Source organism: Frankia sp. Cppng1_Ct_nod (assembly GCF_920656135.1).
Taxonomy (GTDB): Bacteria; Actinomycetota; Actinomycetes; order Frankiales; family Frankiaceae; genus Protofrankia; species Protofrankia meridionalis.
The window spans coordinates 16,979-62,489 of record NZ_CAKKTK010000022.1 but is presented as its reverse complement, the minus strand read 5'-3'; the positions used below and the strand labels follow the sequence as shown (position 1 = coordinate 62,489).

Genomic DNA, 45,511 nt, shown 5'->3' with positions numbered 1-45,511 from the left:
CGTGGGCGGCGACTGGTTCGACGTGATCAGACTGTCTGGGACCCGTGTCGGACTGGTGGTCGGCGACGTCGTCGGCCACGGTATTCATGCCGCCGCCGCCATGGGACGGCTGCGTACAGCCGTCCGGACGCTTGCAGATCTTGACCTCGCGCCCGACGAACTGCTCACCAGACTCAACGATGTGGTCACCAGCCTCGTCGCCGATGACAACGTCGCTCCGGGCGGTGACGGCACCAGCGATCTTAGCGCGACCTGCCTGTACGCGGTGTACGACCCGGTCTCCCGGTGCTGCTCGCTTGCCCGGGCGGGCCATCCGTTCCCCGCCGTCGTGACCCCGGACGGCGCGGCCTACTTCCTCGATCTGCCGGCCGGCCTCCCGTTGGGCCTGAGCGGCATCCCCTTCGAGACCGCGGAGCTCGAACTGTCCGAGGGCAGCCTGCTCGTCCTGTACACCGACGGTCTGATCGAATCCCGGGAGCACGACATCGACACCGGGCTGAATGAGGTACGCAGAGCGCTGGCTGAGGTCCGGTGCCGCGCGGATGGTTCGCCGGACACCTCGCTTTCGTTGGAGACCGTCTGCGACGCCGTGCTCAAGACCCTGCTACCGGAACGACCCGTGGACGACGTCGCCCTGCTCGTCGCCCGCACGCACGGACTTGACGAGGACCGGGTCGTTTCCTGGGAGCTGCCCGCCGATCCGGCGGTCGTCGCGGTCGCCCGTGCGCGGGCAACCCGCCAGCTTGCGAAATGGGGGGCCGAGGAGGCCGCCTTCGCGACCGAACTGATCGTCAGTGAGCTTGTCACCAACGCCATCCGTCACGCGCGCACTCCCATCCAGGTCCGGATGATCCTGGATTATGTGCTTATCTGCGAGGTGTCCGACGGCAGCAGCACGGCCCCGCATCTGCGCCGGGCACACAGTTTCGATGAGGGCGGCCGTGGCCTGATGCTGGTCTCCCAGGTCGCCGAACGATGGGGCACCCGCCAGACCCGGACCGGTAAGATCATCTGGACCGAGCGGCCGCTGCCATCCGATGCCCGCACCGGTCCGCAGCCGTGATCCGCGATCCGTAGGCACCCGTCGAAATCATCGGCAGGGACGCCGGAAATCCGCAGAGCCACCACTCTGATGCGTTCAGTTGTCCAGCTAGCGGGCTACACGATCGCTCCGAGCTTCGGCGTCCATCCGGCACGACCAGCCGTCACGATAAATGATCAACGGACGGTCGGTGGGTAGCGCCGTCGGGCCGTGGGGGTCCGGGGGCTCGGCCCCCGGGTGGACATGACGAAGGAGATCACGGCCAAGCGAACTTCACCCGTCTTCGAGTACCCCCCGAGATGGGGACCCCATCGAAGCTTGCCGTCCACAGCCGCCGCCACAGCCACAGCCACGGCGGGGCCCCGGCACGCCGGAGAGCCAGCCGTTCGATCTCAATTTTCTGGTGCGCCGGGGATAGCCTGGGAATCAACTGGTACCGTTTTCCCAATGGAAGTGACCGTTGATTCGGTGGGACGCATCGTCGTCCCCAAGCCGCTACGTGACGCTCTAGGCCTCGAGCCCGGTGCGTCCGTCGATGTCAGCCTCTACGGTGCCGGCCTGCAACTCGTACCCACCGGACGGACGGCGCGGCTCCGGGAGATCAACGGCTCCCTGGTAGCCGATTCGGACACCGTCGTGACCGACGAGACTGTGTTCGCCCTGATCGACGCCGGACGCCGGTGACCGACCTCGCGCTCGACACGAGCGTCGCCGTCGCTTATCTTCTTCGGTCTCACGTCGCCCATCCTGCGGTCCGAGACCACGTCGGCACCCGGGTTCCCACGCTGACCGGCCACTCGTTGGCCGAAACGTATTCGGTGCTCACAAGGCTCCCTGGCGATGCGCGAGTGACCCCCGCCGATGCAGTCACGCTCATCGAAGCCAACTTCGGCAAGCCGGCACTCCTCGATCCAGGTACCGCTGCATCCATCCCCTCCGTCCTCGCTTCGGTCGGCGTCGCGGGCGGCGCCGTATATGACGCTCTTGTCGCTCTCGCCGCCCGCGCCTCCAACCTGCCGCTGGCCACCCGCGACCAGCGAGCAGCGTCGACCTATGCGATCCTCCATGTCCAGATTGAGCTGGTCATCACCTGACCGACAGCGTCGAATTGGACCTTTGATGCCAACGTCAGGGTTCGGTCGAGGCTGCGACTGGTCACGCAGGTTTTCCCATTGACACGAAAAACCGGTAGGAGATCACAGCGGTCGGTAGGCGTCCCGGCGGTGTTCCACGTAGAGGACGATGGCTTCGCGCTTGTCATCGTTGATCCGGTAGAGGACGCGGTAGGTGCCGCGGCGGGCCGACCAGATTTCCTCGAGGTCGAAGCGCAGGGGTTTGCCCACTCTGTGCGGAGCTTCGACCAGAGCGGTGGTGAGGAAATCGACGGCGGCGGTCGCGACGGCTTCGGGTAGCTGGTCGGTGAGTGCGCGTCGGGCGGGTGGAGTGAGGCCAAGCTCGTACGCAAGTCAACCGTAGTTGCAGGGCGCGGCCCCTGCTCTCCAAGGTCATCGGCGCGTGCCAGCATCAGACCACGGTGCAACTCAAGGTGTGTAGCGAACCGAGGCAGCGAATCGGGTAGCAGCGCTGCCGCCGTGTCCTGCGCTTCCACGGCCTTGTGTTCTTCGCCGAGACGTGCGAACAGGAGGCTGGAAAATACGTTCATTCGCCACTCTGGTACGGCGTAGTCGCTCGTCTGTTCGTCCGACCTGGCGGCATCGAACACGCGGCGTCCCTCTTCTAGAAGGTCGAAAGCCCCGGATCTGTCGCCTCGGATAGCTGCCACGTGCGCCATTCCCATTACCGCGTTCAGCCGACCCAGAGATGGCGCATCCGAGATTTTCGTGGCCTGCTTGGCAAGTGTCTCGCCCAGCACTCGACGATAGCAGGCGAGAACACGGCCCTCGTTTCCATCCCCGGCCAGCAAGAGGATACGGTAAGTGCGCCAACAGCCCTGGGGGACATCGTCGCGCACAAAAGCTACGTTCTTCACCGGGCCACGCCAAACCGGACCAACCTTGATTGTATAGCCTTGGTAGTAGTGGTGGGTGCCTCACCTCGCCCGCGCTTCGGGGTCCACTACGCCGCCAGCGCGCGTACTGCGTAGAATTCCAAGGATGCCACCAAGTCCGCGCTTGTCGGGAAGGCGATCCAGCGTGCGACGTGCAGCAGTTCCCAAGATTCCAACTGCACTCGTGACGGCCCTTGATATCGAAGATGAGGGAGTCTACCGAGCTAGCGGTTTCAACGCCGTGGACCTGTCGGATCGTAGGATACGAGCGGTCGAGATCGAATGTAGCCGACTCACGTCCGTCGATCTCAGCGGCGCCCATCTTGCTAGCGCCATGTTCTCAGATGTCACCATCGAGGCCTCCAACCTATCTAATCTGCGAGCTACACGGTCGTCCTTGCTTCGCGTAGAGGTAAGCGCGTGCCGGATGACTGGAGCGGCCTGGAGTCAGGGCCGGCTTCGCGACGCCGTCTTTAGCGATTGCCGGCTAGATATGTCGAACTTCCGTGGCACGAAGATGACCACTACGGTTTTCACGCAGTGCAATCTGAGTAGCGCTGTCTTCCAAGACGCGGACCTTCGTGGCGCAGTATTCGAGGATTGCAATCTAACCGGCGCCCAGCTCTCCCGGGCGAACATGGATGGTACACGGCTGCACGCATGTGAACTTAGCGGCATAAGCGGAATCACGAGCATGAGTGGGGCGCGGGTCATGACGGGAGATTTGATAGGCCTTGCCTACTCCCTCGCCGCGGCCTTGGGAATCCAGGTAGTCGACGACGAAACAGAATCTGACCGGCAATAGCGAGCATGTCAACGGCGTCACTCGACACACGCCCCACGTGGTATAAAGCCATTGTGGAGGCGAATGAGGCAGAGCCGGTGGGGCAAGGAGCATTGTTATAGGGGCGCGACCACGACCATGGGGAGGAATCGGATGCCCGCGACGCCAGCATCCGACAGGGGAAGCGGCGCACCAGGGCCACACCCAATACCAGGAATTTTAGGTTCTGGTCAGGATTGTGACGACGGTGGGTGGCGGTCCCGTGAGGTGCTTGTCGACCGGCTTTTTGGCGGGAATGGGGTGCGTTTGGTGCGGCGGACGACGCGGGGGTTGGAGCGGTGACGTTCCGGCAGGACGTGTTCGGCGATCTCAGCGGTCACCGCTGCGAGGATCCGGGCGGTCCGGCGGAGGGGGGAAAATCGCCCGGCGCACGATCTGGCGCCGGACGATGCTGACGGTGTGGGTGAACGAGAGCCGGTCGGGGTCGACCCCTTCGCGTAGCGCGGTGTCGTGGATGAGTTTCCGTAACGCCCGGTGCAGCAGCAGGATGCCCCAGACCTCTTGTTCGACCCGGTCGGGGCGCGGCGTCGACGGGCAGGCGCCGGTCGGACTTCGCCCGCCACAGCAGGTCCGCGCCGGTCGCGGCCGCCTTCTCGAACAGGTCGAAACCGAGGAAGTTGCGGTCGGCCAGCACCAGCAGGCCCAGACGTAACGCGCCCAGCACGTCGGTGAACAGGGCCTGTTCGCTGGCGGCTTTTCGAACGGCAGCTTCACCGGCTCCACCCCGAGCCGGTCCCGCGCCTTCGTGATCGCGGTGGCCGCCGGGACCTTCACCGGCCCGGCCCGGTCCGAGCGCCAGTCATCGGCGACCTTCACCTGCCGCATCACCTCGTCATAACCATCCGACGGGAACAACGCCAACGCCACCACATACCGGACCGTCAACGCTGCCGGCAGGTCCCGGGTCCGCCGCCCGCGCCGGCCCGTCTCCGCGACGACCTCATCGACCAGCGCGTCCGGGAACTGCGCCGCCAGCACCTCCAACCCGACCCGGTCCACCAACCGGTCACCGCGCTTCTCCTTGACCTGACCCCGTCTCGGCACACCCCGAACCCACACGATCAGAACCTTAAGTTCCTGGTATTGGGTCTACGCCCAGAGGAAGCTGCCGCACTCGCGAAACACAATCTATCTCTACCGGCAAAGGGATGGGGCGAACTGCACCTGGAACGCGCTCGGCCATACGCCGGAAAAGAATGGACCAACACCGGCGAGGCGCGCGACGACAGGCAACTGAAGCAGCGCCCGATGGGCGAGATTCGTACGGTGCCATGTCCACCCGAACTGACGGCTCTTCTCCACGGACATATCGAAAAATTCGGCACGAACCCTGCGGGCCGGCTGTTTTTCAGCGAACGGAACGGCGATCAGATTCCGACTCTGACGATCACGCGGACGTGGGGCCGTGCACGCCTGGCGATCTTCACGGAGGAGGTTGCTGCCGCGCCGCTGGCGAAGACGCCATACGACCTTCGTCACGCCGCCGTGTCAACCTGGCTGAACGCGGGTGTCCCGCCGACGAAGGTCGCGGAGTGGGCCGGGCACTCCGTCGAGGTGCTGCTCACGATCTACGCCAAGTGTCTCGACGGTGAGGGTGCACGGGTGCGGTCACGGGTCGCCGATGCGCCGGGATGGTGCCCGAGCGACGACGCGGGGGAGAGCGGTCGGGAGTAGAGCGGAAACTTCGGCGCCCATTCGGTGTAATCAACCGTCGGGGACCGGTGACGGCTGGTGGGTGAGGCCGTCAGATCGTGGGGGTCCGGGGGCTCGGCCCCCGGGTGGGCATCGAGGCTTGTGGGAAGCTGTGCGGAGCACGGCGAACAGGACGAACCGAGTGCCCCCAACGGGATTCGAACCCGTGCTACCGCCTTGAAAGGGCGATGTCCTAGGCCGCTAGACGATGGGGGCAGCAACGACCGGGTCCAAATCGCAATCTACCCGCAGCGCCTGCTGTCAGAAACACCGCCAGCATAGGGGACGATGGGCTGTCGCGACAAACGGCCGTCGGGTCAACCGTCGCCGAGCGCGGGTAGCGGGTTGGTCCAGCGGTAGCGGGTGCGGAAGAAGGCCCGCACCGGACGTCCGCCGATGGCCAGATTGTGCATGATCGGGACTGGGCCGGTCGGACGTGTCACGTCGAACGACAGCGTTACGTCGTCGGCTCGGTCCAGCGGCGTGTTCGGGTCGTAGACCCGCAGCGTGACCGCGGTTCGTTGCTGTTCGTAGGCGTAGGCCAGCACCTGGTGGTTGTGCCCGAGCTGGAAGGGGTCGTACGAGTGCAGCGTGATGACCCCGAGTGGGGACAGGACGCCGCGGTCGATGTCGAGCCGTATCTGCGGCCACTCGTTCACGATTGTGATCCGTCCGGCGCCGCGCAGCGTCAGCGACGACCAGGCGGCGTCCGCGTCCGGTGTGGCCATGAGCTGGTAGTACCGGGCGACGCCGCGGGGGACGTCGAAACTGTCGAACAGCCGGCGGACGATGTAGCGGTACAGCGGTGAATCCAGCGGCGGTGGCTCCTTCAGCGCAGGCTGGGGCAGCTTCGCCTCGAAAAGATCACGTGTGACATAGATCATTCCGCCGCAGAGTCCGCGGCTGGCGTCCCCGATCGGGACCTGGCCGACACCCGGGATATTGATCTTAATGACCGGCTGCCGGGGGAAGTCGTTGGTGAAGGGGAGGCCCTGGCTGCTCGGCAGGAACCCGTCCACCGCGGCTCGGGCGTCAACCATCAGTAGTCCCCCTTCGACTGGGAATCGTGCCCATACAGGCTCTCACCAGGATGGGTGGGTCGCGCGCGGTCTGCTGGGCGCCGGCCGAACCGGGGTTGCCGTCGGGCGAAGCTACGGTTGGGCCGTACGGTGATGTCCATCTGGTGTGCAAGGAGTGTGTCGCCAAAGTGATTAACCATACGGAAGGTGTGCGAGGGCTACCGGGTCGGGCATGAACAGTCGGACGGGTGGGACGCAGGGCCAGGCAGGCGCTGGTGGCATCAGGCGCTGGTCCGGCAATACGACGGCCCTGCGGGGCGATGGTCAGGGAGGAGTCCGCGATGGCCGCGGTTGTGGGGACCCGCAACGGAGTCAGGACAGGGACGATCCAGGGGGCGGTCGCCTACCGGCATGCGTTGGAGATGTTCAGTGCGCGGGTCCGGTCGGTGGCCCCCGGGCAGTGGAACTCCCCGACGCCATGCCCTGACTGGGACGTTCGTGCCCTGGTCAACCATCTGACGGTCGAGCAACTGTGGGCGGTTCCGCTGCTGCGGGGGGCTACTCCGACCATGATCGGCCGGCGCTTCGACGGCGACCAGCTCGGCGAGGAGCCCGTTGCCGCCTGGAGCCGCGCTGCCGAAGCGGCGCTCACCGCCTGGGATGCCCCGTGTTCGTGGGAGCGGACGGTGAACCTTTCAGCAGGCCCCACATCCTCCGCCGAGTACGGCTTCCAGATGACCGCTGATCTGCTCATCCACGGGTGGGACCTGGCTCGGGCGATAGGCGTGAACCAGCCCTTCGACCCTGATCTGGTTCGGATGGTCCTCGTTCGTCTCGAGCCGGAGGTGGAGCGTTGGCGGCGTATGGGGATCTTCGGGCCTTACTGCCCGGTGGCCGTCAACGCGAGTGACATGACCAGACTGCTGGCACTGACGGGTCGCCGCGCGGACTGGCGTCCGCCGCGCCGATTGACGTCCGCCGGTCGGTGGACGTCAACACAGCCGGTAGGTCGGAAAGCGTGCGGGGTCGGTGGCAGCTCCCGCCAAGCTGTCGGTCCCGGTGGTCGGGCACGGGCTGTCAGCCCGTGAGTCGGCCTTGCGGGTCGCGATGGCGGACGGCGCGAGCAGGATGTTCGCCGAGCCGGCGATCATCAACTGGTCGGTCACGACCGGGAAGGCCTGCGCGTCGATGGTGGTGTCGAGCTGGCTCGCCAGGTTCGGGCCGGCATGGAGACGATCAGGATTCACCCGATATGTTCGGTATTCGGGGATGGGTGACCCGAACCCGGCTGCGCGGCGGATATCGGTGCTGTCCGCAGCGGGCATTGAGCTCAGCATGGGCATGAGGTTCGACGAGGGCATGAGGTTCGACGAGGAGATGATGGACAGTCCGCCGATCACGAAGGCCGCGACCGCAGTGACCGCAGCGACCGCAGTGACCGCGGCGAGTAATGCCACTGAAGATGTCGTGCCGTGTCGCGCTCGAGAGCACGGCGCCATCCGGAACGGTCGACTCACCGGCGGGTCCAGGGTTTGGGACGCAGCCATGACGTGTTCATGTCCTGCGTTATCACAGTGATTTGCCGTACTGGCGGCGTGGCGCGACATCGGTGTAGCACCCCTGAATTGTTGGTCCGTTATTAAAAGCTCGTTGCCGCCGTTGGCGTCTATATGAACATTTTCGTCGATGTGGGCGGATTCGCGGCCGGATCGGGTACTACGAGTAATGCTCACACCACATGTCGGATAAACATGAAGGTTTCGGGTTTTACCCGGGGTAACTTCGAGAGTCCGTAAGGTGAACATCGGGTGATCGACGGTGGCCCTGGGTATTGAAGGGCTATGACACATCGCCCTGACGGGATTCCGCCGGCACAGTTGTCGGACGAGGACCTCGCCCATGAAGTCGAACACCTGCACGAGACCCGGCACGAGACGTTCCTGCATGGCAGTTCCGATGCGTTCGAGACGCACACCGCGCGGATGCTGAGCCTGGAACACGAGTACCTGCGTCGGTTCGCCGGGGCTATCCGCCCGGATCCGCGGCGGACCCGGGCGGGTAGTCGCCGCGCCGCGGCGCAATCAGCTCGGTAGCCCTGTCCGCCGACCCGAAACCGGTCGCCGCGCTCCGGCGGTCGACCGGATCAGCTCGTGATGTCCCGGGTGCCGAAGACGATCCGAGCCAGGACGATCATTGCCGAGCCGTAGCCACCCTCGAGGAGTACGCCGCGTTTCATGTTGGACCAGTTCACCGGCGCACGGAACAGGTCGACGAACGCCATCCAGTAGTGCGTGGGCAGGTAGGGCTGGATGGCTGCGGCGGCTGGGAGCTGGTCGAGTACGCCTGCGGTAACCAGGACGCCGAGTGCGCCGAAGGTCGCGGCAAGCGGCGTCGAGGTGATCACCGACAGGAATAGTCCGACGCCGACGATCCCGAGCATGGACGCGGCCACGAACAGTGCGGACAGTCCGATCCGGACCGCAGCCTGCGGCAGGCTGAGCGGCGGGCCGGTGCCACCCAGGGGCTTCACCGGAGCCAGTCCGAACAACATCCAGCCGACCACGAACGCGGTCACGGTCACCGCGGTTACCGCGATCAGTAGATAGCTGATGATCCCGATCAGCTTCGCGGCGAGCAGTCGACCTCGGCCTACCGGCCGGATCACCAGGTAACGCAGGGTTCCCGCGGTCGCCTCGCCCGCGATCGCCTCGCCGGCCAGCAGCAGTACCGCCACCGGCAGGAACAGCGGGAGGACGAGGGCGAGCGCCGCGATCGGGAACCACGTGCCGTTATGGATCACCTCCGCCAGGAACACCGGACTGGTGGATCCCGACCCGAGTCCGCTGACCTTGAGGAAGATGGCGACGATCACGGGGAGGGTCGCGAGCATCAGCACCGACATCCAGGTCCGCCGCCGCAGCAGCAGCAGGCGCAGCTCAACGCGGATCACAGCTCGTCCGGGACGAATTCCCGGTCGCCGTCCGGGTCGCCGCCGGTCAGTTCGAGGAAGACGTCCTCCAGGGTCCGCCGTTCCACCACCAGTTCGGACACGCGCACACCGGCCGATACCAATGCGGCGTTGAGCGCCATCGGGTTCTTTGTCCGCGCGACCAGGGAGTATCCGTCGCGGCCTTCGAGTACCCGTTCAAGCAGGTGTGCCGCCAGTTCGGTGTCCGGGGTACGCAGCGTGACCCGGCCGGTCGGCCCGCACAGCGCGTCCAGGGAGTCGTGGGCCACCAGACGGCCGTCACAGATGATCGCCGTCTCGGTGCACAGCATCTCGACTTCCGAGAGCAGGTGGGAGGACAGAAAGACGGTTGTCCCCTCGGTGTTCAGCTCGAGGAGCAGATCGCGGATCTCCCGGATGCTCTGCGGGTCCAGGCCGTTCGTCGGCTCGTCCAGGACGAGCAGTCGGGGCCGGCGCAACAGGGCTGCGGCAAGGCCGAGCCGCTGCTTCATCCCGAGCGAGAACCTGCTGATAGGCCGGTCGTCGATGTCGCCGAGTCCGACCCGTTCAAGAGCGTTCTCGATCCGGACACGGCGGGTCCGCCATGAGGCGCCGCGCCCGGCTTCGTCGAGTGCGGCCAGTTCGACCCGGGCAGGCAGGAAAGTATGGAACGCGGGGGCCTCCACCAGCGCACCGATCTTGGGCAGGACCTGCCGTGCGTAGCGTGGCATGCTCCGGCCGAGAAGACGGACGGTGCCGGCGCTCGGGCGGACAAGGCCGAGCAGCATGCGGACGGTCGTGGACTTGCCCGAACCGTTCGGGCCGAGGAACCCGAAGCGGTCACCGGTCGCCACCTGGAGGTCGAGGCAGTCGACCACGGTCCGGCGCCCATAGCGTTTGGTCAGACCGTCCGCATGGACAGCGAACGTCATGCCGGCGCTCCCGTGTTGTCGGGAGTATCGGGCACGCGGCAATCACGCGTCACGACTGCCGGATCAACCAGGCTGACCACCACGGCGGTCAGTGACAGTTCGGACGGCGCATGGAGACAGGACGATCGCGAGGTAGGCACTGTAGGTACTAGTAAAGCGGGGCCGTCGTGGGCTATCGACAGTTGGGGGCAGTTCGGACGTGCCCCAGGTGTCGCACACCCCCGATCATGAGGGGCCGGTTGGTCCGGGCGACCCGTACAGCGGCGGGTCACGGGCCTCGGCCTCGGCATCGGCAGGTCCGCATCCCCCACGGCCGGCCACTGAACTGCGTCCACGGGTGGCAGAAAATCGTGGCGCCCATTGCGGCGCCCATTGCGGCGCCCGAGGACAGGGCATTGGCGCAGGGAGTCGTTGTAGGTCGGACAGCCCTATCCTCGGTCGCCCTATCGGGTCAGGACGAGCCCGGGATGGGCAACGCCAGGTAGGGGAATGCCGAGCCGAACGCAATCGCCGGCCCGTCCACGCCGTCACCGAGCCCGTCCACCGCGGCGGGATGCCCCGGCTGCAGGACACCCTCGGCGGCCTGTAGCTCGATGTCGACCACGTCGTCGGCGAGCCGCCGTCCGTTCGGGAAGCCCGCGGTGTCACCACCGACCACGCCGAGACGGTTCGGCTTGGCCGACGGTGGGATCGACAGGTTCAACCGCAGTTCCTCGGCGGGCTGGATCCGCTTCGGGTCCGCGTCCTGGTTGAGGGAGTGGGCGTTGAGCTTGGACACGCCGGTGAGGAAGACCGACACCAGGTCGTTGCGGGGAGTGGCAGGTGCCGGGATCTTGTAGATGCTCTGGATCACCTTGGGTAGCTCGGGATTGGTCACGTACTGCAGGAACTGCGCGTCCTTGCTGGGCGTGGACGCGTTGAACCTGTCCTTCTGCCCGACCGGGATGACCACCTCGTTGACCAGCGGCTGCCCAAGCCGGCTGACCTGTGACCAGCCACCGGTCTCGGCCGGCCTGCCGGATCCATCGGTCTGTGGCAACACCCGGACGCTGCGCCGTTGGGTGGTGCTCCACACGCCGATGACGGGGTTACGGCTGGCGTCGCCCTTGAGCGCGACCTGGGTGGCGGGCAGCTTGAGGGCGATCGTGTTGACGTCGTATCGGGCGGTGCTGTTACGGCCCACCTCGCCGAAGTTGCCGCCGTAGACCAGGTCGAACACCCGCAGGTCGAGGAAGAACGGTTCGGCGGCCTGACCGGCGAAGGTGGTGATGTTGCCCGGCAGCGACTTCACGGCCTGGCTACGTAGGGAGGCGTAGTTCGGCATGGATGCCACGCCCACGTTGGACGGCGCGACCGGGACGTCGTTCGCCAGGGTGACGGAGCGGCCGTACTGCGGATCGCCGTAAATCGCTTCCAACTTGTAGGTCTGGGTGAAGTTCAGGGTCGGGTCGGTGATCTTGTTGACCACGCCGGTGTTGTAGAGAAACGTGTTCGGGTTCTTGCGGTGGTTGGTGAACGTCCACCGGTAGGTGACGTCCGGCTTGGCGTCGCCGTCGTTGTCAATGTGGACGTCGTACTGGGCGTCCTCGGCAAAGGGATAGAAGTTGGGTCCGCCCGCAGGCTCCTCGAACGGGACCCAGTTGGCGATGAGGGTGACGCTCTTGGCGTCGTCGGGTGACACGAACGCGTAGACGTCGGTGTTGTCAGCCTGCGGGTCGGCCGCGATGAGCGGTGCCTCCCGGTGGCTTGACGCAAGACTCGTGCCCGGCCCGAGCAGCGTTGCCGCGCCGACGGTTGACACCGCGAGCGTGGCGAGGGCAGCCAGTCTTCGCCGCCTCGAGCGGACCCTGGACAGCCTGGTCATGTTTCTCCTTCTGGTGGATGGGGCACGGTCCGGATCTTTCGTTGACCGACCGTGGTGCCTGTGCGACTGACGTTCGGCGCCGGGCCACCGCCGGATTGCTCCGTGACCGGATGGGTTTCGGCGCCCGGGCGACAGGCAGCCGAAGGACGGCAGGCAAGAGATCTCTTCACTCAGGGGCCATCCGCGGGCGGCCCGGCGACGAACCACAGACCGGAAGCCGAACCGAACGGAGGCCGGATGCAGGTTCGTCGGACAGCCGCGGCGCTCGCCGTCACCGTCACCGTGGCCATCGGGCTGGTCGTCGGGGTCGGGGTGCTCGGCGGATCCGGTGGGAGCACCAAGTCCGCCGCCCCCGCCGCGGGCCCGGCGGACAACCAGCCGGCGCGGGACGCGGTGTTCCGCGCGATCGCCCAGACCCAGCAGCACCTGCGGGACACTCCGGGCGACTGGACCGCCTGGGCGCAGCTCGGCGCCGCCTACGTCCAGCAGGCCCGCCTCACCGCGGACCCGACCTACTACCAGAAGGCGGACGGAGCGCTGGCCCGATCGCTGGCGATCCGCCCGGACGGCAACGCCCTGGCGCTCACCGGCCAGGCGGCGCTCGCCGCCGCCCGTCACGACTTCGCCTCGGCGCTACGTCTGGCCGACGACGCCATCGCCCTGGACCCTGACGGTGCCGACGGCTACGGCGTCAGGACCGACGCCCTGGTGGAACTCGGACGTTATGACGAAGCCTGGTCGGCCCTGCAACGGATGGTCGATCTACGGCCGGGCGTGGCCTCGTTCACCCGGGCGTCCTACTCCTGGGAACTGCGTGGGGACACCGACGCGGCCGAGGGCATCCTGCGCCGGGCACTGGCCGACGCGGCCATCCCGGCTGATGCCGCGTACGCCCAGTACTACCTGGGGGAGCTCGCCTGGAACCGCGGTGACGTCGATGCGGCCGCCGCCTGCTACACCGCCGGACTGGTCCAGGACCCCTCCTACCTGCCCCTCCTGGCGGGCCGGGCGAAGGTGGAAGCGGCCCGGGGGCAGGACGGCCAGGCCGTCGCCGACTACCAGAGCGTGGTCACCCAGCTTCCCCAACCGTCGTTCGTCGTCGAGTACGGAGAGTTCCTGGAGGCGATCGGCCGGCCGGCCGAGGCCAAGGCCCAGTTCGACCTCTCCCGTACCGAGGACCAGCTGTTGCGCGCCCAGGGAGTCGATGTCGACCTCGACCTCGCGCTGTACGAGGCCGACCACGAAGACCCGGAGGTGGCGCTGCGGGCGGCGTCCGCGGAGTTCGCGAAGCGGCAGAGCATCTTCGTGGCGGATGCCTACGCCTGGGCCCTGCACGTTGCCGGTCGGGACGCCGAGGCATTGCCGTATGCCCGCTCCGCCCTGCGGCTGGGCACCCGCAATGCCCTGTTGCGTTACCACCTTGGCGTGATCGAGGCCGCGGCCGGCCGGCCGGCTCAGGCGATCGGTGACCTGCGGGCCGCGCTCGCACTCAACCCACACTTCTCCGCCTATCACGTGCCGCGGGCGAAGGCGCTGCTAGCCGATCTGGAGAAGGCCGCGTGATCTCTTCCGTGATCTCTTTCGTGAACTCCACCGTGAACCTCGTCGCGGCCTCCGCCGCGAACCGGGGCCGCCGCGCCGGGCGACGCATCCTGGCCCGGGTGGCCGCGGTGACCGTGGTGGCCGGAGTCGTCCTTCTCCCAGCCACCGCCGCAAACGCCCACCCGCTCGGCAACCTCAGCGTCAACACCGCCAGTGTGCTGCGCATCCAACCGGACGAGGTGCTGGTCGACCTCATCATCGACATGGCCGAGATTCCCACCCAGCAGACACGTCAGGCACTCGACCTGGTCGGCCCCGAACAGTGGTCACGAGGCGAGTGCGTCGGCCTCACCCCCGCGTTGACGCTGTCCGTCGGCGAAGCGCGTCAGGCGCTCGTCCTGTCGAACTCCTCGGCACAGCTTCGACCGGGCACTGCCGGCCTGCCCACGCTGCGCGTCGTCTGCCGCTACACCGCGGCTCGGCCGGCCGAAAGCGGCTCCGTCTCCTTCTCGTCCCAGGCGTTCACCGACCGGATCGGCTGGAAGGAGATTGTCGCCTTCGGTGACCGGACGACCATCGTCCAGCGAGATGTGCCGGACCGGTCGCCGAGCCGACTGCTGACGGACTACCCGGCTGACCTGCTGTCCAGCCCTGTACACAGGCAGACGGCGACGCTGCGGGTACACGGCGGAGGCCCGGCGATCGCCGATCCGCTCGCCGCGGAGGACCTGCGGGGCGCAGCGGTGTCGGACAGTCCGCAGCGACGCGGTGCCGACGGTCTCACCGCAGCCTTCACCAACCTGGTCGGACGCCACTCGCTCACCCTCGGCTTCGCGCTGTTCGCCGCCGGGCTCGCGCTCGTTCTCGGCGCGGCGCATGCCTTCGCCCCGGGCCACGGCAAGACCATGATGGCCGCCTACCTGGTCAGCGAACGGGGGACGTTGCGCCAGGTCGGCCTCATCGGCCTGACCGTGACCGCCACCCACACCGTCGGTGTGCTGCTGCTGGGCGTCGCGCTGTCCCTGTCGACCACGTTCGCACCCGAACGTTTCTATCCGTGGCTCAACGTGATCAGCGGTGTTCTGCTGCTGGTGATGGGCGCCGGTCTGCTGCGCGCGGCGCTGGCCCGCCGCCGGTCCGCCTACGGATCCGGGCGCGCAGCCGTCCACCCGGAGCACGACCATGCCGACCACACCCATGCCGACCACGGTGCTCATGACCACGGTGCTCATGGCCACGACCATGGTGACCATCACCACCATCACCACGGCGACAAAGGCCACCACCATGTCCGCCACCGGACCAGGCGGCCGCTGGCAGCTGCCCGCCTCGCCGTCGCGGACCTTCCCGCCGGGAGTTATCCCGCCATGGGGCGTTCGTCCGGTACCGCGACGGCGATTGCGACCCGCCGCCGGTCGCCGGTTCGCCGACAGCCGCTCGTACTCACCCACACGCATGGCGCGCGGCCCCACACCCATGTGCTTCCGGCGCCTGGAGTGCCAACCCGCAGCCTGGTGACCATGGGGCTCGTCGGGGGGCTCGTTCCCAGCCCGTCCGCGCTGGTCGTGCTGGTCGGCGCGATCGCGCTGCACCGGGCCTGGTTCGGCGTACTGCTCGTACTGCTCTACGGGGCGGGGATGGCCACCACTCTGGTCGGGATCGGCGGGATGCTCTCGCGGAGCAAACGCCTGTTGGACGCGCGGGTGGCCCGCCGCGACGGTTCCCGACTCGGCGCGGTTCTGCGCTGGTTGCCCGTGGCAACCGGGGTGGTCGTCCTCGTCGGTGGCCTGAGCCTGGTGTTGCGTGGCGTCCCGCACCTTCTGCTCTGACCGTCCGGGCTCATTCCGGCCCCGCGTTCCGCGGTCTGAACAACGGCACAGTTCCGGGATTACCCTCACGGGCGAGAAACGGGAGTCAATGCGAGGTAACGAGAACCCAGGCCGCGTACTCCGCCCTGCGCCCGTGGGCTCCTGCGGTTCCGCGGCGGGCTTCACGGCGCACGCGGACGATCTCCTGCAGTGCGCCGGACGCGGTGACTCCGATGCGTTCGCCGCGCTCTACGATCTGCTCGCGTCCCGGGTGTTCGGGCTCGTCCGACGTGTCCTGCGGGACCCGGCGCAGTCGGAGGAAGTGACCCAGGAGGTTTTCGTCGAGGTCTGGCGGACTGCCGCCCGTTTCGAACCGGCCAAGGGCAGCGCGTCGGCCTGGGTGTACACGCTCGCGCACCGCCGGGCCGTTGACCGCGTCCGTTCATCGCAGGCAGCGACCGAACGTGAGCGTCGAGTCGCCATACTCGACTACCGTGACTTCGACGGGTTCGACGATGTGGTCGAACAGGTCGAGGCACGGCTCGAACACGAACATCTGCGCCAGTGCCTCAATGGACTCACCACGCTTCAGCGTCAGTCCATCACCCTGGCCTACTACCGCGGGTACACCTACCGGGAAGTCGCGGAACTGCTGAAGGTCCCGGTAGGAACGGTGAAGACGAGGATGCGCGACAGCCTGATCCGGCTGCGCGACTGCCTGGGGATCGGACGATGAGCCCCCCGGACGTCCATGTGCTGACCGGTGCATACGCCCTCGACGCCCTGGACGACGACGAGCGGACGCTGGTGGAGCGACACCTGGCCGTGTGCGGAAACTGCTCGCAGGAGGTAGCCGGGTTGAGGGCCGCAGCCTCGGCGTTGGCCGACCCCGTCGTCGAGGAGCCTCCCCGCCCGCTGCGCTCGGCGGTGCTGGGGCAGATCGCGTCCACCCAACAGGTCCCGGCGCAGGTCCCGGCGCCGGCGGTCCCGGATCCCCTCGCGAACGGCCGCTGGAGCCGCTGGAGCCACCGGAGCCACCGGAGTATGCGGCAGGACCGGCCCCTTCGGCGGCGCCCGGTGACGGCTGCCGCCGTCTCGGTCGTGGTGGTCTGTGTCGCACTCGGTGTCACCGTGGCCGACCAGTACCAGCAGTTGGACAGCGCGCGGCACCGTGCCGACAGTCTGAGTGCCCTCGCGTCCGCCGCGCTGACCAGATCCGCATCCATGCCACTTGTCGGAGGCGGAACCGTTGCCGTTGTGGCGGTCGGCGACAGCGCCCTGGTCTCGGCGCGGGACCTGCCCACGCTTCCCGACGGTCGGGTCTACCAGTTCTGGCTGGTCGGAGCGACCCGGGTACGTTCGGCAGGCATTGCCGGCGGTGACGTCGTCGCCGTCGACCGTTTGCTGGGCGACGTCGGTGACACCCGGTTCGTAGCTGTCACCGCGGAGCCACCCGGTGGTTCGACGCGGCCCACCACCTCTCCACTCGTCCGCGCACCGCTACGTACCTGAGTACGTACCTGAGCCGTTCGCATACCTGGCCCGAATGCGCAACCGACCTGTGCCGACCCGTGCCGATTTATGCCTACCGGGCAGGCGGAGCGGGCGACGACCTGTCCGTCCACCTTAGTCGATCAAAGAAAAAATCAACACAACAAATCCGTCCAGGGACCCATCCAGGCGGGACCCGGGAACGAACAACAGGCGGGTACTCCAACGGCCAGACCATCTTCCCGGAGGTTCCACAATGTCCCTCGTTCGTTTCCTGCCCGCATGGTTTCACGCCATCGCAGACTATGCTGTCGCGGCACTGCTGATCATTGTTCCGCTTGCGGCCGGTGGTTCGTCGGTGGCCGTGGCGACCGGCGTCACGGTCGGAACCGTGGTTGCCGTGGTGAGCATGCTCACCCGCTACCCGCTCGGTGTCGTCAAGGTGCTGCCCTTCCAGGTGCATTCGGCAGGCGACTACCTCGCATCCGCGCTGCTCGTCCTCGCGCCGTTCGCGCTTGCCTTCACCGATACCGACGGCGGCCTGTCCGCCTTCTACATTGCCGGTGGTGCGGCTGTTCTCGCGGTCAGCCTCGTCACCAACTACCAGTACAGCCCCCGTCGGGCGCCGCAGATCTCCGCCATCCGCTCGCAGCACGCGTAAACGGGGTTCCCATGCCGGCTGTGGGAATCCGGAGGGGCTCGGGGCATCCGGCGGCGTGAGAAAAATCGCGATCGCGTCGCCTTCGGCCAACGAAGGTGCCTGGCTGCCCGGCTGCCCGGCTGCCCGGCCACTCGACAAACTCGACAAGATGGGCCGGCTCCCTGCCGCCAACCGCGTCCGACGCATTCTGCGACACGGACCCGGTTGGCGGCATCTTTCGTGACCTCATCAAGGCCGGTCCGAGGCGCTCCGTCCTGCACGCCGCCGTCCTCGAGGTGGGGACAACCCCACCTCATCCAGGCGGTGATGTCGCGCCACGTTGCGAGAGGTGCCACGTCCCGAGAGGAAGGTGGGAGACGGGCACAGCTGGCGGCGCCCTGGGTAGCTCGCGGCTGGGCATCGCTGTCCGGGCGGCTCGTCCGCCGTCTCTGGGGCCGACCCGGGTCTTCTACCCGGGTCAGTGAGCATCCGTGCAGTCGCTCACGGGAAGGGGGCTTGCCTCCGGTTGCGCCTGCTCTTTCACGTGAAATCCAGAATCGGATGACAGGACCCGTGCGCGTTACTCGCCGACTCCGACTCCGACTCCGACTCCGCCCGGTCGTGGTTGCGACCCGCCGACAATGCCGGGTCGGCGTTCGAACGGCAGGATACCGATATCGGTGGGCCATGGCGGGTCAATCCGTTCGTTCCGGCCGTCCACGCCGAGCTGGCTTCGCTGAACCCTGCTACGGTGACCGGCAGGCCAGTTGGAGTCGGCACAGCAATCCCGTGATTGTCGCCACCGGTAGGTCGGTGCGGGACCGGAGGTCCGATCGTTCGCCTATGTCTTCATAGACGCGCCAGCGACCGGGTATCCCGGCTATATGGCCGGCCGGTAGTCCGGAGTCGTTTCGTCTGGGCGACCTCGGAGGATTGTAAGTGTTCGGCGATCGTGTCTTCTCGGGAGTTTCAGTGCAGATTTCGCTCTTGAACATGTCCGGCAAGAATGACGAGGAGGTTCTGAACGTCGTGCGGGCGGTCAACAGGCAGATCGCCGATGACTTCTACCCTTACTGGGGCCAGTCCGCGGTGCTCCGGCTGGAGGGCCGGGCGAGCGCCCAGCCCGACCGCGAGAAGCCACCGGAGCTTCGCGGTGACGCGATCTTGTATTTGTGGAACAAGGCTGACGTCCCGGGTGTGATTGGTTTTCACGCAGAGAACAACGCCGGCCTGCCTTTCGGCTTCGTCTTCACGGAGCTCGCCGATCAGCTCGATGAGCCGTACAGCGTCACCCTCTCCCACGAGGCGCTGGAGCTGATCGGTGACGCCAACGTGAACAAGCTGGCCGCCGGTCCGCACCCCGCTGACCCGAATCGGTGGGTGATGCACTGGTACGAGATGTGCGATGCCGTGCAGGGCGAGACGTACAAGGTCGATGGCGTGGACATGTCGAACTTCGTCCTCCCGCCGTACTTCACTCCGGGCGAGCAGGTCGGCGCGCGCAACGATTTTCTCGGCCGTGCACACAACGGCCGGACCCTGCAGTCCTTCGGCGTCAATCCAGGAGGCTACCTGGGTTTCTTCGATCCGGTGACCGGAAAGATGGAAACCTGGAGCGCGCCGGGTGATGCGAAAGCCGCACTTCGGCTGGGCAGCAAGCAGCGGGAGGGCCTGACCCGGCGCTCGGTCCGCCGGGCGAACCTGCCGCAGCTCGCGGTGCAGCCCGACCTCCAGTCGGTCGAAGCGGAACGGTTGCGACAGGAGCGGCAGCTGCGGGACAACTGGGCGCAGCTCCGGTATCAGATTCTCGATCAGTTCGGGCAGGTCGGCTCCGCCGACATCGACACCGCCGAGAACCTCAACGACCTCGTGCAACGGATCGTCGACAAGACGAAGCACAGCGCGCGGTACGTGGAGACACGGCTGAGGGAAATGGGACCGGAATAACAGGATTCTCCGGACGTCCCCCACTTCGGGACACCCTCCCGAAGTGGGGCCGGCGGAAGGGTCCTGGACCTGTCCTGGTACGCCGCGCGGGGGACAGTCAGGTGTCGCACGCATGGCAGGTCGCGTTCAGCGCCGCGGACGACTCCGGGCCTCCAATATCGATGATCTTCTTCTTGGTGTGGACGTCAACGTCAACCGTGACCTTCCGTTCGTGTTGGCATCGACGGCTCGTGGGAGCGCCGAGCGCCGAACTCACCGCGGTCGGATTGCTCGCGGGTGCTCCCTGTGCGACTGGGCGCAGATCGGAAAAGATATCCCCGACATCCATACATGAGGTTGGGAACGGTGCTGCGCAATGTCTCTGTCGGGTGATTCCGCGCTGGATGGATCCACGGACGCGGCCGACACCGGTCGCGGCGGTGAGGGCTCAGCCGACCATGGTGAGGGATCGGCAGGTTGTGCTGGTCAGGATGGTGGTCTCGGCCTGCCTCCAGCGCTGGACACCCTCAGCGAGGTGGTGTTCCGAACCGATGCGGAGGGCCGGTGGACGTACCTGAACCGAGCCTGGACGACACTGACCGGATTCGAGATCGGTTCCAGTCTCGGCACGGGTTTTCTCGACCACGTCCACCCCGACGAACTCGAGCGCATGGTCGCGTTGTTCATGGTGGCGGTTGCCGGAGGAGCCGATCACCGCCAGCACCAGACCCGGTACCGTACCCGTGACGGGAGTTACCGGTGGGTGCAGATCCGGGCCAATGTCCTGCGTGACGCGTCCGGCGAAGTGGTCGGAAACGCCGGAACGATTGTGGACATCACTGACTCCCGGCGCAGTGCGGAGGCGCTCAGTGAGCACACGGTCCTGCTCGAGCTGATGTCTCAGGGCGCCCGCCTGGACGAGTTACCCATAGGGGTGATCATTTATGATCACGCTCTGCGGGTACGGCGGAAGTCAGAGATCGTCGACCGGATGCTCGGCATGTCGCAGCAGGTGGGCGACGCGCTCGAGGAACTTTTCGAGGTGCTGCGGCCGGCCGATGGCGAGGGACGTCAGCTCGGAGGCGAGTGGGGCCTTGCCGCGGTCGCGTTGCGGACGAACCAGCCCCAACTCGGCGACCTCGACCTGAACCCGGGCTCCGGGCCAAGCCGCTCGCTGCGGGCGTCGGTGGTTCCGTTCGTTCATCAGGGCGGGACCCTGCTGGCGCTGATCCTGACGGAGGTCACCGACCTTCGCAGGGCTGAACGCCAGCAGGCGGGGTTGGCCGGGCTCGGTCAGCGTGCGTTGTCCGGGCTCGACGTGTCGACCCTGCTGGGCGAGGCTGTCAGGCTGGTCGCGTCAACACTCGAAGTCCCGCTATGCGATCTTTTCGAGTGTGATCCGCTGTCCGCGGACCAGGCGGGTGTTCTGGTTGCTCGGGCATGTGTCGGTCGGCCGGCCGGCCCGGCATCCGTCGGGCCCGTCTCGATCGCGGCTACTTCGCTGGCCGGCATGGTCCTGACGGGAGAACAGCCGGTGGTGGTCAACGACCTTGCCAGCAGGCCGGAAATCGGGATCGAGCCATGGCTGCGGACGGGTGGGGTAGGCGCCACCGTGGGAGCGCGCATCGGTGGGTCTGGACGCGCCTTCGGTGTCCTTGCCGCTCACAGTACGACACCACGCCGGTTCACCCGGGACGAGGCACACTTCGTCCAGTCGGTGGCGAACGTGCTCGCCGCAGCCATTGAACGGGACCGGTCCGAGCGGGAGGTCCGCCGGCTCTACGAGGAGACGAAACGCGGCCAGGCATGGCTCACGGCGACAGCCGAGATCACCGCCGCGTTACTGTTCGTCGCGGAGCCTCAGGCCGCTCTCGGACTGGTCGCCAGCCGGGGTAGGGAGGTCACCGGCGCCGACATCGGTGTCATCGCGGTACCCACCGAATCAGGTGATCTGGCAGTTGCGGTGGCCGAGGTCGCGCCGAGGCTGGACGCCGATCCCGAAAAACTCCGCGGATTCGTTCTTGGGGCCGGCGCCACCCGGTACGCCGACACCATGCGGACCGGACGTGCCGTCCGCATCGACGACGTGGAACAGGACCGGGGCCTGTTCGCGGCACCTGTCCAGGGGCTGTCCATCAGCACATTCATGATTCTTCCTCTGGTGGTGGCCGGAGAACCGCTGGGAGTGCTCGTCCTCGGCAACGGTCCGGACGCCGCCCCGTTCGCCCCGGCCGACCTGGAGATGGCTGCCGCGTTCGCGAACGACGCGGCGCTGGCCATCGAACTGTCCCGGGTTCAGCGGGACCGTGAACGGCTCGCCGTCTTCGAGGACCGCGACCGCATCGCCCGGGACCTGCACGACGTCGTCATCCAGCGGCTGTTCGCGACCGGTCTTCAGCTCCAGGGACTGGCCAGGTTCGTCGAGGGCCAGCCAGGCGTACGCCTGGTCGCGGCGGTCGACGAACTCGACGAGACGATTGAGGAGATCCGTCGAACGATCTTCTCGCTGCGGCCTCCGACCACCGGCGTGGATCTGCGGACCGAGATCCAGCGGATCGTCGCCCAGGCCGAGGACCATCTGGGGCGCACGGCGAAGATCCGGCTGGAGGGGCCGATCGATCACGGTATTCCCGAGTCGATACGCCCGCATCTACTGGCTGCCCTTCGTGAGGCCGTTGCCAACATCGCCCGCCATGCCCACGCCGACGGCATCGGCGTCCTGATCAGGGTCACCGGTGACGACGTTCTGGTCGAGGTCCACGACAACGGGCGAGGACCCGGTCGGGCACCCCGGGCCGGCGGGCTTGCGAACCTGCGGCGCCGCGCGCTCGACCTCGGCGGACGGATGGAGTTCGGACCGGGCAAGGACGGCACCGGTACCACCCTCACCTGGCATGTCCCGATCGTTCAGCTGCTGCCCGAAACCGGTGCTGCCCGAACCGGAGCGCCACCATGGTGACTCACCTGTGCGGTAACTATCCGGGAAGGCTCGGTGGGAGTTCGAGCATCCGGATCGCGTTCGTCCGAACGATTTTGTCGATGTCCTCGGAGGGAAGTTCCTTCATCGCGTGCTCGGCATAGGCGCGGGTGTTCGGCCAGGTGGTGTCCTGGTGAGGGTAGTCGCTTTCGAAGGTGATCTGGTCGACGCCGATGGCGTGGCGGCTGGCGAGCCCGAAGTCGTCCTCGAAGAAGCAGCCGAAGACCCGGCCGGCAACATAGCTACTGGGCGGTTCGGTTATCTCCGGCGGCAGGCCGGACGCCGCGTTACCCATCCGCCAGACCCGGTCGGCGCGCTCGAACAGGTACGGCATCCACCCGATCTGGCTTTCCGAGAATGCGACCTTGAGGGTGGGGAACCGCGCAAGCACACCGGACAGCAGCCAGTCCGCCATTGCCATCTGGGAGTTCACCGCTGTGATTGCTATGCGTACGCTCGTCGGTGCGTCCGCGGAGGTGGTGAGGAACTGTGATGACGACCCGATGTGCATGCACAGTACCGTTCCGGTCTCCTCGCATGCTCTGAACAAGGGGTCCCACCGTCGTTCGGTGTCGTGCAGGCTGGGTAGGCCGAGCTTTGCCGGCAGTTCGCTGAAGGCGACCGCGCGCACGCCACGGGCGGCGTTGCGGCGTACTTCGGCGGCGGCGAGTTTGGCGTCCCACAGCGGGATCAGGCACAGCGGGATGAGTCTGCCTCCGCTGTCACCGCACCATTCCTCGACCATCCAGTTGTTATAGGCGTGTATACACGCCAGCGCGAGATCCCTGTCGGCGGCCTCGTGGAAGGTCTGGCCACAGAATCTGGGGAACGTCGGGAAACACAGCGACCGTTCCACGTGATTGATGTCCATGTCTGCCAGACGCGCCTTGGGCTCGTAGAATCCCGGCCGCATCTGGTCGTACCCGACGGGCTCCTTGCCGATTTCCTCCGGTTTCCTGCCCGCGGATGCCATTCCAACCACGATGGCGTAGCGCAGGTCCTCGTACACCCACCAGTCGGTCTCCGGACCGCTGGTCGCCATCCGGAACGGCCACCCGTTCTCCGGAACCATCTCGTAGGGCGCACGTACGATGCGCGGGCCCGAGTCCTGGTATCTGCTGGGTAGCCATTCCCGCCACAGGTGTGGCGGTTCGACCACGTGGTCGTCCACGGAGATGATCGGTGGGATTTCGACGGTCATGGAACCTCCACTGTTGGATTCGACCGGGTTCAGGCGTTGGTCCGGCGGATCAGCGTTGCGCTGCGCACGCCGTCGATGTCCTTGCCGTCCACCCGCGTCCGCGTGCCGTTGACCCAAACGGCATCGACGCCGTGGCTGCGGGCGACCAGCCGGTCCGCACCGGCATCCAGTGCCTCCGCCACCAGCCTGCGCATCCGGTCGATCTCCGAGTCGGTCGCGGCACGCTCGGTGGCCTCGTTCCCGAGGACGTAGAGCCGTAACGGGGTGTGTTCGATCATGACTCCGACGTTGAGCCGGATACCGTCCCGTTCAACCGCGTCGAGGTATTCGGGGAACGTCTCGAACGTCCACGGGATGCCGGCGGCCAACGCCTCCAGGGACATTCCTTCGACGTTCTCCAGGGTCCGCGCGATCGTCCCTCGCGCGTCCGGGCGGGTCGGTGCGATCCCGAAGCCGCAGTTGCCCATGATGACCGTGGTCACGCCGTGCCAGGACGACGGGGTGAGGTCCCGGTCCCACAGCACCTGTGCGTCGTAGTGGGTGTGGACGTCGATGAACCCCGGCGCCAGCACAAGGCCGTTGAGGTCCACCACATCGTCCCCGACGGCTACCGAGTTCGGCTCGCCGACGGCGGTGATCCGCGTGCCCTCAACCATGACATCGGCGGCTCGGGCCGGTCCACCGGTGCCGTCGACAACCTTCGCGCCTCGCAGAAGCACCACGGACTTCTCTCCTCCAGGCATGATCTGTAAACGCCGGCCTGATCGACCGATGGTCCGAGGTCGATCACGGAGTCAAGCCGACATCCAGAATTAAAGCGTATGTGCCAGATTGCGGAAAGAGGTTTCGGGCGGCCGTATGCCGGGCCGACCAGGCGGCCGATCCGTCACACTGGACGGGTGAGCGTCCCGATCGCGACCGGCAACCGTGACACGAAGGGGCGACGGGGTGGCTACGAACGGGGACGGATCACCCGCGATACCCTGATCGCGACTGCCGAGCGCCTGTTCGCGGAGCGCGGCATCGACGCAGTGTCGCTACGTGAGATCGCGGCCGCCGCGGGAAGCCATAACACCGGCGCGGCCCAGTACCACTTCGGTAACAAGGACCGACTTCTCGAAGCGATCTTCGGGCATCGTGCAACCATGCTCAACGCGCGGCGGGCGGAGCTCCTCGCTCAGGCCGCGGCTACCCATGGAGCTGCGGCGTGGCCGGTGGGGGCTCTTCCGGAGGGTCGGGTCGGGTCCGCGGCCGAAATCGCGGCAGAGGTGACGGTACGGGCAACGATCGAGGTCATCGTGAGGCCGTTGGCGGAGCTGGTCGGGCACTGCCACTACATCAGTTTCCTGGCCCGCCTTCAGGCGGACCACGTGCGCGACCAGTACGTCCGGCGTGCCGGAACCGGGACCGACTCCACGTTCCGCCAAGCCCGGAGCATTCTGCGCCAGGCTCTTCCCGCTCTGCCCGAACCGGTCTTCCGGCGCCGTTTCCACCTTGCCATGCGGATGGCCATTGCTGCGCTTGCCGACTATGAGTGCTCGCTGCCCGCCGAGCCGGAACCCGCGGTCACCAGCCAGGTCGTCAGCCCCGCGGGCGGTCCCATGCCCGTCCCTGATCCGGATACCGCTGCCGTTCCCTCGGCCGACGACCCCGACGACCCCGACGACCCCGACGACCCCGACGACCTGGACGACCTGGACGACCCCGACGACCTGGTCACCGATCTGATCGAGGCCATGTCCGGGATGCTGACCGCACCGTCCTCACGAAAGATCCCAACCACCGTCGGCCGGAGTTGCAAATAGCTGCGACACGGCCGCGGAGGCCCGGGGCTGACGGCGGCTGATCAGTACAGGCAGATCCGGCCGATCAGCCAGGCGGTGCGGTCGTGAAGACCTGCACCTCCATGGGAGCGAGTGTCACGGCGACCGTGCGGATCGGACCACCACTGATGCCGGTGCCGTCATCGACGGTGACGGTACCGGCTGGGCGGTTGGTCGACTGTTGTGGGAACGTAGGTGTGGGCTGGTTGCTGTACAGCAGTCGCGGTGGAGCCTCGGTGCTGATCAGGGTCGAGTCGACCAGGACGTGTCCTGTCCACGGTTCGGTGGTGTGGGTGTTCGCAGCTACGACGATCTCCGTGTCGGCAAGGATTCGTGACCATGCCAGCCAACCGCCCGGGTAGGGGGACAGCCCGAAGTGGATGCCGTCGCCGGACACCGGGCGGAAGTACTGGCGGCCGTAGCGCAGCGCCGCGTTCTCCATGCGCAGTTCGGACAGCTGGCGGAGGGTCACGGCGGCCGGCTGAGCGAGATCGAATGCCTTGGAAGATCCCCACAAGGCTTCCCGGACCGCCTCCGGAGAGTTACCGGTGCCATGCAGTCCCGCCTCGGTGCCGTAGTAGACGCACGGGATTCCCTGGAGGGCCATGAGGGACGCGAGGCCAAGGGAAAGCTGCGGGTCGTAGAGGTCGGGATCAGCCGGGTCCCGGTAGTGGTAGCGGCTGGGCTGGTCGTGATTGTCGAGGAAGGTCACGAAATAGCGGCTGGCGTCACCGTGGCTGCTGATGACGTTCTCTTCGAGCTGGCGGCGCAGTCGGAACGTCTCGACCAGGGCTGAAGGAGCTGCCTGACCCTTCGCCATCCGTGGAAGTACATAGAACACGGGGAAGTCAAGGGCGGCATCAACGCCAACGAGATCGCCTCCGGTATTGGTGTGACGGCCGACGTAGCCGCTTATGCGTTGCTCGTCGGCGTACACCTCACCGAAGGTGAAAAAATTCTTCTTGCCGTACGCGGCCGCGTGCTCCCGCATAGCGTTACCGAAGGTTCGCGCGAAGTCGGCTTCAACATACATGAGGGTGTCGATACGGAATCCGTCGACGTCGAAGCGCCGGATGATATCGGCATAGCAGGCGATGAGCGTGTCGCGCACCGGGTATCGGCCGTTCTCCTGCCGATCGGTGACCAGCTCCTTCAGGGTGAAGAAGTCGCCGGCGGCAGCCGGGTCGTGGCCGGGCGCGCCGAAGGCGTTGCCGCGCCGCCGGAAGGCTTCGTTGCCGCGCAGGCCAACCGGATGCACGGCGGCGGCCGGGTCTACTTCGACCGGAGGCGACGACCAGTTCGGGTTGGGCTGACCGTCCGCTCCCCGCCAGTGGACCGGATAGGGCGGGTCATCCCGCCAGGGTGCCTCGCCGCCGAAACCGTCATAGTCGAAAACGTCACCGGTATGGTTGAGGATGATATCGAGGATTACGTACAGGCCACGGGCGTGCGCCGCGTCGATCAGGGTCCGCAGCTGGGCGTCGCCGTAGCCGGCGTCCAGGCGAGCCCGGTCGGGATCGGCGCAGAACCGTGGCTCGACCCGGGTGAAGTTCTGAATCCCGTAACCGTGGTAGGTGCCGGGGAGAGCCTGCACGTTCTGTAGTACAGGTGACAGCCAGATCGCACCGACGCCGAGATCGCGGAGGAAATCGAGCTGAGCCGTCACTCCGTCGAAACTGCCGCCCTGGAACTCGCCGTAGGGGTCGTCCCACCGGCTGGCCGGTGGACGGGAGGGGTTGTTGAAGCGATCGACGAGTAGGAAGTAGATCCACAGGTCGCGCCAGTCGGCGGGTGACGGGTATACGGACATCGCCGCCTTTCTATCAATCCCGCGTCCGGCGGTTCCCAGGAGGTATCCCGGAAGAGGAGATCGGATGGACGTCGTCGATCACCTGACGATCGCTATCGTTGCACAGCCCGGCCGGTTACCGGCGTCCGGTCCGGGTGGCATGGTTGCGGTGGCTGTGCCGTCGGGTGACCGCGGTCACCCGACGGCTGCGAAGGATCCCAGGTCGGTGGCAGCGGTCACGCATCGCTCCAGGTTGGCGCTGATCAGGGCTTGGCCGTGATGGGTGGGTGGCGTCATCACCCAGCCCACCACGACCCCCCACACGATGTTCTGCCGGTAGAGGAGCCAGGCCTCATCGGCCCCGGGCGGCGTGACGCCATGACGGCGCAGTTCGTCGAGATAGCCGGCGATCAGGTCCCGCTCAAAGGCCCGGCGGTGTTCGGGGGCGAGCGCGGTCACGATCAGGTAGGCAACGTCGTGGGCCCAGCTACCGGCCTTGCAGAACTGCCAGTCCAGCAGCCCGCCCCCAGTGGGCAGGAGATAGGTGTTGGCGACGTGGGCGTCGCCGTGTAGCAGGCATTGCGGCTGCTTCTCCATGAGCTTCTGGAGTTTCCACAGGGCGTCCCAGATCTCGTCGCGGGGGCGGTCCAGTGCCGCGACGATCTCGGACTTCCAGTCGAGTCGCAGCTGTTTGTCGAAGATCCGGCGGCCCGTGATCCGGAAAAACTCCATGGTCTCTCCCGAGTCCGGTGTCTCCAGCCAGGGGAAGATCTCGTGAAGGTCGGGACTCGACCAGTAGCGTGCGTGCACCCGGGCGAGCTGGGACAGCAGAGCTGCCGCCTGCTCGGGGCTCAGCGATCCGAGCGCGTTGGGGAATGTCGCCTCCTGGAGGGAAAGGTCCTCTATCAGGACGACGAACCGCCCGGTCTCCTCATCGAGATCCCCGGCGAACATCCGGGGGGCCTCCACATCCAGCTGGGGACGGACCTCCTGGTAGAAGCCGATTTCGGTCCGATACATCGCGGGGGCGGCCCGCGGCAGGCTCTGTTGATCGTCCTCCACCAGCAGGGTCTTGAGGAACATCCGTGCGGGCAGCCCGCCGTCGCGTCCTGCAACGTAGCGGAGCCCAAGAGTCAACCGGTCCGCGGTCGAGGCCTTCTCGCCAGTCTCGGTGGCAAGGCCGATCCGTGTTGCTCCGACAAGGTCCACCTGCTCGACAACAACGTCCGGATGGATTTTACCCAACAGACTGGTCAGGAGCTCGGGGGTGAGGTCTTTGATCGACACCGGGAAACGCACCATACCGGATCCTGGCACAGCAACCCCCTGTCGGGACCGGTCACGCACCTTGCGACCCCCGCCATGATGATCCGGACGTGCGTCCTGGTGCGGCTGCTGGTCCCCTGGGCTGGATACCGGGCCACCGGCGCGGCAGCTTGCGACAAGCAACCATGGCGGGTTGGGTATGGGTGGACAATCATGAAGAATGATTGAGAAACCGGCGGACCGGCTTGCGGTCAGCCGTTGGCCAGTTCGATGGCGATTCGCAGGGCGGCATCACGGCGGTCCTGCTCGCTGGCGGCGAGGTCCCGGGTCACGAATACCCCGACGTGCAGGGCGATCAGGGACAGTCGTGCTCGCATCTGATCGACCAGCGGCAGATCGGCGTCGGCGAGTACCTGGGTCAGCTGGCCGAGGTGCTCGTGCATCTCCGCGCCGATGGGCAGCGCTCGGATCGAGCACTGGTTCTCCTGCAACAAACGGGTGATCTGGACGTCGCGGGTAGAGAGCAGACGGCTGTAACGGCGCAGCACTTCTTGACGGGTTGCGGCGGAGGTGGGTTGAGCCTGTCCCCAGCGCACCAGGTCGTCAACCTCGGCGAGGAGGTCCCGCAGGATGCTGACGAGGATCTCCTCTTTGGTCTTGAAGTGGTAGTAGAGCGCAGCTTTGGTCACTCCCAGTCGCTCGGCGATCTCCCGTAGCGAGGCCTTGTCGTAGCCCTGCTCGGCGAACAGCTCAAGGGCAACCGACCGGATCTGGTCCCGGGTGCCGGTGCGGCGCTCGTCCATGGTCGCCATGCCTCCTGACGTCGCTCGCTGAAGCTTACTTGACGACGGGCAAGTAGCTGTTAGTCTAGCGTCGGGCAAGTAACTAGCCGGTCGGCTAGTTAGGTTACAGGGTCGGCGGAGGCTGCGATGACAGAGGAGACGGCGTCGGTCGAGATATGCCGGGCGACCGACCAGGTACGGACCAGCCGTGAGATCTACACCGTGATGAGCGGGCTGATGATCGCCATGTTGTTGGCGATCCTCGACAACCTCATCGTGGGTACCGCGATGCCTACCATCGTCGGCGAACTGGGCGGGCTGGCTCATCTGTCGTGGGTCGTCACCGCCTACACGCTGGCCACCGCCGTGTCGACTCCGGTATGGGGCAAGGTCGGTGACCTCTACGGCCGCAAGAACGTATTCATGGCATCGATCGTGGTTTTCCTGGTCGGGTCGGCGCTGTCCGGACTGTCGCAGGACATGGGTCAGCTGATCGGTTTCCGGGGGGTTCAGGGTCTGGGCGCCGGTGGTCTCATGGTGGGCGCGATGGCCATCATCGGCGATCTGGTGCCACCCCGGGAGCGGGGCCGTTACCAGGGCATGATGGCCGCGGTGATGCCGGTCGCCTTCATCGGCGGCCCGCTGCTCGGGGGCTTCCTGACCGACCATCTGAGCTGGCGGTGGGCCTTCTACGTCAACCTACCGCTCGGTGTGCTGGCTCTGGTGGTGATCGCTGTGACCATGGATCTGCCCGGACGTCGTGAGCGGGTGTCGATCGACTGGTCGGGCGCTGCTCTACTCGGTGTCGGCATCTCGGCCTTGACCCTGCTGGCAAGCTGGGGCGGTACCGAGTTCGCCTGGTCATCAGCGCCCATCGTGGGCCTGGCCGTGGTGACGGCCCTGGCACTCGCCGCGTTCTATCGGGTCGAGCGCGAGGTTGCCGACCCGATCCTGCCGCTGGACATGTTCCACAGCCGCAACTTCAGCGCGGCCACGGTGCTCGCATTCTTCACCGGGCTCGCGATGTTCGGAGCGGTGACCTTCCTCCCGCAGTACCAGCAGAACGTGCAGGGTAGCTCGGCCACCAGCAGCGGGATCCTGTTGCTGCCCCTCATGGGCGGGATACTGCTCACATCCCTGCTCGGCGGCCAGATCGTCACCCGTACCGGCCGCTACCGGGCACTGATGATCATCGGGTCGGTGTTCATGGCCACCGGGCTGGGCCTACTCGCCACCTTGGGTCTGCACACCGGCCGGGCTACCAGTTCCCTGTTCATGATTGTTCTTGGCGTTGGCATGGGCCTACTCATGCAGAGCACCATGCTTGTCGTTCAGAACAGTGTCGGACGCCGCCATCTCGGCGCGGCCAGCGGCGCGGCCACCTTGTTCCGCACCATCGGTGGTTCGCTTGGTGTCTCACTGCTCGGCACTCTCTATTCGCAGCATCTGAAGGGCACTCTCACCGATCGGCTCGGCGTCGGTGCGGGTCGGCAACTGACCAGAGGTCAGCTGACTCCCGCGCTTGTGGAGAAATTGCCCGCAGCGGTGCGCGAGGCCTACCAGCAGGCTGTGACCAACGGTATCCACACGGTTTTTCAATGGGCTGCCGTGTTCGTACTTCTTGCGATTGCGGTCACCTGGGTAATCCGCGAAGTGCCGTTGCGGGGAAGCAATTCTACCCCCGTCGATGCCGCGATCGTGAGCGATATGGAGGACACGACCACAAATCTACCCGCACACGCTCAGTAATCGGCTGCTACGGCATCCGCATCCGACCGTATCACTGTGTGAGCCCTACCGCTGACGAAGCTGTACCGCTGCGGGTTAGGTCTCCGGCCGCAACCGGCACGTGGATGGCCGGTTGCGGGTGTCCTGCGCGGGTGACGGCGGACGGGTAATACGGTGTCCGCCATTAGAACCTCGGTGACCGGCGGTCAGGGTGTGCGGGATATCGCCACTTCTGAACTCCGGGTATCGGCGAGGTTACCCGGCGTGGAGGGAGAGAGACGGAAGTGACCTCGCGGAATGCTCAACGTGGTCTGGCTCTGATTGCCGCGTTGCTGGCTCTGACGCTTGTCGGTGCCTGTGGCACTGGTACGACCAAGAACCGATCTTCCTCGGGAAGCGTCGTGACCGCTAGTGATGCCGGCCAGGACACCGACCCGGAGGACAATGCGCCCTGCCCGACGACCGGCAATACCAGAGCCTTCGCCAAGACCCGTTTCGCCTTGCATGCCGGCCTTGGCCTCGGGGCCTTCCACCGTTACATCTACAAGCCGCTGAAGAACGGTGGGTTCAAGGCCGGGGCCGACAAACGGAAACGCACCTTCGTCAAGGCCGCGGTGGCGGGCGCTTTCACCGTTCACGAACTGAAGGTCGCCAAAGGATTCGCGGAGGCGAATCCTACGCTCTGTAACGCGGTTCAGTCGATCAGTGACAGCTTCTCGAACCTCACCAACAAATTGAAGAGCGGCACCGCCACCGAGGCTGACATCGACGCCAGCGAGAACAGCTTCGCCGGTCTGCAGCGAAGTGCCACGAGTAACGGTTTTGCCTTCGACGAGAAGAATGTGACCGTTCCCGGAGCCAGCTGAACAACACCTGTCCGGCTCGTGAGCCCCGGATCGGACGGTGAAGGCCCGTGCCATCACATTGTGATGGCACGGGCCTCCGGCGGTGAGACTCCAGGGCCTCCGCCTCCCTGGCCGCCCGCCGGGCCTGTGCAACGTCCCTGCATCTGTGCTGCGTCGGGCAGGGCCGAGCCGGGAGCGGACAGGTACATACGAAGCCCGTCCGCAGTTGCCTCCACCGCGTCGTACGTCGCGCCGTACAGCGGGTCCGGTAGCGTAACCTCGGCGCTACCAGATCGATCGGTCAGGCCGGTGAACAGACTGGTGGGCAGTTGCCGGCCGAAGGCCTTGATGCTGTCCGGCTGGATCGACAGCCTGCCATTTCTGATCACAGGACGGCCGACGACCGTCACCTGCACCGTGCCGATAGGCATCACAAGCTGTGTCTCCACCTTGAGTCTGCCGTCATCCGCGTACGAGACGCGCAGGTCGCGGGTGTCCCCTCCGGTCTTTCGGTCGTTGACCGCGGTGTAGGGAACGGTCGCGGCGACGATGATGCTGCGGACATGGACCGAGCCGGGGGCGGGTCGGCTCGTCAGCCCGGACAGCGGCGGCAGCCGCACGTCGTGCAGGACGATGGACACATCGCTCAGCACCATCTCGGACCGGCGCAGCCCGCTCGCAGTCAGTGTGACCGAGCGCAGGTGCCCACCGGCGGCCTGGGTCAGGAACGGGACACCGCCGATGCTCACCGTCACCGCCCCGGTCAGCCCGGTCAGGCAGGCCAGCTGCTCGGCGAGTCGGCGCTCGGTTACACGGACCAGAACCCTGTCAGCGGTCGCGAGGACAGCAAGGATCACCAGCACCGCTACCAGCACCCGGCGGTGCGGGTGTCGCAGCGGCCAGCGCCTCGACGACCGGCCGATGGGCCATCCCCGACGGCGGCCGGGACCAGGTCCGGTGAACGGGCGGGTGAACAGGCGGGTGAACGCCGTCCGCGGGACCGGTTCTGGGAGCGACACCGTGGCGTTCCGCTCGACGGGGACAGACGGTCTTCGTGGTGACGTCGGCACGGTGCCTCCTTTCCGGCACGGAACCGCCACCTTCATCGGGTGGCGGTTTCGTGGTCACCACAACACGGCATCACCATGAGAGGAACGTTGCGGGTGCATATGAGACGGATACGAGATCGTGCGGATGTCCGTGGTTCAACCACCCGAAAAAGGATCATCTATAACAGCGCGTGGTCATCGCGGACCTTCCTGGTCGGTCCAGGCGGACGGTAAGGGCTCGGCTCAGCCGAGCAGAACAACGATGGCGACAAGCAGGATGATCTTTATCATGATCGCGATCTCGGCGGTCCGGCCGGAGATGCGGTGCACGCCGGCGGCGTTCAGCACGCGTGGTACAGCCGCCCGCACGGACGGCCAGAGCACGAGGACAAGGCATGCACCGCATACGGTCACGGTGACGCGGGCGACCGTCGACCCCGAGGCGAACATGCCGGTGATCGCCGTCGCTGCGAGAACCGCGACCGCCTTGACCCCGGCGAACGCCCCGATGGCCGACCGGGTTCTCAGGAGAAGGACGGCAACGACCGAGGCCACCGCGACCATGACGAGTGCCGTGGTCGCGGTGTCAGGATGTACCTGTACCTTGGCCAGGCGTGTGACATCCAGGTGCGGATCCGGCTGGTCCAGCGGCACGAGGGGGAGAAGTGCGGCCGTCAGCAGCGTGACCGCGGCCTCCACCGCTCGCAGTACCACCAGGGCAAACGCGACAACGACCAGACGATGTCCGCGGCGACGCCCGGCCGCGGTCACCGTCCCGGACGTCCGCGGCCGAACCCTGAACGGCGTCATCCTGAACCGCGTCATCCTGAACGGCGTCATCCTGAACCGCGTCATCCTGAACCGCGTCATCCTGACCGGCGTCACAGCAATCGGCTCGACATACGTCACGGGTCTTCCTCCCACTCGGCGAGTTGGCCATCCCCCAGAGCGTGGGACCGGTTCATGCGAGCGAGATGCGGACTGGAATCGGGAATCATCCGGATCGCGAATTCACACGGGACGTGGATCGGCGGCCCCGGGCGGATGTTGGTGACCGTGGCTGGGCGGGGGCGGATAGGGTGTTCGTACCGGTGTGGCCGTGCTGGCCCATGGGGCAATCATCCTGGAGCTCATACGGACAGTCAGTATTTTGGAGGAACAGATGACCAGCGCTGTCGATGTTGCGGCGGGCATGCTGTCCGGTGCCGGGAGGTCCGTGTCGGGGCCTTTGTCTGCGGAGGAGCTGCGCCGTATTCATGGTTATTGGCGGGCGGCAAACTATCTGGCGGTCGGCCAGATCTATCTGCTGGACAATCCCCTGCTGCGCGAGCCGTTGCGGACCGAACATGTCAAGTCCCGGCTGGTCGGTCACTGGGGTACGACCCCGGGGCTGAATCTGATCTACGCGCACATGAACCGTTTGATCAGGGCGCGAGACCTCAACGCGATCTATGTCACGGGCCCTGGCCACGGTGGCCCCGGCATCGTTGCGAATACCTATCTTGAAGGTACATACACCGATTTCTACCCGTCCGTGACGCGGGATGCCGAGGGGATGCGCAGGCTTTTCCGTCAGTTCTCCTTCCCGGGTGGTATACCCAGCCATGCCGCGCCGGAGGTTCCCGGTTCGATCCATGAGGGTGGGGAGCTTGGTTACGTCCTCACCCACGCGTTCGGTGCGGCATTCGACAATCCGGACCTGCTTGTCTGCGCGGTCGTCGGGGACGGTGAGGCCGAGACCGGGCCGCTTGCGGCGAGTTGGCATTCGAACAAGTTCCTTGATCCGATCCGGGACGGGGCGGTCCTGCCGATCCTCCACCTGAACGGCTACAAGATCGCTCAACCGGCCGTGCTCGCGCGTATTCCCGAGGCCGAACTCGACCAGTTGATGCGTGGGTATGGCTACCAGCCGTTCCACGTCGGCGGGGATGACCCGGGGCAGGTACACCAGCGGTTCGCAGCCGTCCTTGACTCTGTTGTCGAGGAGATCGAAGGAATCCAGGAACGGGCGCGGGTGCACGGTGATTCCACCCGTCCGCTGTGGCCTATGATCGTTCTTCGTACGCCGAAGGGTTGGACCGGCCCGAGCGTCGTGGACGGTGTCCAGGTGGAAGGCACCTGGCGGTCCCATCAGGTGCCGGTTTCGGAGATCCACAGTAACCCGGAGCATCTGGCGCAGTTGGAGGCGTGGCTGCGCAGCTACCGGCCCGAGGAGTTGTTCGACGCCGAGGGCAGACTCGTTGCCGATCTTGCGGAACTGGCGCCGTCGGGTAGCCGGCGGATGAGCGCGAACCCGCATACCTTCGGCGGGGAACTCCTGCGGGACCTGACCCTGCCGGACTTCCGCACGTACGCCGTGGACGTCGAGGTACCGGCCACTACCTTCAGCGAGGCGACCAGGATTCTCGGCGGCTTCCTGCGGGATGTGATGGCGGCGAACTCGACGACGTTTCGGGTTATGGGTCCGGACGAGACCGCGTCCAACCGGCTCGGTGCACTGTTCCAGACAACGTCCCGGGCGTGGAACGCCGAGATCGTCGATGGCGATGACAACCTCGCGCCGGATGGTCGGGTCATGGAGGTGCTCTCCGAGCATCTGTGTCAGGGCTGGTTGGAGGGATATCTCCTTACAGGCCGGCACGGGTTCTTCTCCTGCTACGAGGCGTTCATCCATATTGTCGACTCGATGGTGAACCAGCACGCGAAGTGGTTGAAGACGACCCGCCATATACCGTGGCGGCGTCCGATCGCGTCGCTGAACTACCTGCTGACCAGCCATGTCTGGCGGCAGGACCACAACGGATTCTCCCATCAGGATCCGGGTTTTATCGACCATGTGGTCAACAAGAAGGCGGAGATCGTCCGGGTGTACCTCCCACCGGACGCGAACACGCTGTTGTCCGTCGCGGATCACTGTCTGCGTAGTCGACATTACATCAATGTAATTGTCGCGGGGAAGCAGCCGGCGCTGAACTATCTGTCGATGGACGACGCGATCGCTCACTGCACCCGGGGTATCGGTATCTGGGACTGGGCCAGCAACGACCACGAGCACGCCACCGGCGGTTCGGCCGGGGACGGCATGCCGGACGTGGTACTGGCCTGCGCAGGGGATATTCCGACGTTGGAGACCCTGGCCGCGGTCGATATCCTGCGGCAGCACTTTCCCGACCTGAAGGTCCGGGTCATCAACGTCGTCGACCTGATGCGTCTGCAGGACGAACGTGAGCATCCGCACGGCATGTCCGATGCCCGTTTCGACGCGATTTTCACCTCGGACCGTCCTGTGATCTTCGCCTATCACGGTTACCCGTGGCTGATTCACCGGTTGACCTACAGGCGGACCAACCACGACAACATGCATGTCCGCGGCTATATCGAGGAAGGTACAACCACCACGCCGTTCGACATGGTGATGATGAACGACCTCGACCGCTTCCACCTCGTGATCGACGTAATAGACCGGGTGCCGTCTCTGGGAGCTAGCGCCGCGCATGTCCGGCAGAACATGGTGGACGCGCGCATCGCGGCCCGGGCCTACACCCGCGACTTCGGTGCGGACATGCCGGAGATCTCCGGCTGGACCTGGCCGTACTGACGATTACCGAAAGCGGCTGTCGCCATGAATGTGCTGGTGGTCAACGCGGGGTCGTCCAGCCTGAAGCTTCGGCTACTCGGACCGGGCGACGGCCTGCTCGCGTCCGTCGACCTACACGCGCGGGAGGGCCGCCCGGACCCGGGCGAGGTCAGGTCGGCTATCCGTGGCCTGGCCCGGTTGGGAACCTTTCAGGCGGTCGGGCATCGGATCGTGCACGGCGGGACGACCTTCACCGATCCGGTCGTTGTCACCGACCAGGTGATCAAGGATCTGCGGGGGTTGACAGCGCTCGCGCCACTGCACCAACCAGCGGCGCTGGCCGCGCTCACCGAGGTGCGGACGGCCGCACCCGACGTCGTGCAGGTCGCCTGCTTCGACACCGCGTTTCACGCCCGGATGCCGCTGGCCGCGTTCACCTACGCGGTACCGGCTGACTGGCGGGAGCGTCTCGGGGTCCGTCGCTTCGGATTCCACGGTTTGTCCCATGCGTATGCGTCCCGGCGGGCGGCAACGCTGACCGGTGGATGCCGAGTGGTGACCTGTCATCTGGGGTCGGGGGCTTCGCTCGCCGCAGTCCGTGACGGCGTTGGCATTGACACCACCATGGGGTTCACCCCGCTCGAGGGCCTGGTGATGTCGACCCGTTCCGGCAACATCGACCCCGGTCTGCTGCTGTGGTTGCAGACCTCGGCCGGCATGTCCGCAGACGAACTCACCGATAAGCTGTTCCATCGGTCGGGCCTGTTCGCCCTCGCCGGCACCGCGGACATGCGTACGGTTGTGGACCGAGCCACCGCCGGTGATGCAGCCGGATCGCTGGCTCTGGCCGTGTACCTGCACCGCCTGCGCGCGCAGATCGCCGCGATGGCCACGGCCCTCGGCGGATTGGACACTCTGGTCTTCACCGGCGGGGTAGGAGAGCGGTCCGCGGCTGTACGTGCCGGCGCCGCGGACGGCCTGGGCTTTCTCGGCGTGGGCATCGACCCCGACCGCAACACCGCGCATACCGACGGCGACTCCGACATCACTGACCCCGGCGTCGCAACCTCCGGCGTCGCAACCTCCGGATCGAGGGTCCGGACCCTGGTCGTCGAGGCTCGGGAAGAGCTGGAGATCGCTCGCGGCGTCCGCGCCTGTCTCGCCGGATAACTCGGTGTGGACGGTGGCTTGAGCGTCCGCTGTCCTGGTCGAGTTCGTTGTGACCAGCGGGCTGGAGGTCCGTGTGGATCGATGCGCTTGACCGCGCGGACCGGACGAAAGGCGAGAAGGCCCGCTGGCGTCCCGCACCACAGCGAATGGCACTGCGTGCCGTGAGGTCGGGAGCGGTGTCAGTCCTGGATCCGCCGCATCACGTCACCGAGCTGGCGAACCACCTCGTCGAACGGGGCATCCGCGCGGAAGAACGCGACCACGTGTTCATGGTCGTCGAGCCGCCGGACCCCTTGCGGGGCGAAGGACCGTTGCACGAGGCCGAAGGCGTGGTGCGCCCGGTCGTAGACGTCGTCCGTCCCACCGCTCTTGAGCCACGTGCGCAGGGCGTAGTTGTGCGCGGCGACCACGGCCGCGGCGGCCACGACACTACGCAGCTCACCGTCGGCCTCGCCGGCGAAGCGGCTCTGAAGGTATCGCGCCACGACACGTTCATAACGGTCGGTACTTGCGATCTCACGATCTCGTAGAGATGCTACCTGTCTGGTCAGTTCGAAGCGTTTCAGTGAAATATCGGCATCGTCGACATAGCGATCCAGTACCAGTTGGGCGCCGGCACAGGCGACCACCAACGGCGGTTCGGTGGAGCCGGCTTCGTCGAACAGCCGGGCCATGTCGTCGAGCCACTCGTCATGGTCGGGGAAGATTGCCTCTTCCTTGGCGGAGAAGTACCGGAAAAAAGTGCGCCGGCCGACCCCGGCCGCTTCGGCGATCTGGTCGACGGTGGTGGCCTCGTACCCGTTGGTGAGGAACAGCTCCATCGCGGACCTGACCAGGGCACGTCGCAGGTGGCGCCGCCCGGCTGCGGTTCGGCCGGCGCGCCGCCTGGGTGTCAGCTCCGCCGGGTCCGTCATGCCGTGAGATCTTACATATTCGCTAACGGCACCAAGTGCCGCTACAGTTCGGTTGCGCGGTCTGACCGCTCCGCGTGGCATATGAGTTAGATCACATATGTGGCCGGTCGTCGTGCTCGCAGGACCGGACCTGGACCGAGGGGTGGCCGAATGGCTGACGTGAAAAAGGTAGGGGTCGTGGGCGGCGGCCTGATGGGCTCGGGGATCGCCGAGGTGTGTGCCCGCTCAGGTCTCGACGTCGTCGTCGTCGAAGCGGACACCGGCCGGGCCGCGGCGAGCCGTGCCCGGGTGATCGGCTCGCTGGACCGTGCGACGCTGCGGAACAAGCTGTCCACCGAGGACCGTGACCTGGCGTTGGAGCGCCTGAGCTTCACCGTGGACTTCAACGACCTGGCCGACTGCCAGCTGGTGGTCGAGGCTGTCGCGGAGGACGAACGGTTGAAGACCGAGGTTTTCCGGGATCTCGACAAGGTGGTCGAGGATCCGGATGCGATCTTCGCGTCCAACACGTCGTCCATCCCCATCATGAAACTGGGGATGGCGACGACCAGGCCGCATCAGGTGATCGGGATCCACTTCTTCAACCCGGTACCGGTCCTGCCGCTCGTCGAGCTGGTGGCGTCGCTGCTCACCGACGAGCAGACCCAGGCCAGAGCAGAGTCCTTCGTCAGCGACGTTCTGGGCAAGAAAGTGATCCGGTCCCAGGACCGGGCGGGCTTCGTGGTGAACGCGCTGCTCGTGCCCTATCTGCTGTCAGCTGTCCGGATGCTCGAGTCGGGCTTTGCCTCAGCATCCGACATCGACAGCGGGATGGTGCTCGGGTGTGCCCACCCGATGGGTCCACTGGCGTTGGCCGACCTGATCGGCCTTGACACGACAAAGGCAATCGCCGAATCGATGTACGATGAGTTCAAGGAGCCGCTGTACTCGCCGCCACCACTGCTGATGCGGATGGTCGATGCCGGGCTGCTCGGTAAGAAGAACGGTCGGGGCTTCTACGACTACGGTCAGGTTGAATCCTGATGGCCCCAAGTGCCGGCAGCGGCGTTTACCAGCTGAGCGAGGAACACGAATCTCTGCGTGAAGCGGTGCGGACGCTGGCGGAGAAGGAAATCGCGCCGCACGCCGCCGATGTCGATGAGCAGGCACGTTTTCCCGTCGAGGCGCTGGAGGTGCTGACCCGGGCCGGTTTTCACGCCGTACACATCCCCGAGTCATACGGCGGCGAGGGTGCGGACGCGGTCGCGGCATGCATCGTGATCGAGGAGGTGGCGAGGGTCTGTGCCTCGTCATCGCTGATCCCGGCGGTGAACAAACTGGCGACCATGCCGATCCTGCTCGCCGCGTCGGAGAACCTGAAGAAGGAGGTGCTGTCCTCCATCGCCTCGGGTGAGGCGATGGGTTCGTATGCGCTGTCCGAGCGGGAGGCGGGTTCGGATACCGCATCTATGCGCACCCGGGCGCGTCTCGACGGTGACCACTGGGTACTGAACGGTACCAAGTGCTGGATCACCAATGCCGGAGAGTCCGCCTGGTACACGGTGATGGCGGTAAGCGACCCGAATGCGGCAAAGAAATCCCGGGGTATCTCGGCTTTTGTGGTCCACAAGGAAGATCCGGGTTTCTCGGTCGGATCGAAGGAACGTAAGCTCGGTATCAAGGGCTCGCCGACCCGAGAGATCCATCTTGAGGACTGCACCATCCCGGTCGACCGTATTATCGGCGAGCCGGGCACCGGCCTGAAGACCGCGCTGCGGACGTTGGACCATACCCGGCCCACGATCGGTGCGCAGGCGGTGGGCATCGCGCAGGGTGCGTTGGATACCGCGATCGCCTATGTCAAGGAACGCCGGCAGTTCGGCCGGTTGATCGCCGAGTTCCAGGGCCCGCAGTTCATGATCGCCGATATGGGGATGAAGATCGAGGCAGCTCGGCACATGGTGTACGTGGCTGCGGCCAAGGCTGAGCGAGGGGAACCGGACGCGGGGTTCGTCTCGGCGGCGGCGAAGTGCTTTGCGTCGGACACGGCCATGGAGGTCACCACCGACGCCGTCCAGCTACTCGGTGGTGCGGGCTACACGCAGGATTTTCCGGTCGAACGCATGATGCGCGACGCTAAGATCACCCAGATCTATGAGGGAACCAACCAGATTCAGCGCATGGTCATGGCCCGGCAGCTGCTCAAGAGATGACCGTTGGTGTGCCTTCGATCAACGGCCGCCACATGATCCCTGGCAGCGCCGAGATGCACGAGGACGGCACGCAATACAGGCACCGCCCCTGAGCGACGAGATCAGCTGCCGCGCGGACGCTTTCACGACATCCTGGGAACGTGCACCGCTCCGCCGAGCGCTTCATCGTCGACGAGCGGTGCCGCCACGTGATCGCCGTGTGATCGCCGCGTATGGCGCCGGCATCCAGACGCTCTCGGTGCGGGGCTGTCGGCGTCCATCTCCGGCGAACCGGGGGAGTTCACGTTTCCCGGTGTCTGTTACTTACGAGTGAACCGCGTCTGCTACCGTCTGAGTCTGACCGAAGGGTTGAACGTGACGAAGAGCACGCGAGGCGAACCCTTGATCGTCCTGGAAGGCGTCGAGAAATTCTTCGGCGGTTTCCAGGCTCTACATGCGATCAATCTGACGGTATTCAGCGGCGAGGTGGTCGTCGTCATCGGTCCGTCGGGATCGGGAAAGTCGACGCTGTGCCGGTGCATCAACCGGCTGGAGACCATCGACGCCGGCCAGATCATGATCGACGGAGAGCGGTTGCCCGAGGAGGGACGCGCGCTCGCACGGCTACGGGCCGAGGTGGGCATGGTCTTTCAGTCGTTCAACCTATTCGCGCACAAGACCGCACTGGAGAACGTCACTCTCGGGCCGACGAAGGTCAAGGGAATCCCGCGGGAGACAGCCGAGCGCCGAGGGCGGGAACTGCTCGATCGGGTAGGCGTCGGCGCGAAGGCCAGCAGTTACCCGGCCCAGCTTTCCGGCGGGCAGCAGCAACGTGTCGCGATCGCCCGAGCGCTTGCCATGGATCCGAAGGTAATCCTCTTCGACGAGCCCACCTCGGCACTCGACCCGGAGTACATCGCCGAGGTGCTCGACGTCATGGCAGGGCTCGCCCGCGATGGTATGACCATGGTGGTTGTCACCCACGAGATGGGGTTCGCGCGGCGGGCCGCGGACCGGGTCGTATTCATGGCTGACGGCCGAATTCTAGAGGAAGGAACTCCGGAGGTCTTCTTCGGCAGCCCAGGGACTCAGCGGGCCCGTGACTTCCTGGCTCGTGTTCTCACCCACTGACGTCGTTCACTTTCCCATGCGCTATCGTCCTGGTCTGTTCCGCATCCGACGTATCTCCGAAGAGGACAACCATGCAGGTTCAAGGTTTCCCGGCCCAACGGTATCCACTTCAGTCGAACTCGCTTCGACGACGATGGTTCGTGACGGCTGCGCTCGCCGGCGTCATCGCGCTCGTCTTCAGCGGTTGCGGAGGTGGTGGCAAGGCGACCGGTACGCCGGTCGGTGTCCAGAACAAACCCACCTTCGCCGCCGGCACCACGATGGCGAGGCTGGCCGAGGCGGGGAAGGTCACCGTCGGCACCAAGTTCGACCAGCCGTTGTTCGGACTAAAAGGCCTGGACGGAAAGGTCACGGGATTCGACGTCGAAATTGCAAAGATCATATCTGCCGGCCTGGGAATCAACGAGAGCGCCATCACCTTTGTTGAAACACCGTCATCCCAGCGTGAAGGTGCGATCCAACAGGGCAAGGTCGACTTCGTTGTCGCCACCTACACAATCAACGACAAGCGCAGACAGCTCGTCAGCTTCGCCGGGCCGTACTACCAGGCCGGCCAGGATATCATGGTGAAAAAGGAAAACACGACCATCACCGGACCGGAATCGCTACGCACCGCGAAGGCGAAGGTCTGCTCCGTCTCCGGGTCGACTCCGGCCGAGAAAATCAAAGAATACGTCGACGCGTCCAACATCGTGCTTTTCGATGTCTATTCCAAGTGCGCAGACGCGTTGCGTACCGGCCAGGTCGATGCCGTCACCACCGACAACGTCGTCCTGCTGGGTCTTGCGGACTCCAGTGGTGGCGCTTTCAAGCTCATAGGAAAGCCCTTCACCGTCGAGCCCTACGGCATCGGCATCAAAAAGGGTGACATCGCTTTCTGTCAGTTCATCAACGAGCAGCTGACCGCAGCGTCAACAGACGGGCGCTACGCCAAAGCCTGGGAATCCACGGCGGGTAAGGTTGCCAGGACCACGCCGACCCTGCCCACCCTCGGTGCTTGTTCCTGATTGCAACCTCGCTCTTCAGAGCCGACGCACCCCGGGAGCCGCCATGGGTGTCATCACCGACAACCTGGGCCTGTATGCCGATGGTCTGCTGGGAACATTGGAAATCTGCGGGCTGGTCGCCGTGGCAGCGTTGCTGCTCGGGATTTTTCTGGCAGGCTTTCGGGTGTCGCCGGTGCCACCCTTGCGAGCCGTTGGCACGGTCTACGTCACACTGGTCCGTAACTGCCCACTTACCATCGTCTTGTTTGTCTTCGCGTTCGGCCTGCCAGAGGTGGGTATCAATGGCGCGTACATCACCTTCGGTGTCGCCGGACTCACCGTCTATACCGCTGCTTTCGTGTGCGAGGCGGTACGTAGCGGAATCGGTGCGGTTGACGCAGGCCAGGCCGAGGCCGCGCGCGCGATAGGCCTCACCTTCAGCCAGTCGCTGCGACTGGTCGTGCTCCCGCAGGCTTTATGGGCGGTCCTTCCTCCGCTGGGTAGCGTCGCGATCGCAATGATCAAGAATTCTGCGATTCTGGGAGCCTTCGGAGTCGGCGGGGAACTCTACAGCGTGGCGAACACCCTGAACAGCGCCCGGGGTGAACCGGCGCTGCCGGTTTACACCGGAGTAGTAATCGGGTACCTGATCATCATCATTCCTGCCGGCCTGCTCCTGCTGATGATGGAAAAGCGCTTGAAGGCCACCCGATGAACCGAAGTGTTCTCTACGACGCTCCAGGACCTCGCGGCCGGCGGCGCATTCTTGTCGCCAGCGTGGCCGCGGCTCTGATCCTGGTCGGCCTCGCGGCGCTGGCTGTACGGCGGCTCGCCACGAACGGGCAGTTCGCCGGCGAGAAGTGGAGCCCGCTGTTCGATCCGAACGACGTGAACTTTCCCGACCTGTGGCGCCTGCTTGGCGGCGGCCTTCTGCACACCCTGACGGCCGCCGTCCTGGCGATGTCCTTGTCGCTGGTGCTCGGGGTACTCATCGCGATGACGAGGATCTCGGCATCCCGGTGGTACCGCTGGGCGGTAGTCGGTGTGGTCGAGATCCTGCGTGGTGTCCCCGTGGTCATCGCGATTTTTTTTGCGTACCAGGTGCTCCCCACGTACGGGTTCAGATTGCCGTTGTTGTGGTATATCGTCATCGGTCTTACGGCCTACAACTCGGTGGTCATTTCCGAAATTATCCGGGCGGGCATACTTGCGGTTCCGAGAGGACAGTCCGATGCGGCCGCAGCGCTGGGTCTTACCCGTGGTCAGACCCAGCGGTTCATCCTCCTGCCCCAGGCATTCCGTTCGATGTTGCCAGCGCTGATCAGTCAGCTCGTTGTGATCCTCAAGGATACCTCGATCGGCGCATTCATCTCCTACGAAGAGCTGCTGCGTCGTGGACTGATAATTATCCAGACCCTGCGCAACCCGATTCAGACATATCTGGTGATAGCCGCTATCTTCGTTCTCATCAACTATCTTGTCGGCCGCCTGGCAATCTACGTGGAAGCACGCCTGTCGGCTCGACGGGCCTAGTGACCGGGCTTGTCGATCGTGTGCAGGACTGCGGCGTCGAGCAGGTCCTCGATGTCGTCGCCCGCGATCGCGAGGGTGCTGTTCGGTGAGCGTCATGTGGATCAGTGCGTAGAGAAGACGACTACGTCAGGGAATCCCTCGGGGGATCTTGAAATTACCTCGGTTGAACACCGGACTGGTCCCGGGCGCCGATGCGGAAAGGGACTAACGGCGCTCGGGACCAGGAACGGTCATCCGGTGAAATAGATCTTATCCTTGGGGATTGGTGTCGCGGGAGGTGCGACCGGCAAAGCCGGGCTGCTCGTCGGGTGCTGGGCGGTGTCGGAGCACGTGCAGAAGCCGACAGCGGGAATCGCCATTACCAGTTTGCCGGAGACCGGGTCGAACGGGATCGCGAGCACGGCGCCCGCAGAGGAGTGGAGGGGAAGAGTCTCACCGGCGGCAATCGTGCCGGAATCTCCGTTCAGGTCGCTGTCGAGCCAGCTGAATCGCAGTGTGTTGGCAGAAGTATTCTTGACCGTCCATTTCGGGCCGTCCGTGCTGCATGTGACGTCGATCAGCAGCGGTTGTTCGTGTAGATCGCTCAGGTTGTGCAGGTTCTTGAGGCCGTCCAGGTTGTTGAGTCCGTGGAAATTTGCAGGCAGTTCAGCCGGCAGCCATGGGATCGAGTCGAAAAATTCCTTCAGCGGATCGGACGTTGCTGTCGGGTTGGCCGACGGAGCCGGTTCGGCGGCCGTCGGCAGGACCGCGAACGGTTCGCCCAGCGTCGACGCGGCGGTCGTGTCGGCCGCAGCCGGTGTCGTGAATCCCTCGT

Annotated in this window: 39 protein-coding genes, 1 tRNA gene and 2 pseudogenes; 25 read left to right on the top strand and 17 right to left on the bottom strand. The window is 65.9% G+C overall.

The window, feature by feature from the left end:
* From NBW77_RS09110 to NBW77_RS09100, 3 genes are all read left to right on the top strand, one after another.
* Positions 1 to 1,063 (top strand): ATP-binding SpoIIE family protein phosphatase (locus NBW77_RS09110; protein WP_250279565.1); only part of this gene is annotated, 1,063 nt, incomplete at its 5' end.
* 222 nt (positions 1,064 to 1,285) lie between these two features.
* Positions 1,286 to 1,726: an AbrB/MazE/SpoVT family DNA-binding domain-containing protein gene (locus NBW77_RS22775; RefSeq protein WP_502799459.1), complete on the top strand. Its 441-nt coding sequence runs from the start codon at positions 1,286 to 1,288 to the stop codon at positions 1,724 to 1,726.
* Positions 1,723 to 2,136 (top strand): PIN domain-containing protein, encoded by a 414-nt coding sequence (locus NBW77_RS09100; RefSeq protein WP_250279564.1) that lies wholly within the window; start codon positions 1,723 to 1,725, stop codon positions 2,134 to 2,136. Before NBW77_RS22775 ends, NBW77_RS09100 begins: the two co-directional genes overlap by 4 nt.
* Positions 2,137 to 2,238: 102 nt before the next feature.
* Here the strand turns inward: NBW77_RS09100 and NBW77_RS09095 are convergent.
* Positions 2,239 to 2,427 (bottom strand): annotated as a pseudogene (locus NBW77_RS09095) (type II toxin-antitoxin system RelE family toxin); the annotation flags it as partial.
* 729 nt (positions 2,428 to 3,156) lie between these two features.
* On the opposite strand from NBW77_RS09095, the gene NBW77_RS22360 reads away from it, so the two are divergent.
* Positions 3,157 to 3,855, top strand: a complete 699-nt coding sequence (locus NBW77_RS22360) for a pentapeptide repeat-containing protein (protein ID WP_131747706.1) — start codon at positions 3,157 to 3,159, stop codon at positions 3,853 to 3,855.
* Between the two features lie 348 nt (positions 3,856 to 4,203).
* On the opposite strand, the pseudogene NBW77_RS09090 reads toward NBW77_RS22360, so the two are convergent.
* A pseudogene (locus NBW77_RS09090) lies at positions 4,204 to 4,938 on the bottom strand (transposase domain-containing protein).
* A 204-nt stretch (positions 4,939 to 5,142) separates the two neighbouring features.
* Here NBW77_RS09090 and NBW77_RS09085 point away from each other — a divergent pair.
* A complete protein-coding gene (locus tag NBW77_RS09085; protein ID WP_175324759.1) occupies positions 5,143 to 5,568 on the top strand; it encodes a site-specific integrase in 426 nt (141 codons plus the stop codon).
* A 161-nt stretch (positions 5,569 to 5,729) separates the two neighbouring features.
* Here NBW77_RS09085 and NBW77_RS09080 read toward each other — a convergent pair.
* Positions 5,730 to 5,802, bottom strand: a tRNA-Glu gene (locus NBW77_RS09080).
* A gap of 101 nt (positions 5,803 to 5,903) precedes the next feature.
* The gene (locus NBW77_RS09075; RefSeq protein WP_131747708.1) at positions 5,904 to 6,626 is read right to left on the bottom strand and encodes a hypothetical protein; all 723 of its coding nucleotides are present in this window, start codon (positions 6,624 to 6,626) and stop codon (positions 5,904 to 5,906) included.
* A 320-nt stretch (positions 6,627 to 6,946) separates the two neighbouring features.
* Here NBW77_RS09075 and NBW77_RS09070 point away from each other — a divergent pair, with 320 nt between their 5' ends.
* Entirely contained in the window at positions 6,947 to 7,693 is a 747-nt protein-coding gene (locus NBW77_RS09070) for a TIGR03086 family metal-binding protein (protein WP_131747709.1), read from the top strand.
* Here the strand turns inward: NBW77_RS09070 and NBW77_RS09065 are convergent.
* The gene (locus NBW77_RS09065; RefSeq protein ID WP_207387132.1) at positions 7,598 to 8,062 is read right to left on the bottom strand and encodes a hypothetical protein; all 465 of its coding nucleotides are present in this window, start codon (positions 8,060 to 8,062) and stop codon (positions 7,598 to 7,600) included. The genes NBW77_RS09070 and NBW77_RS09065 overlap by 96 nt on opposite strands.
* A 384-nt stretch (positions 8,063 to 8,446) precedes the next feature.
* On the opposite strand from NBW77_RS09065, the gene NBW77_RS09060 reads away from it, so the two are divergent.
* The gene (locus NBW77_RS09060) at positions 8,447 to 8,698 is read left to right on the top strand and encodes a DUF6158 family protein (protein WP_250279562.1); all 252 of its coding nucleotides are present in this window, start codon (positions 8,447 to 8,449) and stop codon (positions 8,696 to 8,698) included.
* A 50-nt stretch (positions 8,699 to 8,748) separates the two neighbouring features.
* Here the strand turns inward: NBW77_RS09060 and NBW77_RS09055 are convergent, their stop codons facing one another.
* The 3 genes from NBW77_RS09055 to NBW77_RS09045 form a co-directional block, all read right to left on the bottom strand.
* Positions 8,749 to 9,555, bottom strand: a complete 807-nt coding sequence (locus NBW77_RS09055; protein WP_131747711.1) for an ABC transporter permease — start codon at positions 9,553 to 9,555, stop codon at positions 8,749 to 8,751.
* Positions 9,552 to 10,484, bottom strand: coding sequence for an ABC transporter ATP-binding protein (locus tag NBW77_RS09050; protein ID WP_131747712.1), 933 nt, complete (start codon positions 10,482 to 10,484; stop codon positions 9,552 to 9,554). Before NBW77_RS09050 ends, NBW77_RS09055 begins: the two co-directional genes overlap by 4 nt.
* A 451-nt stretch (positions 10,485 to 10,935) precedes the next feature.
* Positions 10,936 to 12,348 carry a DUF4331 domain-containing protein gene (locus NBW77_RS09045; RefSeq protein ID WP_131747753.1) on the bottom strand — a complete coding sequence of 471 codons (1,413 nt, stop codon included), beginning with the start codon at positions 12,346 to 12,348 and terminating at the stop codon, positions 10,936 to 10,938.
* Positions 12,349 to 12,585: 237 nt separating this feature from the next.
* On the opposite strand from NBW77_RS09045, the gene NBW77_RS09040 reads away from it, so the two are divergent.
* The 7 genes from NBW77_RS09040 (at position 12,586) to NBW77_RS09010 (ending at position 22,714) form a co-directional block, all read left to right on the top strand.
* On the top strand, positions 12,586 to 13,911 hold the full coding sequence (locus NBW77_RS09040; RefSeq protein ID WP_250279561.1) for a tetratricopeptide repeat protein: 1,326 nt from the start codon (positions 12,586 to 12,588) through the stop codon (positions 13,909 to 13,911).
* Positions 13,908 to 15,719 carry a HoxN/HupN/NixA family nickel/cobalt transporter gene (locus tag NBW77_RS09035; RefSeq protein ID WP_131747713.1) on the top strand — a complete coding sequence of 604 codons (1,812 nt, stop codon included), beginning with the start codon at positions 13,908 to 13,910 and terminating at the stop codon, positions 15,717 to 15,719. The genes NBW77_RS09040 and NBW77_RS09035 overlap by 4 nt, the downstream gene beginning before the upstream one ends.
* Positions 15,720 to 15,807: 88 nt before the next feature.
* Positions 15,808 to 16,434, top strand: a complete 627-nt coding sequence (locus NBW77_RS09030) for a sigma-70 family RNA polymerase sigma factor (RefSeq protein ID WP_131747714.1) — start codon at positions 15,808 to 15,810, stop codon at positions 16,432 to 16,434.
* Entirely contained in the window at positions 16,431 to 17,210 is a 780-nt protein-coding gene (locus NBW77_RS09025) for an anti-sigma factor (protein WP_131747755.1), read from the top strand. The genes NBW77_RS09030 and NBW77_RS09025 overlap by 4 nt, the downstream gene beginning before the upstream one ends.
* A 235-nt stretch (positions 17,211 to 17,445) precedes the next feature.
* Positions 17,446 to 17,850, top strand: a complete 405-nt coding sequence (locus NBW77_RS09020; RefSeq protein WP_131747715.1) for a hypothetical protein — start codon at positions 17,446 to 17,448, stop codon at positions 17,848 to 17,850.
* A 1,731-nt stretch (positions 17,851 to 19,581) separates the two neighbouring features.
* Positions 19,582 to 19,776 (top strand): hypothetical protein, encoded by a 195-nt coding sequence (locus tag NBW77_RS22770; protein ID WP_502799460.1) that lies wholly within the window; start codon positions 19,582 to 19,584, stop codon positions 19,774 to 19,776.
* Between the two features lie 355 nt (positions 19,777 to 20,131).
* On the top strand, positions 20,132 to 22,714 hold the full coding sequence (locus tag NBW77_RS09010; RefSeq protein WP_250279560.1) for a GAF domain-containing protein: 2,583 nt from the start codon (positions 20,132 to 20,134) through the stop codon (positions 22,712 to 22,714).
* A 16-nt stretch (positions 22,715 to 22,730) separates the two neighbouring features.
* On the opposite strand, the gene NBW77_RS09005 is transcribed toward NBW77_RS09010, so the two are convergent.
* Complete coding sequence (locus tag NBW77_RS09005) at positions 22,731 to 23,933, bottom strand: amidohydrolase family protein (protein WP_165486229.1); 1,203 nt, start codon at positions 23,931 to 23,933, stop codon at positions 22,731 to 22,733.
* Positions 23,934 to 23,962: 29 nt separating this feature from the next.
* Positions 23,963 to 24,655 carry an amidohydrolase family protein gene (locus NBW77_RS09000; protein ID WP_165486230.1) on the bottom strand — a complete coding sequence of 231 codons (693 nt, stop codon included), beginning with the start codon at positions 24,653 to 24,655 and terminating at the stop codon, positions 23,963 to 23,965.
* 177 nt (positions 24,656 to 24,832) lie between these two features.
* Between NBW77_RS09000 and NBW77_RS08995 the strand changes: the two genes are divergently transcribed.
* Positions 24,833 to 25,738, top strand: a complete 906-nt coding sequence (locus tag NBW77_RS08995) for a TetR/AcrR family transcriptional regulator (RefSeq protein WP_165486231.1) — start codon at positions 24,833 to 24,835, stop codon at positions 25,736 to 25,738.
* Positions 25,739 to 25,802: 64 nt separating this feature from the next.
* Here NBW77_RS08995 and NBW77_RS08990 read toward each other — a convergent pair whose 3' ends face one another.
* The 3 genes from NBW77_RS08990 to NBW77_RS08980 form a co-directional block, all read right to left on the bottom strand.
* Entirely contained in the window at positions 25,803 to 27,566 is a 1,764-nt protein-coding gene (locus NBW77_RS08990; protein ID WP_131747719.1) for an alpha-amylase family glycosyl hydrolase, read from the bottom strand.
* A 174-nt stretch (positions 27,567 to 27,740) separates the two neighbouring features.
* The gene (locus NBW77_RS08985; RefSeq protein WP_131747720.1) at positions 27,741 to 28,847 is read right to left on the bottom strand and encodes a phosphotransferase; all 1,107 of its coding nucleotides are present in this window, start codon (positions 28,845 to 28,847) and stop codon (positions 27,741 to 27,743) included.
* 215 nt (positions 28,848 to 29,062) lie between these two features.
* On the bottom strand, positions 29,063 to 29,614 hold the full coding sequence (locus tag NBW77_RS08980) for a TetR/AcrR family transcriptional regulator (RefSeq protein WP_250279559.1): 552 nt from the start codon (positions 29,612 to 29,614) through the stop codon (positions 29,063 to 29,065).
* A gap of 126 nt (positions 29,615 to 29,740) precedes the next feature.
* Here NBW77_RS08980 and NBW77_RS08975 point away from each other — a divergent pair, with 126 nt between their 5' ends.
* Together NBW77_RS08975 and NBW77_RS08970 are read left to right on the top strand one after the other, a co-directional pair.
* Positions 29,741 to 31,342: an MDR family MFS transporter gene (locus NBW77_RS08975; RefSeq protein WP_250279557.1), complete on the top strand. Its 1,602-nt coding sequence runs from the start codon at positions 29,741 to 29,743 to the stop codon at positions 31,340 to 31,342.
* 380 nt (positions 31,343 to 31,722) lie between these two features.
* Positions 31,723 to 32,187 (top strand): hypothetical protein, encoded by a 465-nt coding sequence (locus tag NBW77_RS08970; protein ID WP_250279555.1) that lies wholly within the window; start codon positions 31,723 to 31,725, stop codon positions 32,185 to 32,187.
* 53 nt (positions 32,188 to 32,240) lie between these two features.
* Here the strand turns inward: NBW77_RS08970 and NBW77_RS08965 are convergent, their stop codons facing one another.
* Positions 32,241 to 33,185 carry an LmeA family phospholipid-binding protein gene (locus NBW77_RS08965; RefSeq protein WP_165486232.1) on the bottom strand — a complete coding sequence of 315 codons (945 nt, stop codon included), beginning with the start codon at positions 33,183 to 33,185 and terminating at the stop codon, positions 32,241 to 32,243.
* A gap of 273 nt (positions 33,186 to 33,458) precedes the next feature.
* Positions 33,459 to 34,025: a histidine kinase gene (locus tag NBW77_RS08960; RefSeq protein WP_250279554.1), complete on the bottom strand. Its 567-nt coding sequence runs from the start codon at positions 34,023 to 34,025 to the stop codon at positions 33,459 to 33,461.
* A gap of 352 nt (positions 34,026 to 34,377) precedes the next feature.
* On the opposite strand from NBW77_RS08960, the gene NBW77_RS08955 reads away from it, so the two are divergent.
* Together NBW77_RS08955 and NBW77_RS08950 are read left to right on the top strand one after the other, a co-directional pair.
* Positions 34,378 to 36,813, top strand: a complete 2,436-nt coding sequence (locus NBW77_RS08955; protein ID WP_175324760.1) for a phosphoketolase family protein — start codon at positions 34,378 to 34,380, stop codon at positions 36,811 to 36,813.
* 24 nt (positions 36,814 to 36,837) lie between these two features.
* Positions 36,838 to 37,962: an acetate/propionate family kinase gene (locus tag NBW77_RS08950; protein ID WP_250279553.1), complete on the top strand. Its 1,125-nt coding sequence runs from the start codon at positions 36,838 to 36,840 to the stop codon at positions 37,960 to 37,962.
* Positions 37,963 to 38,141: 179 nt separating this feature from the next.
* Here NBW77_RS08950 and NBW77_RS08945 read toward each other — a convergent pair whose 3' ends face one another.
* A complete protein-coding gene (locus NBW77_RS08945) occupies positions 38,142 to 38,876 on the bottom strand; it encodes a TetR family transcriptional regulator (RefSeq protein WP_131747725.1) in 735 nt (244 codons plus the stop codon).
* Between the two features lie 150 nt (positions 38,877 to 39,026).
* On the opposite strand from NBW77_RS08945, the gene NBW77_RS08940 reads away from it, so the two are divergent.
* The 6 genes from NBW77_RS08940 to NBW77_RS08915 all read left to right on the top strand — a co-directional run bounded on the left by NBW77_RS08940 (position 39,027) and on the right by NBW77_RS08915 (position 44,697).
* Positions 39,027 to 39,899 (top strand): 3-hydroxybutyryl-CoA dehydrogenase, encoded by an 873-nt coding sequence (locus NBW77_RS08940; protein ID WP_131747726.1) that lies wholly within the window; start codon positions 39,027 to 39,029, stop codon positions 39,897 to 39,899.
* Positions 39,899 to 41,068, top strand: a complete 1,170-nt coding sequence (locus NBW77_RS08935; protein ID WP_131747727.1) for an acyl-CoA dehydrogenase family protein — start codon at positions 39,899 to 39,901, stop codon at positions 41,066 to 41,068. The genes NBW77_RS08940 and NBW77_RS08935 overlap by 1 nt, the downstream gene beginning before the upstream one ends.
* 354 nt (positions 41,069 to 41,422) lie before the next feature.
* Entirely contained in the window at positions 41,423 to 42,178 is a 756-nt protein-coding gene (locus NBW77_RS08930) for an amino acid ABC transporter ATP-binding protein (protein WP_284346905.1), read from the top strand.
* 140 nt (positions 42,179 to 42,318) lie between these two features.
* Positions 42,319 to 43,185 (top strand): glutamate ABC transporter substrate-binding protein, encoded by an 867-nt coding sequence (locus NBW77_RS08925; protein WP_131747728.1) that lies wholly within the window; start codon positions 42,319 to 42,321, stop codon positions 43,183 to 43,185.
* Positions 43,186 to 43,228: 43 nt separating this feature from the next.
* Entirely contained in the window at positions 43,229 to 43,879 is a 651-nt protein-coding gene (locus NBW77_RS08920) for an amino acid ABC transporter permease (protein ID WP_131747729.1), read from the top strand.
* Positions 43,876 to 44,697, top strand: a complete 822-nt coding sequence (locus NBW77_RS08915; RefSeq protein ID WP_131747730.1) for an amino acid ABC transporter permease — start codon at positions 43,876 to 43,878, stop codon at positions 44,695 to 44,697. Before NBW77_RS08920 ends, NBW77_RS08915 begins: the two co-directional genes overlap by 4 nt.
* A gap of 230 nt (positions 44,698 to 44,927) precedes the next feature.
* On the opposite strand, the gene NBW77_RS08910 is transcribed toward NBW77_RS08915, so the two are convergent.
* On the bottom strand, positions 44,928 to 45,511 hold a 584-nt coding region (locus tag NBW77_RS08910; protein WP_250279552.1), incomplete at its 5' end, for a hypothetical protein.

Coding starts and splice junctions, on each gene's coding strand:
- NBW77_RS08985 (WP_131747720.1), bottom strand. CDS start 28,847: ATGGTGCGTTTCCCGGTGTCGATCAAAGACCTCACCCCCGAGCTCCTG.
- NBW77_RS08975 (WP_250279557.1), top strand. CDS start 29,741: ATGACAGAGGAGACGGCGTCGGTCGAGATATGCCGGGCGACCGACCAG.
- NBW77_RS08960 (WP_250279554.1), bottom strand. CDS start 34,025: ATGACGCCGTTCAGGGTTCGGCCGCGGACGTCCGGGACGGTGACCGCG.
- NBW77_RS08990 (WP_131747719.1), bottom strand. CDS start 27,566: ATGTCCGTATACCCGTCACCCGCCGACTGGCGCGACCTGTGGATCTAC.
- NBW77_RS09030 (WP_131747714.1), top strand. CDS start 15,808: ATGCGAGGTAACGAGAACCCAGGCCGCGTACTCCGCCCTGCGCCCGTG.
- NBW77_RS09050 (WP_131747712.1), bottom strand. CDS start 10,484: ATGACGTTCGCTGTCCATGCGGACGGTCTGACCAAACGCTATGGGCGC.
- NBW77_RS09075 (WP_131747708.1), bottom strand. CDS start 6,626: ATGGTTGACGCCCGAGCCGCGGTGGACGGGTTCCTGCCGAGCAGCCAG.
- NBW77_RS09045 (WP_131747753.1), bottom strand. CDS start 12,348: ATGACCAGGCTGTCCAGGGTCCGCTCGAGGCGGCGAAGACTGGCTGCC.
- NBW77_RS08915 (WP_131747730.1), top strand. CDS start 43,876: ATGAACCGAAGTGTTCTCTACGACGCTCCAGGACCTCGCGGCCGGCGG.
- NBW77_RS09005 (WP_165486229.1), bottom strand. CDS start 23,933: ATGACCGTCGAAATCCCACCGATCATCTCCGTGGACGACCACGTGGTC.
- NBW77_RS22775 (WP_502799459.1), top strand. CDS start 1,286: ATGACGAAGGAGATCACGGCCAAGCGAACTTCACCCGTCTTCGAGTAC.
- NBW77_RS08955 (WP_175324760.1), top strand. CDS start 34,378: ATGACCAGCGCTGTCGATGTTGCGGCGGGCATGCTGTCCGGTGCCGGG.
- NBW77_RS09060 (WP_250279562.1), top strand. CDS start 8,447: ATGACACATCGCCCTGACGGGATTCCGCCGGCACAGTTGTCGGACGAG.
- NBW77_RS09025 (WP_131747755.1), top strand. CDS start 16,431: ATGAGCCCCCCGGACGTCCATGTGCTGACCGGTGCATACGCCCTCGAC.
- NBW77_RS09020 (WP_131747715.1), top strand. CDS start 17,446: ATGTCCCTCGTTCGTTTCCTGCCCGCATGGTTTCACGCCATCGCAGAC.
- NBW77_RS08980 (WP_250279559.1), bottom strand. CDS start 29,614: ATGGACGAGCGCCGCACCGGCACCCGGGACCAGATCCGGTCGGTTGCC.
- NBW77_RS08940 (WP_131747726.1), top strand. CDS start 39,027: ATGGCTGACGTGAAAAAGGTAGGGGTCGTGGGCGGCGGCCTGATGGGC.
- NBW77_RS09010 (WP_250279560.1), top strand. CDS start 20,132: ATGTCTCTGTCGGGTGATTCCGCGCTGGATGGATCCACGGACGCGGCC.
- NBW77_RS08935 (WP_131747727.1), top strand. CDS start 39,899: ATGGCCCCAAGTGCCGGCAGCGGCGTTTACCAGCTGAGCGAGGAACAC.
- NBW77_RS09085 (WP_175324759.1), top strand. CDS start 5,143: ATGGGCGAGATTCGTACGGTGCCATGTCCACCCGAACTGACGGCTCTT.
- NBW77_RS08950 (WP_250279553.1), top strand. CDS start 36,838: ATGAATGTGCTGGTGGTCAACGCGGGGTCGTCCAGCCTGAAGCTTCGG.
- NBW77_RS08920 (WP_131747729.1), top strand. CDS start 43,229: ATGGGTGTCATCACCGACAACCTGGGCCTGTATGCCGATGGTCTGCTG.
- NBW77_RS08945 (WP_131747725.1), bottom strand. CDS start 38,876: ATGACGGACCCGGCGGAGCTGACACCCAGGCGGCGCGCCGGCCGAACC.
- NBW77_RS09070 (WP_131747709.1), top strand. CDS start 6,947: ATGGCCGCGGTTGTGGGGACCCGCAACGGAGTCAGGACAGGGACGATC.
- NBW77_RS22360 (WP_131747706.1), top strand. CDS start 3,157: ATGCCACCAAGTCCGCGCTTGTCGGGAAGGCGATCCAGCGTGCGACGT.
- NBW77_RS09040 (WP_250279561.1), top strand. CDS start 12,586: ATGCAGGTTCGTCGGACAGCCGCGGCGCTCGCCGTCACCGTCACCGTG.